We start from the raw sequence: 57,671 nt of genomic DNA, 5'->3' as shown, positions 1-57,671 counted from the left end.
CGATTTGCTTCGACTCCCAGGAAGCGGCGCTCGAAGGCATTGCGAACGGCAAAGTGAAAGAGGGCCACGTCGTCGTCATTCGTTACGAAGGACCGAAGGGCGGGCCGGGCATGCCGGAAATGCTCGCTCCGACATCGCAAATCGTGGGGATGGGTCTCGGCGCGAAAGTCGGTCTGATTACCGACGGCCGATTCTCGGGCGCATCCCGCGGAATCAGCATCGGGCACATCTCGCCGGAAGCGGCGGAGGGCGGTCCGATCGCGTTCGTCGAGGATGGAGACATCATTGAGCTCGATTTGATCAACCGTACCATCGAGCTGCAAATCAGCGATGAAGAGATGGAGCGCCGCCGTGCGAACTGGAAAGGCTTCGAGCCAAAAGTAAAAACCGGTTACCTGGCGCGTTACTCCAAGCTCGTGACTTCGGCCAGCACCGGCGGCGTCATGAAAGTGTAAGCTGCTGTACAACAAGACATGAACGTTTCGCTCGGGGTCGTTGACGGCCCCGGCGGAACGTTTTTTTTGTAAATCGGGCCCGGGTTCGCTATTCTTCGACTTGATCGTCCCCGGTCGAATCATGGGTAGGATGAGCGCCCGGATATCCGCGTGAGACACCGGCATGAAGCTCGCGGTTTTCGTACGTAAACCGGTTTTGCGGACGCTGGTCTGCCCGCCACGGCGAACTCTTGCCTAAGGATTCTTGCAGGAGGCTGCTGCCGTAAGGACCCTCCGGAAATTCCTCCGCCGTCAAGTCGTTCCGCTGCGACTCGACTGTTTTCAGATCGGTGTATTTGCGGTGCGGCGCTTCGTCGATAAAACCTTCCTGGCTTTCGTTTCGGGTTACGTCGTTATCGTTCATGGCGATGATCTCCTTTACAGGCCATTATGTAAGAAATAAAACCTTCACCACCATTGTGTCCGTTCCAGGTCGAGCTTATCCGGCAGCTAACGTGTCAAGCTTGTCAATTAGGGAATGTTATGATAATATAGAAGTAATTTCAAACGTTCAAAATTGAGGAAGCACCTCTCATTCCCATCGGGAAGAGGGTGCTTTTTTTGCGTTTGAGTAAAAAAATCGACGGAGGGTGCAGAAGATGAATCTGATATTCCTGAACAGTTTGGAGAAGGCAGGCAAAGAAGGAAACGTACGGACGGCACAGGTCACGATCGGCGAGCAGCAAGGGATCTGGCATATCATGTGGACGGAGGTGCAGGAGGACGGGCGTAAGACGCAGGAGTCGTGGTATGAAGGGCTGCACTGGGAGGAAATGCTGGCCGTCTTCCGGGAGCGGGTTTTCGCTAAACAGTGCGAAGGTTTTAAACCGCTGCTCGACATACGGATAAGCGAGCTTGCGGATATGGACGATCGAACGGCTTACACCCAACTTTTGCATTATTACAGTGAACAGCATGCAGAAGAGCCGCTGTACGAAGCGCTGCGTCAATGGCGGTTCAAACAAGCGGCAAGTGACGGCAAGGCGCCTTTCATCATAGCGACGAACCGTTTGCTTAAGATGATCGCCGCTTTCTTGCCGCATACGGAGGATGAGCTGCGCCAACTGCCGGGAATGGGCAAAGCGAAGGCGGAGCGGTATGGAAAAGATATTCTGGCTATTACGATCCAGCAAGAACGCGTAACTTCGTTCCCCCTGGCTTGGGTTCAGGAGCAAGTGAATCCGGCCGAGTTCAACACATGGCTGCTCCAAGAGAAGGAGCGGCGGCGCAAAGCGGAAGCGGATAAGCTGGAGAACAAGCGGGTGCTGCTTGAAGCCATTTCGCGCGGCGAAATGCTGGATGAGCTGCAGGAGAAAATTCGTGTGCAGCGTAAGGAGCTGCTAGGTTGGATCGAGGAGCTGGATCGGGACGGATACGATCTGGCGCCGTATATTGAGCAGGTGCTGGAGCAGGTTCCGGCTGTGGAACGGGAGCTCGCTTGGCAGGCGTTCGAGCAGCAGGGCGATCGTTATTTGAAGCCCATTCTGCAGAAGGTTTATGCGCAGGACAGCCTCTCGGCTAAAGAGGCGGAGCGCATCTACGAGTGGCTTCGCCTGCTTAGGCTGAAATTCCGGCGCACGGAAAGGCCCAAGCAAGGGGAGGCAAGTTAAAACATTATCGGGGGGAGTTGAAACACAACGCGAACCCGGTTGGAAAACAAAAAAGACTGGGCTCTCTTAGAGCCAGTCTTTTTTGCGGAAAAGGAAGAACATGGATAATCCGACAACGACCATCAATAGAATGGTAATGAAACCGCCCATTTCGGAATGCAGTCCCGGCAGTTTCTCAAAATTCATTCCATAAATGCCGGTGATAAACGTCAGCGGCATGAAGATCGTCGTTATCGCCGTAAACACGCGCATGATCTCATTGGCCCTGCTGGCGATGCTCGATTGATAAGCCTCTCGCAAGTTTCCCATCAATTCCCGGAACGTATCGAACGTCTCCGAAATTTTGACGGCGTTCTCGTAGATGTCGCCGAAATATTTGCGCAGCGGCTCGCTGATCAGCTTCAAGTCTTTTTTATTGAGGGTGTTCAAAACTTCCTTTTGCGGAACGAGCACCTTCTTCAACCACAAAATTTCGCTACGCAGCCCGATAATTTCGTTCAAATGCGATTTCTTCGTATGCATCAGAATGTCTTCTTCCAGCTTCTCGATCTTCGCTTCGATCCGGTCCCCGACATTCGTATAATTATCAACGATCAAGTCGATTAGATGGTATAAGAATTGGTCCGGTGCCGTGACTTCCTCTTCCCACAATACGGGCTTTAAGGCGCGGATTTCATTAATTTTTTGCCGAGTAATTGTAATAATATAATGTTTACTCAAGAAGATGTTAAGGGCGCGCAGGAAAATTTCTTCGTCATCGAACCGAATGCTGTTAACCACGATAAAATAATGCGTATCGTACAGCTCGATCTTCGGCCGCTGTTCTTCCTCGGTCAGTACATCCTCTACGGCCAATTCATGTAAATGGAATAAGGGCTGAAGTAATTCCAAATCCTCAGGCTCAGCATCGATCCAATAAAATCCGTGCTGAGGCGGTACAACGGTCTGGGTAATATCGTCTACAATAGTAAAAACGCCGTCCTGAACTAAGCGTGCCTTCATCGGTTCCACCCCTTTGTGTTGATCGAGAGGAACACGCGGCCGCTGCGGTTCAAGCAGCATGACTCACGATGACGCCGCACGTAACGCGTCACACGGGGGTTGAGCTATGATAACGAACGGGTACAGACGGCCGGGTTCCAAACGAAGTATTCAATTGTGTTAAACGCGGGGATCTACTCCTCGGGTCTCCGTCCATTCGGTTGCTACACCCCTTTTTTGGCATGAGTTTGTCGAATACTTGTCTAGTATACCCCTACATAATTGAGAATACAATCATTTTGTTATAGAAAAACTCCGCCTGGGATAGCTTATGTAATGAACCTTCACATGGTGTGGGCGCAGCGTTTTTTTGGTTTTGACGCCTAAGGTACCGCTTGACGCTTCGGACATTTTCGATTACATTAATAATATCCAAAACGAACTGAATAGATTCGGTTTCACACTCTTATCAAGAGCAGGTGGAGGGACTAGCCCGATGATACCCGGCAACCGACATGAATTTGCTTCGGCGAAGACATGCACGGTGCTAAATCTTGCGGAAGGTTGTGTGCTTAAGTTGCGCATAATTTCTGAGAGATGAGAGAGGACGATGTACTTATACAAAGGCCTTTCTCGTGCGCGCGAAGAAGGCTTTTTCCTGTTGTTCGGAAAACTTCGGCGGCGCGGGGTGCGAGAAACTTGGAATCCAACGATGAAAAGGAGTGAATTCGATGCCTCTCAAAATTCCGGATCATTTGCCGGCCAAAGAAGTGCTCATTCAAGAGAACATCTTCGTTATGGATGAAACGGTGGCTTTTCACCAGGACATTCGGCCGCTGCGGATCGCCATATTAAACTTAATGCCTACCAAAGAAACGACCGAAACCCAGCTGCTCCGGCTGATCGGCAATACGCCGCTGCAGGTCGAATTCGTTCTGCTGCATCCGAAGACGCATACGTCCAAGAACACGTCGGCCGAACATTTGGAGCAGTTCTATAAAACGTTTGACGATGTGAAGAACGAACGGATGGACGGCATGATCATTACCGGCGCACCTGTTGAAACGATGGAATTCGAAGATGTGAATTATTGGGATGAATTGAAAGAAATTATGGCATGGAGCAAAACTCACGTCACCTCGACGCTTCATATATGTTGGGCCGCCCAAGCCGGACTGTATTACCATTACGGCGTGCCCAAATACGGGCTTCCGGAAAAAATATTCGGCGTGTTCCCGCACACGGTCTCCAAGCCGAACGTGAAGCTGCTTCGCGGCTTCGACGAGGAATTTTGGGCGCCGCAATCGCGCCACACGGAAGTGCGCCGCGAAGACATCGAACGGGTGCCGCAGCTTGAAATTTTATCGGAGTCCGAAGAGGCCGGCGTGTATATTGTGGCAACGCAAGACGGCAAGCACATTTTCGTAACCGGTCATTCGGAATATGATGCTTGTACGCTGAAGCTTGAGTACGACCGCGATGTGAACAAAGGCATGGATATCGCCATCCCGAAGCATTACTACCCCGGAGACGATCCGACCAAACAGCCGCGTAATACATGGCGCGCGCATGCGAACCTGCTGTTCTCGAATTGGTTAAACTACTACGTATACCAGGAAACGCCGTACGATTTGTACAAGGGGGATTATGTCATATGAGTTCCAATGACAACAAAGAATTGAGAATCGAAAGCCGCTTGGCGCAAATCGGATCCCAAGAAGAGCCGGTAACGGGAGCGGTCAGCTTCCCGATCTACCAAGCGACGGCGTTCCGCCATCCGAAGCTCGGGCAAAGCACGGGCTTCGACTACGCCCGTACGAAAAGCCCGACGCGTAAAGTGTTGGAGGAAGCGATTGCCGAGCTGGAATCCGGGGACGCCGGTTTCGCCTGCAGCTCGGGGATGGCCGCGCTGCAAACGATCTTCGCGTTGTTCGGACAAGGCGATCACTTGATCGTCTCGCTCGATCTGTACGGAGGCACCTACCGTTTGCTGGAGAAGATCATGTCCCGATTCGGCGTGAGCGCTACATACGTCGATACGAACGACATGGATGCCTTGGAATCGCATGTTAAGCCGAATACGAAGGCGATTTTGATCGAAACGCCGACAAACCCGCTGATGATGATCACAGACCTCGAGAAAGTGTGTGGATGGGCGAGAAAGAAGGGCATCCTGTCCATCGTCGACAATACGCTGCTGACTCCGTTCTTCCAGCGGCCGATCGAGCTGGGAGCGGACATCGTCATTCATAGCGCCACCAAATATTTAGGCGGTCATAACGATGTGCTCGCCGGTCTGATCGTCACGAAAGGCAAGGAGCTTTCCGAGCAAATGGCGTTCCTGCACAACTCCATGGGCGCCGTGCTGGGGGCGCAGGACAGCTGGCTGCTGATGCGCGGCATGAAAACGCTCGCGATCCGGATGGAGCGTCACCAAGCCAACGCGACGAAGATCGCCGAGTATTTGCAAGCTCATCCGGACGTCGAAGCAGTGTACTACCCGGCGCTGCCTTCGCATCCGGGCCACGAGATTCAAGCCAAGCAATCCTCGGGCAATACCGGCATTTTTTCTTTCAAAATGAAAGACGCCCGTTATATCGAGCCGATTTTGCGCCATATCAAGCTGATCGCTTTCGCTGAAAGCCTTGGCGGCGTCGAATCGCTGATGACGTACCCGGCCGTCCAGACGCATGCTGATATTCCCGAAGACATTCGCCGCAGGATCGGTGTCGACGAGAAGCTGCTGCGATATTCCGTAGGGATCGAGCATGCGGACGATCTGATCGCGGACTTGTCGCGTGCGATCGACCTCGCGAAGCAAGAAATCGAAAGCGGAGTGCCGCTGCACGGATAACATCCCAAGCAAGAGAAAATCAATCAGCAGCGGCGTGTACATATCGCCTGCACGACCGGGCCGTCAGCTCCTTTGCGAGTTGGCGGCTTTTCTGTGAACACGGAGCGGGGCATATAGCCGTAGGGAAGCTTTTTGTGGTACGATGGAAGACATAAAGGAGATGAGAGCGATGAGTTCCGTCGATCGGATATTGGAGCAAGCGCTGGCCGGCCATCGGATTAGCGCGGAAGATTGCGTCACGTTATACGAATCAGATCAAATCGAGAAAATGGGGCACGTTGCGAATCAGATCATGCTGCGGCATCATCCGGAGCCGATTACGACCTTCGTCATCGGACGCAATGTGAACTATACGAATATTTGCGATGTCTATTGCCGTTTTTGCGCCTTTTATCGGGCTCCGGGCTCGAAGGAAGGGTATGTGCTTCCGGATGAAACGATTTTCCAGAAAATCCAGGAAACGATAGACGTAGGCGGTACCGAGATTTTGATGCAGGGCGGTACGAATCCGGATCTGCCGTTCAGCTATTATACAAATTTACTGCGCGAGATTAAAACAAGGTTCCCGAACATTACGATGCACTCCTTCTCGCCGGCAGAAATCATGAAGATGAAAGAGGTTTCCGAAGGCTTATCTCTGGAAGAAGTTGTCCGTGCGCTGCACGAAGCCGGACTCGATTCGCTGCCGGGCGGAGGCGCGGAAATTTTGGACGACCGGACCCGTCGGAAAATCAGCCGTCAAAAGGGTTCTTGGACCGATTGGATGGAAGTCATGAAGACGGCGCATCGTATTGGGATGAATACGACGGCTACGATGGTGATCGGCTTTGGTGAGACGAATGAAGAGCGGGCGCTGCATCTGCTGCGCGTTCGTGAAGCTCAAGACGCTTGCATCGCGGCGGGCTACCCTTCGGAAGGGTTCCTTGCGTTCATCTCGTGGACGTTCCAGCCGGACAACACGAATTTGAAAGCCGAGAAGCTCGGGGCCGACGCTTATTTGAAGAATGTGGCCATCAGCCGCATCATGCTCGATAATATCAAAAACTTCCAGTCGTCCTGGGTCACGATGGGGCCGGAGGTCGGCAAGCTGTCGCTGCATTACGGCTGTAACGATTTCGGTTCGACGATGATCGAGGAGAACGTCGTTTCCGCCGCAGGCACGACGCATAAAGTGACCATCTCCTCCACGCTGGACCTGATCCGTCAGGCTGGCAAAATCCCGGCGCAGCGCAACACGCGCTACGAGATTTTGCGCACATTCGACGATGCGTCCGTGAAGGTCGAGAACGACTTTATTATGCAGAACTAAACAATAGCTGAAATCGATTGGCTGCCTTATTGGCGTATAGTATAAAGCGCCTAGCAAAAGAAATAGCGGAACTGTGATTTCTTATTGGCTTCCTTGTCAGCATGTAGACTGATAAGGAAGCTAACAGCGAATCATAGTTCCGCTTTTTGATCTTTTCATCCTTCAGCCCAGCCAATGGAAAAGATTGCCTTTTGCGGTTTCAACCGGCTTCAGCGGGCCGCTTTGCGACCGTGCACCAAGCAGCAGCGCCTCTGTAAGCGCTGGCGTAGGAGCCGTAGAGTCTGCTGCGACTGCAGGCGCAGGAGCCCAAGCGTCCGCCGCGGCGACGTTCGCGCTTGCTGTGCCGCCAGGCTCTGCCGGCACAATCACAACCTGCGCCCCGCGCGGGGTCAGCGGATAAAGCGAAGCCATCTCTTCGTTGCTCAGGCGGATGCATCCGAGCGAGACGCTGCGGCCGATCGAAGATACGTCCGTGGTGCCGTGAATGGCAATGCTGCCGAGGCTAAGCGCTGCGGCGCCGTATACGCCGGGGGAACGTCCTTCGGGCTCGATAACGCGGTTGCCAACCGTGAATGAGCCCGTCGGCGTAGGCGTGCTGTCCGAACCGAGACCGATGCGGTACCGGGCGATCGGCCTATCGCCGGTTCGCAGCTCCAGCGAATGCTGCGCGGCTTCGACGACCAGCTGTACGGGCGTATACGGAATCGGCTCGTCTCCTGGTTCCGTGTTCGGGTAAAACATGCGCTCCGCATCCGCCGCTTCACGGTCGTAAACCCAGCCGCCCGATCCATTAAAAAAGGTTCGGACCAAGGCCGAACCGGATTGACCTTCCGCGGGAAGGAAGCTCATATAATTGTTGGGGTAATCTTGCAGCAGATCGTCAAGCCGGGGCGGTGCGGTGCCGTGCTCCGATATATAAGCGTTCAGTGCTGTGCGGACAATATTCGCTCCGACCGCTGTCAATTCCGGATGAACAAACCGGATTTTCACCGCTTGATCGATCGCCGGATTGTACTCTGCAACGACGAAAGCTTGCCGCTTCCAATCATCATTCGTCAGAGGCACCGCTTTCTGCTCCGCACCGGCTGCCGAGGAGGCGATTCCATAGATGACAATATGCGCGTTAGGGTAGGCTTCAGCAAGCTTTATAGCTTTTTGATGAAGCGCATCCTCGACTTTACGGTTCGGCTCGCCGTGCGGGAAGTGCAGGAGAAACGGCTTCTCGACGCTCTCATAGGTGACCGATTTTCCAACGGTGAAGGGTGATAACACGGTGACGGCTTTGGATATCGCGGACGGTGCAAAAAAAATGAACAGCAATGCGATGTTGATCATGAACAACGTCATAACGAGAACCTTGAGGAATAAAGGAAAGGCCCGTTCCGCCCGCTGCTCCGGAGTTGGTCCGGCGATCGTTCCCGAAGCTGTAGCTGCACCCGCTGCCGCGTTCTGTTCCAGACGGCGAATGGCCCCGGACGCTTGATAATAATAAGGGGAGGGATAGACCTTCATCGATTGTTTGTAGTGGTAGAGCGCTTTCGATTTCAGTCCTTTTTGATCAAAATGCTGCCCTAACCGGTAATGGGCTTCAGGTGAATGCGGATCGAGGTAGCGGATCACCTTCTCGTGATATTTGGGATCATGGCGGTTGACATACAAGTTTTTATGCAGGTGTACCAATTGTTGTGCCGCGGGAGACGGAAATCGGCCTTGCGACTGCTTCATGACGAACCTCCTTCGACGAGAAGTTATACCATGAAACAAATTGTATCATGAATCATAGAAATGCTCAAATAAAATACATTATGTATCATATAAATCAAAAAAAGACCCCTGCATCCATCACGATGTTAGGGTCATCGGCTCATCTTGATAAATCTCCAGGCGATTGCGTCCTTTGTGTTTGGCCCGATACAGAGCGGTATCCGCTTTGCCGAACAACTCTTCCTTCGCGCACCCTCTTCGAAACTCGTAAAGCCCGATGCTGATCGTCACTTGATTGCCGTTCAGCTCTTCGTGGCGAACCGCAGCGATGTGGTGGCGAATTCGCTCCAATTGACTTATGGTATCCGTTACATCGGTTTCTGTAAACAGGATGGCGAATTCTTCGCCGCCGTAACGCGCAGGAAAGTCATTGGGAGATACCGAGCGCTGCAGGATGCCGGCGACCTTGCTTAAGACGGCGTCTCCTGCCCGATGCCCGTAGGTATCGTTTACTTTCTTGAAGTGGTCGATGTCGAGGAGCGCCAACTGAAACGATAGCTCGCTTTGTTCGCCTTGGCGGATCAGCACCTCTAAATACTCGTGGAACGACATATGATTGTATAAGCCGGTAAGCGCATCGGTTTTTGCCTGCTTATCCATCATTATATTTTTGACAAGCAAGTCTTGTTCGGAGGCAAGAGTGGAGCGTAAATCTTTGAGCAAATCGGTGCCGCGGCTCATAATTTCCAGTCCGACGAAAGCGCCGATCAATAAAATTAACGTCATCGCAAAAGCGTCGAGCCACCCGTACTGCGTCGTCTGACGAAGCAGCAGCGCATACAGGCCATAGTATGTAAATAAACTGACGCAAAAAGCAAAAATGACTTTGCGCCTTTGGAAATAAAAGACGGAAGTCAATATCGGCAGAAACAGTGTCGTAAGCGTCGGGCTGACCAAAGGAAAAGCGGAAATCAGGTTCGCGGAGAGGAGGGCGCCGCCCAAAATAATGATGTAGTCGCTCCATTGCTTCGACAGGCCGTATGCCGCTTCAACGACTAAAAGCCCGATACAAGTCCACAGCGCATGCAGACCGACACGAGCGACTGTAAAATCGATAGCATTCGTAAAGCGACCGAACCAGGCAATGATAACCGTGGCTGCAATGGACAATACAGCCATTCCCCAATAACCGTTCAAGATCCTCCGGTTCCAACGCGGTAATTTCACATGATTAACCACATCGAAAACCATAAGGCTTCACTCCATAATTCTGTGTAAATCTCATATATTACTATACCACGGACGCTTGTTATTTGTATATATGAGACTCAGGGGCCATATACTTTAAAGGAAAGCAACGGCCCGAAAGGAGTGGATGGCATGAAGCTGTTAACGGTGTTTGCATCGAAGCGCACGGAACTGCAGGCGGATCTCCTCAGCCGCGTATTGACGCGTTCCGGCGACCTGCTACATAACGAAAACAAAATCCATATGACCTTGGAACGGCGGCAAGGGTTGAGCGCGATTGAAATCTCAGGGCGGCTCCCGGCTTTTGAGTTAAAGAAGGATGGGAAACGCGTTTATGCCGAGACGGCTCAAGCGCTGGCGGAATACATTATTGGCGAAGAAGAGCCCCTGCTGCTTCGCAAACTGATACGGGACGAATATCACTACAAGCAAGAGCAAGAATTGGACCAAATTCTAAGCTATTGCGAGCAGTTGCTGGGTTCCAGAAGCGAGAACGATCCGGAGAAAAGGGCGCCTTTCCTGCGGCGCAAAGCGTTGATCGCTTCGGAAATCGCGGATTATATTCAGGAGCAAACCGAACTGCATTTGGACGGATTTATTCGCTTTCGTCTGCAGGCTTATAAGCAAGAGCTGCACGATATCGTCGAATATGCGGTCGATGAATATGTGATGGACCGGCAGTATCAGGAATTCATTTCATTGCTGCAATATTTTGTCTATATACAGGAAGCGAAGATTCCATTCGTACACTTGATTCATAAAGGCGGCAGTGAATTCATGCTGCTGAATGACCGGATGGAAAAGATCGACACGGACGATCCGGAGACCGTCGTGACGGTAGAGCTGCTGGAGAAGGATATGAACTTCGAAGACATGATCGTCAGCACGCTGATCACCGTATCTCCGCAGAAAATCTATATCCACACACGCGAGCCGGAAACGCAGGTGATCAAGACGATTTCGCAAATTTTCGAAAATCGGGTGGAGCTGTGCGGGTATTGCCGGTTATGCCAAAACCTTGACCATTCGACCGCCGCTGAATATAATAAAGGCTAAGGCAACGATCAAAGACATGAATGGTTGAAGCGCCGCCCAGAGAGAGGGAACCCGGCTGAAAGTCCCTTCGGAACGATTTCGTCCATTTACCCCTTTGTAGCCGTGAGATGGAACGGCGTCAGGTCAGGCGTCCAGTATATGTCACCGGGTCATTCCCGTTACCGAATGCTGGAGGATCCGCAAAGCGAAGCAGGAACGGTTTCAATACCGAGCTGCCCAAAGCGTCTGAGCGGATTGAATTAGGGTGGAACCACGAGCTAAGCGCACTCGTCCCTTTCGGGAGGAATGCGCTTATTTTTATTGGATATGGAGGATGAACAAGATGGCAGTTAAGGTAACTTTTCCGGACGGAGCGGTTCGGGAGTATGAGAGCGGCATTACGGTAGAAGAAGTGGCGGCTTCCATCAGCAGCGGGCTGAAAAAGAATGCGGTCATCGGCAAAGTGAACGGAAAGCCGGTCGATTTAAATACGGCAATCGAAGAAGATGCGGCGCTTGAAATCGTTACGCTCGACAGCGAGGCCGGGATCGAGGTGTACCGTCACAGCACGGCGCACCTGATGGCCCAGGCGATCAAACGGATTTACGGCGACAAAGCCGTGAAGCTGGGCATCGGTCCGGTCATCGAAGACGGATTTTACTACGATATCGATATGGAGACTTCCTTAACTCCGGACGATTTGACCAAAATCGAGAAAGAAATGGAACGCATCGTGCAGGAGAACTTGCCGATCCGCCGTCGCGTCGTCAGTCGTCAGGAAGCGATCGCCATTTTTAGCGAGCTTGAGGATCCGTTGAAGCTGGAGTTAATTCGCGATTTGCCGGAAGATTCCGTCATTACGATTTACGATCAAGGCGAGTTTTTTGACTTGTGCCGCGGTCCGCATTTGCCTTCGACCGGCCGTATCAAAGCGTTCAAGCTGCTTAGCGTGGCCGGCGCTTACTGGCGCGGCGACTCCAAGAACAAAATGCTGCAGCGCATCTACGGAACGGCTTTCCCTAAGAAGGCTGAGCTTGACGAGCATCTGCATCTCTTGGAAGAAGCGAAGAAGCGCGATCACCGGAAACTGGGCAAGGAGCTGAATATTTTTACGTTCAGCAACGAGGTCGGACAAGGCTTGCCGCTTTGGCTGCCGCATGGTTCCAAAATTCGCCGCACGATGGAACGTTACATCGTCGATTTGGAGGAGCGCCTCGGCTACCAGCACGTCTATACGCCGGTTCTCGCCAACGTTGAGCTATATAAGACAAGCGGACACTGGGATCACTACTCGGAAGATATGTTCCCCAAAATGGTGATGGACAACGAGGAGCTTGTGCTTCGTCCGATGAACTGTCCGCACCATATGATGGTATACAAAGCCGAAATGCGCAGCTACCGCGATCTGCCGGTCCGAATTGCCGAGCTTGGCACGATGCACCGTTACGAAATGTCAGGCGCTTTAACAGGGCTCCATCGGGTGCGCGCCATGACGCTTAACGATGCGCACATTTTCTGCCGTCCGGATCAAATCAAGGAAGAGTTCGCACGCGTCGTCAACCTGATTCGTCACGTGTACGAAGACTTCGGGATTAAGGATTACCGTTTCCGCTTATCCTACCGCGATCCGAAGGATACGGAGAAATATTTCCCGAACGACGAAATGTGGGAAATGTCCCAGCGCATGCTGCGGGAAGTCGTGGAAGAGCTCGGGTTGCCGTTCTTTGAAGCCGAGGGCGAGGCGGCCTTCTACGGACCGAAGCTCGATGTCCAGATCAAAACCGCACTCAAGAAGGAAGAGACGCTCTCTACCGCGCAGCTCGATTTCCTGCTGCCGGAACGCTTCCAGCTCGAATATGTAGGTACAGACGGTCAAAAGCATCGTCCGGTCGTGATTCACCGCGGCATCATCTCCACGATGGAGCGTATGACCGCCTTCTTGCTGGAGAACTTTGCCGGCGCATTGCCGACTTGGCTGAGCCCGGTGCAGGCGAAAGTTCTGCCGGTTTCCGGCAACTTTGACGCTTACGCCAAAGAGGTGCAAGAGAAGCTGCAATTGGCCGGCGTGCGTGTGGAGGCCGATCTGCGAAATGAGAAGCTCGGCTATAAAATTCGCGAGGCGCAGCTTGAGAAAATTCCTTACATGCTCGTTGTCGGCGAGAATGAAGTGCAAGCTGGCGGAGCATCCGTCCGTAAACGCGGCCAAGGGGACTTGGGCGCGCAAAGTCTGGATCAAGTCATCGCGATGATCCAAGAAGACATCCGCACCAAACAGGTTTAACTTCTATCGGCGCTGAAGCCAGCCCCGGCAAGCCTCATCCTTAGGGATGAGGCTTTTTTGCGTTTTGACGTTAGTCCCGGCCTCCTAGCGATATTTGGAAGAGTAGCGTATAGAACCTCCCCGCAATGGACAGCCTTTTATATTAAGGGGAGGTTTTAAAAAAACTTATGTTACCTAGAACCGCAAGCCATGCAAAATGGATTTGTTTCATCGCGTTGATGCTGTCCGTATTGATATGGTTTGAAAATAAGCGACAGCCGTCCGTCTTACCTGAAAGCGGACGATCGACGCGAGTCGAAGCCATTACGGCTTCCGCGCCGAATGTTCTTGCTTCATCCAAAACGACGACGGTTACCCATTCCCAGCCAGAGAGCAAGCCTGTAACGGCCGCTAATAACGCCGAGGCCGCGGCAAGCCGACAACAAAACTACAAGCTGTTTCCGCATCAACGGCAGGATCTTACGAAACTGACGGCCGTTCAAGTAACGGCGACGGGCTATTACGCAGGTAGAGAGTCGACCGGCAAAAACCCGGGCCATCCCGAGTACGGTGTAACCTATTCCGGGCTCAAGGTGACGCGGGATCACACCTCTTTTTCTACGATTGCCGCCGATCCGCATGTATTTCCGTTAGGTACGGTGCTGTACATTCCGGGTTACGGCTACGGCGTCGTCGCCGATACCGGCAGCGCCATTAAAGGGAAGCGAATTGACTTGTATTTCGAGACCAAAGATCAAGTGTACAAAGAATGGGGCAAGAAAACATTGAATGTATTTGTCGTCAAAAAAGGCGGCGGCAAAATTACCGAAGCGCTATGGAACCAGCTCAAGGAAGAGCTGCTGCTATAAGTTTCCATCATAACCCACCTCCTTTCGGACCATACTATGGTTGTCAGGGAGGTGATAGCGATGGCCACTAACAAACAAAACAACAAAATTCAAAACCAAAACCAAAAGTACAACGCTGAGTTTTCCGAAGAAGTAGGGGCTGAAGCAGGGTCTGCTGCTGCTGAGAACAACGCGAAGAATGCCGTGCAAAACCGAAAAGTAAATGAATCTCAAAAATAAAGCAAGTATACTTCATACAACAACGGAGACTTGGACGCTTAACGTCCAGGTCTCTTTTTTAGTGTTTTTTCGCTTATGTTAAATTTAATGTTTTCAAAGGCTGTATTTTAGTGTAAAATAAATCTATTGTTATGAATGTTAACATATTAGGACAGGTGATGTTTCATGATTAACGCTTTGCTGACAGGGAACTCGATGCGCGTAAATAAGCGAAAAGCGGCTGAGATATACCCTTTTTTAGAAGCTTACATCGCTCATAGAGAGGCGCAAATCACGGAAATCGAGCAAGCGATCGGACGTTATGAGAAACGGCGTGCAATGGAAGAACGAAGCTATCAGTCTATGTCAGCTTTTCGTCGTATATTTGCGGGTAAAAAGCCGGATCATCATCTTGCCGTCGAATACATTCATTATGTGAAGAAACCTATGGAACAAATTCGATCGCTGCGTCTGGAGGTCGAGCAAGCCCGTGCCATCTTGACCGAAAGTCAGCCTACCGACTTGATCGACGTTAGCGAAGAGCTGGAGAAAGAACTGCAATCGAAACCTGTATAGATCGTAAGGGTTAGCGCTTCTGTCGCGAGACGGAAGTGTTTTTTTGTTGCGAGGGAAACCCGAGGCTGTCTTGCGGCAGCCTCAGGTTGACTTATCGATTTTTAAGCTGTTTCAGCTCGATGAAATCGTGCTCCTGGCTGTAGGCCGGGACGCCGTGGATACCGACATCGAGGCCGACGAGTTCTTCGTCGCGGCTGACGCGGATGGGAACCATTTTATTGATCAGCTTGAAGGCGATCCAGGTCATGGAAAAGCCCCAGATGATGATGACGACTAAGCCGAGCGCTTGAACGCCGAGCAATTGGAAGCCGCCGCCGTAGAACAAGCCGCTGTAGCCTTGGCCGATGCCTTCCGTCAGTTCAGGCTGGGCGAAGAGTCCGACGGCGAGCGCTCCCAGGCTGCCGCTAACGCCGTGAACCGCGAACGCGCCGACCGGATCGTCGATCCGTCTCGATTCAAGAAATTCGGTTGCGAATACCATGGCGATCCCGCATACCGCACCGATCAGGATCGCCGCCAAGTCGCTGACGAACGCGCAGCCGGCCGTGATGCCGACGAGACCCGCTAACGAGCCGTTAATGACCATCGGCGGGTCCGCTTTACGGTAGCGGATCATCGTAAACAGAATGCAAGTCGCTCCGCCGGAAGCGGCCGCAAGCATCGTCGTGACGGCGATGTGGCCGATCGAACCGTTGGTTGCGCTGAGCGTGCTGCCCGAATTGAACCCGAACCAGCCGAACCATAAAATAAAGGCGCCGACGGAGGCGAGCGGCAAGTTGGACGGCGGCACGATGTTCGCCGCGCCGCTTTCCGAAAACTTGCCGATCCGCGGTCCGATCAGGATCGCCGCGGCCAAGGCTGCAAAGCCGCCTAAAGCGTGGATGGTGGCCGAACCGGCGAAGTCAATCATGCCGAGGCCGCCGAGCCAGCCGCCGGCGCTCCATACCCAGTGTCCGGCAATCGGGTAAATAAAACCTGTCATGGCAACGGTGAACAAGATGTACGCATGAAAATTGATCCGTTCCGCCACCGCTCCGGAGACGATGGAGATGACGGCGATGACGAATGCGCATTGGAACAACCAGTACGTATCATGCGTAATCGTAAGCTGAATATGGGAAAGATCTCCTCCCATGATAAAGCCGGTCGTTCCGATCAAGCCGTGGAAATCTTTGCCATACATGAGTCCGAAACCGAAAAAGAAAAAATAAGAGCCCCGAAGGCAATGTCGACGAATACCTTCATGATGATGCTGACGGCGTTTTTTTGCCGAACGAACCCGGCTTCCAACAAAGCGAAGCCGCCTTCCATCAACAAGATCATGGCAGCGGTCAGCACGACCCAGATCGTATCCAAACCGCTCTGTATGGCGGTTAAATCCATGAACGTTCACTCCTCTTTTTACTCATTGAAGCGTTTTCGTTCCTCATTATAAGGTTCTCATGACAACAATGTCAACGGAATGCGTTAGATTAATTTACATACGCAATAATCCGTCAACGAACCCTGTTCCGCGGCTTGGACCCGAAAAATGATTGAACCGGGCGATGAGCATATTTTTACCGGAAAACGTTCATCCTATCTAGGAGTTTGGGTATGAATTTTTTTGCGGAGGGGATCCCATGGTTCCATTGGAGTCGACGCTGGTCGGACGCGAGGAAGCTTTCAATCAGGTCCGGCAGTATTTAAATACGAAGGAGTTCTCGCTCGGCGGGAACTGGGATTACGACCACGGTTATTTCGATCGGTATTTGGACGAAGCGCACAAGGTGTGGCTGCGCATACCGTTCCAGGTGACCCACGGGGTGCTCGACGGTGATAATGAATCGACGACGGCGGTTATTGAGATTGGCTCCCCGTTTGTGCTGAAGCACGTGTACAATGAAGGCATGGATAAGAACGCCCAGGCCGGTTTCGTGACGTCGTTGGTTAACCAATTTCAAGATCCGCTCGACAAAAACGCTCCGGTGGAGGACAAATGGGTGAGCCAAGCGAAGACGCTGCTGAAAGAAGTGGAGAGCGGCTGGCTTCCCCAATGAAATCGAATGGCTGCTCGAAGACCAAGGCTGAGCCCTCTGGTCTTCTTTGGGCTGACTATCTCTCGGGTGAACGTCTCCCAGGAAGTATACATACTTTTAACTCCGTTTTAGGTTTCTTTAAGGTTTCTTTAAGGTTCGACGTGCAATATGTGAATCAAGGGGAACGAATCCTCCAGCAGCAGTTGCCATTATATCAATCTCGTAGTTTGAGAAACGGAGGGCATGGAAGATGGATCAAAACAACAATAACAACAACAACAATAACAACAATTATAACCCGTTTAACGATTTCTTCCGCAAGCCGGAAGAGCGGGAGCGGCGCGAACAGACGACAAGCGATAATGAGGGGGCGAAAACTAGCTTGCCGGAAGAGACGGAAAGCCGCTCTTCGCACTATTTCGCTTACGGTCCTTATAAACCGAAGGCTTCGACTTCGGATTCAATGGCCGGCGACAGCGTCGGTTCCGCTCCAGTCGAAGTGACGCCGCCCAAACCGGTTCGTTCTTATTATACAAACGAGAGCGCTGAGCAGCCGTCTGCCGGTCAATGGCAGTTCGGCAAGCCGCCGAAGAAGAACAGCGGTTTCCGGGGCTTGTTCATCTCGTTCATGGCGGGTGTGCTGGTCGTCGGCTCGTTGATGTTTGCCTCGGACCGCATGAACCTGTTCACCGGCGCGCAAGGCGTGATGGCCGGTAACGGTTCGGGCTCGACAGGCTCGGCGTCGGCAGGCTCCTCGAACAATGGCGGGGTGAAGCCGACCGCGCTCGATATGTCCCGTCCTAACAACATCTCGGGAATCGTCGAACAGGCGAGCCCTGCGGTCGTGAAGATCGAGACGAAGGTGAAGGCGAAGAGCTCTTCGAGAGGCGGCAGCTCGCTCTTCAACGATCCGTTCTTTCGTCAATTTTTCGGCGACGACTTCGGGACGAACGGACAGCAGGACAATTCCGGACAATTGCAGCCCGGCGGGATGGGAACCGGTTTTATCTTCGAGAAATCCGGATATATTCTGACTAACGAGCACGTCATCGAAGGCGCGGACGAAATTTGGGTATACGTGCAGGGTCACGAGAAGCCGTTCAAAGCCGAACTGCTCGGCAACAGCTACGATCTCGACCTCGCCGCGCTGAAAATAACGCCGGAAAACGGCAAAGAATTCCCGGTTCTGCCGCTCGGCAGCGCGGACGATTTGAACGTAGGCGATTGGGTCGTGGCGATCGGCAACCCGTACGGCTTTGATCATACGGTCACCGTTGGCGTCTTGAGCGCGAAAGAGCGTCCGATCAGCATCCCGGATCAGAACGGCACGCGCGATTACAAGCATTTGCTGCAAACCGACGCGTCGATTAACCCGGGGAATTCCGGCGGCCCGCTGCTTAACCTGAACGGTGAAGTGATCGGCATCAATACGGCGGTTAGCGCACAAGCGCAAGGCATCGGCTTTGCGATTCCGACAAGCACAATCTCTTCGGTTCTTGACAACCTGAAGAACAATGTGAAAATTCCGAAAGAGCCGGCTCCGTATATGGGCATTTCCATGCAGGATATCGACAAGGAATGGATTGCCGAGCTGAAGCTTGAAAATAACGAAGGCGCAATCGTCGCGCAAGTCGAGCGTAAGAGCCCGGCCTTCAGCGCAGGGATTCGTCCTTACGACGTCATCGTCGAATTGAACGGCACGAAAGTGAAGACGTCTTCGGAAATCAGTGAAGCAATCAAGAAAACGAAGGTTGGCGATAAAGTAAGCCTGGGCATTATGCGGGACGGCAAGAAGCAAGTCATTGAAGTAACGATCGGCAACCGCAATGCGGAATAATATGCCGTAAGCGCAAGCTTGCAAGGGAAAGAAGCAGGGCAACGTATGCAGAAAAGCCCTGCTTCTTTTTTTGCGTGAAGACGAGCTGGCACCATTAGATTCGGCAAGCAAATTCCGTTACAATAAAGGCAGAGGCAGGTGTATACCGAAATGAGAGAAAAAATATTAGTCATCGACGACGATGAGAAAATTACGTCCATGCTCCGCCGCAGCCTGGCTTTCGAAGGGTACATGGTGTTTACTGCCAATCACGGCATGGACGGCTTGAAGCAAATACTGGAGAACGAGCCGGATGTTGTCATCCTCGATGTCATGATGCCGCAGCTCGACGGCTGGGAGGTCGTCAGACGCATTCGCGAAGGCGGCTCCGATGTGCCGGTGCTGATGCTGACCGCGAAGGATGAAGTGTCCGATCGGGTAAAAGGTCTCGATTTGGGAGCGGACGATTATTTGGTCAAGCCGTTCGCGCTCGAGGAGCTCTTAGCTCGCGTTCGCGTTCTCCTGCGGCGCAAAACGTCCGAGAAAGCCGAGACCCAGGCGAACAAGCTGCAGTATCAGGATGTGTTCATGGATCTCGATACGCGCGAAGTGTTCCGGGGCGGCCAACGGATCGAGCTGACGACGAAGGAGTTCGATCTGCTCCACCTGTTCCTGCAAAATCCGCGCCGCGTCTTGTCCCGCGATATCATTATGGAAAAAATATGGGGATACGACTACAGCGGAGAATCGAACGTGCTGGAGGTATATATTGCGCTGCTTCGGCAAAAAACGGAGGAGTACGGGCATAAGCGCCTGATACAGACCGTGCGCGGAGCGGGTTACGTGCTAAGAGGAGAAGGCTGACATGTCGATACGTCTGCGCCTGACGTTATGGTACACCGGGATACTGACGGCTACGTTGCTGATCCTGGCGTTGGGGCTTTATTTTTTCATGAACTACATTTTGTTTAGCGGCATCAAGACGGAATTAAAGGACGAGGCGAATTATGTGCTTCAACGGGTCCGGGCGCTGCCTACCGTATCGTCGCAAGGCTTCAGCTTCAATTTCGAGCTGGAGGGACGAAACTCGATTCGCAGCAGCAAGCTGCTGGTACAGATCGTCAATTTGCAGGACGGGCGTAAATTTCGCGCATCGGACTTAATAGAAGCGGGCATCGAATTTCCGGATGTGACGCCGTCTAAAGTCAACTGTGTGCTTGCCCAGGAATGCGTGTTCGACAAGGTGAAAATCGACGGATACGACTTTCTCGTTTACAACGCGCCGGTGTATCCAACCGCGTTCTTCGGCCCGAAGGACCAGCCGATCGGCATGCTGCAGGCGGCTTTCTTCGTTGGGCAATCCGAACGGGTGCTCGTGCTGCTGCGTTTGGTGCTGACTTTGTCCATGCTGCTTGTGATCGTGCTCGCCGCCTCGATCGGGTGGTTTCTCGCGAGGAAGGCGCTGCGCCCGATCGAACAGGTCATAGCGGCGACCAATCAGATCGAGAAGGGGGCGGATCTGCAGCGGCGCATCGAGTATCAGGGGCCCGGCGACGAAATCGGCGTGCTGATCGAAACGATCAACGGCATGCTGGGCCGGCTTCAGGGCGCTTACGCCGAGCTGGAAGAAGCTTATAGCGCGCAGCGGCGGTTCGTCTCGGACGCGTCGCACGAGCTGCGGACGCCGCTCACGACGATTCGCGGCAACGTCGAGCTGCTCGAGAAGATGTGGAAGCAGATGATGCAGGCAGAGCCGTCGAATTTGCCGGCCGTGGAGCTCAGTCTGGAAGCGATGCGCGATATTTCCGGCGAAGCGCAGCGGATGTCCAGGTTGGTTAATGACCTGCTGGCGCTCGCGCGGGCGGATGCGGGCTTCCAGATCGAGAAGCGGGAGCTGGCGGTGAAGCCGCTGCTGGAAGAGGTGGCGCGCAAAGCTCAGATGCTTCCGCGCTCAGCCGAATGGATCGTGGGAGATTTATCGCCGGCCGAGGATATTTCCATCTACGGCAATCAAGATTATTTGCAGCAGCTGATTTTCATTTTCATCGAGAATGCGTTCAAGTACACGGAGCACGGCTTCGTGCGGATGGACGCGCTGCGTCACGGCGGGCAGGTCGGGATTCGTATCGCAGACACGGGAATCGGCATGGAGAAAGAGGAAGTGCCGCATATCTTCGAACGGTTCTACCGGGCGGACGTGTCGCGTGGACAAAAAACCGGCACCGGTCTAGGCTTGTCGATCGCCAAGTGGATCATTGACGAGCATCAGGGGTCCATCGAAGTAACGACGAGCAAAGGCGAAGGGACGACGTTCGTGGTCTGGTTTCCGGTTGCCCACGGATCGGGGCTCGAGGGCGGTCGGGAGAGCAGCCATTCCATCGGTGAGGGGAATGAGGTATAATAAAAATAAAGACTATTTTCGACAGGCGGTGCAAGCATGGACGTGATCAAAATATCCCCCCGCGGTTATTGTTACGGGGTTGTGGATGCTATGGCGTTGGCCATGCAAACGGCCAAAAACTTTAATCTGCCGAGGCCTATATATATATTGGGCATGATTGTGCATAACGCCCATGTGACGGATTTCTTCGAGAAAGAAGGCATCGTGACGCTGGACGGATCGAACCGCCTCGACATCTTGGATCAGATCGAGCAAGGCACGGTCATTTTCACGGCGCACGGCGTTTCGCCGGAGGTTCGCCGCCGCGCGCGCGAGAAGGGGCTGGCTGTCGTGGATGCGACTTGTCCCGACGTGACGAAGACGCACGACTTGATTCGCGAGAAAGCGGCGGAAGATTACCATATCATCTATATCGGGAAGAAAGGCCATCCCGAGCCGGAAGGAGCGATCGGCGTCGCGCCGGAGCGCGTGCATTTGATTGAAAAGCCGGAGGAAATCGACGAGCTCGGGCTGAGCGCGGAGAAGATCGTGATCACGAATCAAACGACCATGTCGCAGTGGGATATCAAGCATATTATGAATCGTCTGCTCGAGAAATTCCCGCATGCCGAAATTCATAATGAAATATGCCTGGCGACGCAGGTGCGTCAGGAAGCGGTAGCCGAACAGGCGAAGGATGCCGATCTCGTGCTTGTCGTCGGCGATCCGCGCAGCAACAACTCGAACCGGCTGGCTCAGGTGTCCGAGGAGATTGCAGGCGTGAAGGCCTATCGTATTGCGGACATCACCGAACTGAATACGGAATGGCTGAAGCCGGTGCGGCGCGTAGCCGTAACGTCCGGGGCATCGACGCCGACGCCCATTACGAAAGAGGTTATTCATTTCCTGGAGCAGTACGAGGCGAACGATCCGGCTACATGGGAAATTCGCCGGACCGTCAATTTGAGCCGGTTAATTCCTACGCCAAAAACGAAAGCAGCCGCAAAGTAATCGACAAGGAAGGAAATGGACAACAGCAAATGCGTAAAATGGCGAAACTCAAAAAAACGTTCCAGCTCCGATCCATTGGTCGCTGGTTTCGATATAAATATTTGCAGTTGACCCGGGCCAAAGGCGGGCCTGCCTTGGTAGCCATGGGCTTTTCGATCGGGATATTCGTCGAGATGTTCACGCTTCCGACGGGCGGGCTTGCTTTTTTGCTCATCTTTCCGCTGGTATACTTGCTTCGCGCAAGCGTGGCGTCCGCTCTTCTCGGCTTTATGTTCGGTAAAGTTATTTATTTGCCGCTGATGTTTTTTCATCGCCAGATGGGGGCGCTCGTGCTGCCTCACGGCATTCACGGCGCTTGGATCGAACGATTGCCGGAATGGCTGGACCGATTCCTGAAGTTCTATTTGAAGCTGTTCGTCGGAGGCGTGATCAACGGTCTCATTCTTGCCATCATCGCTTACTTTCCGATCCGCTGGACGCTGCAATGGGTCGACCAAAACCGTAAAGAGAAGCGGCGTAAACGAAAAGAACAACTGCTGCTGCCAACGAACGGGAACGGATAACGATCATAAAATAATCAAGACTTGACGGAGAGAGGGTCTCCGTTGTATATTCGCTTTAGTGATTAAAAGCTTAAAAGCGTATAAGCGTCGAAGCGTCTATGTACGAAAATTTGACCGAGAGGGTGTTCCGCATGATCGCTATCATTTCGAATAAAACACCGGAAGAGCGCATTTCCGAAATCGTTCACCATATTGAGAAGCACGACGTGAAAGCTCACATTTCACGCGGCGTAGACCGTACCGTTATCGGTATCGTCGGGAATGCGGGCCCTGTGCTGGCCGAGCAGCTGCGTCAATTGTCCGGCGTCGAGCAGGTTGTGAAAATCTCGAAGTCCTATAAGCTGGCCAGCCGCGATTTTCATCCCGATCCCACGATCATTCAATTGAAAGGCGTGGAGATCGGCGGCGATCAGCTGGTCGTCATGGGCGGACCGTGTGCCGTCGAATCGCCGGAGCAGATCGATGAGATTGCGCGGCTGGTGAAGGCCAGCGGCGCACAAGTGCTGCGCGGCGGTGCATTTAAACCAAGAACGGGTCCTTACAGCTTTCAAGGCGTCGGCGTCGAAGGTCTCGTCATGATGGCGGAAGCCGGCAGGAAGCACGGGTTGCTGACGATCACCGAAGTGATGACGCCGGAATACGTGGATGTCTGCGCTGAGTACGCCGATATTTTGCAAGTCGGCACGCGCAATATGCAAAACTTCGATCTGCTGCGCAAGCTCGGCCAGATTCAAACGCCGGTGCTTCTCAAGCGGGGATTCAGCGCGACGTACGATGAGTTTCTGAATGCGGCTGAATATATACTGGCTGGCGGAAACCCGAACGTTATGCTTTGTGAGCGCGGAATCCGAACGTTCGAGTCTTATACCCGAAACACGCTTGATCTGGCGGCGATTCCGGTGCTGCAGTCGCTCAGCCATCTGCCGGTGATTTCCGATCCGAGTCACGGCACGGGTCGTCGCGAGCTTGTCGAACCGATGAGCAAGGCGTCCGTTGCCGCAGGAGCTAACGGGCTCATCGTCGAGATGCATACGGACCCCGACAACTCCATGACGGGAGACGGCGTTCAGTCGCTGTTCCCGGACCAATTCGCCCGGCTGATGCAGGATTTGGAGAAGCTGGCGCCGTTGTGCGGCAAACGTTTCGATACCGTCAAGGAACCCGTCGCCGCTGTGAACTCGTAACCGAATATTCGTTTTTTTAAAGAAGGATGCTTGATCTCAGGCGGATGCCGCAAGAGATTAAGCATTTTTTTGTCGAAAATGTGACTAAAACCCGGCCGGGTGTGAGCATACCTAACACCTTCATAAAAAATACCTTACATAACTATTGACGGTTCTTGATGCGAAGTTTTATAATAACCACATATCCAAGAGAAAACTTGAACAATGTTCGCTCGAACAGGTCAAAATGTTCGGAATTTAGGAGGTAAGTGAGTCCATGTCAGTTCAAAACGTGTTAAATACCATCAAAGAAAAAGGCATCGAGTGGGTAGATTTCCGTTTCGTCGATCTTAACGGTAGAGCGCATCATATCTCCCTTCCTGCATCTGAAGTTGAAGAAGAGACTTTCCAAAACGGCGTAGCCTTCGACGGTTCTTCCATCGTCGGTTTCAGAGGCATCGAAGAGTCCGACATGGTTATGATGCCGGATACGGAATCCTCCTTTGTCGATCCGTTCACTGCTCATCCGACATTGGTTATTATGTGTAACATCCATACGCCTGATGGCGAGCGTTATGAGCGCGATCCGCGCAGCATCGCTCAGAAGGCTGAAGAATATTTGAAAAAAGCCGGCGTAGGTACGGCAGCATTCTTTGCTCCGGAATCCGAATTTTTCATCTTCGACGAAGTTCGTTTCGAGAGCAAACAAAACTCTTCTTCCTACTTCGTAGATTCCGAAGAAGCTCACTGGAACTCGAACCGTAAAGAAGAAGGCGGCAATCTCGGCTTTAAAGTAGGCCATAAAGGCGGATACGTGCCGGTTGCTCCGACGGATTCCCAACAAGACATCCGTTCCGAAATGTGCCGTCTGTTGATCGAATCCGGTCTTCGCATCGAGCGTCATCACCATGAAGTGGCGACTGCGGGTCAAGGCGAGATCAACTTCCGTTTCGATACGTTGACGAAAACAGCCGATAACTTGATGAAATACAAATATATCGTGCAAAACACAGCTCGCCAATACGGCAAAGTGGCTACGTTCATGCCGAAACCGCTGTTCGGCGATAACGGTAGCGGGATGCACGTTCACCAATCGATCTTTAACGGCGACCAGCCTTTGTTCTATGACAAGAACGGTTACGGTAACTTGAGCGAGCTCGCTTTGAACTACATCGGCGGTATCTTGTACCATGCACCGGCTTTGATCGCATTGACGAACCCGAGCACGAACTCGTTCAAACGTTTGGTTCCTGGTTACGAAGCGCCGGTTAACCTCGTGTTCTCCAAAGGCAACCGTTCGGCAGCCGTTCGTATTCCGGTGGCCGCTGTAACGCCTAAAGGCTGTCGTATCGAGTTCCGTACACCGGACAGCACGGCTAACCCTTACCTCGCATTCGCAGCCATGCTGCTTGCAGGTCTGGACGGCATCAAGAAGAAAATCGATCCTCGCGCCCTCGGTTACGGCCCGCTCGACAAGAACATCTACGAGCTGTCCGATGCAGAGAAAGGCGAAATCCGCAGCGTACCGGGTACGCTCGACGAAGCGCTTAACGCGCTCGAAGCGGACTATGAGTTCTTGACGGAAGGCGGAGTCTTCACGAAAGACTTCATCGACAACTACGTTTCCTTGAAACGTGACGAAGCGAAAGCTGTTTCCATCCGCATTCATCCGCACGAATATTCGTTGTACTTCGATCTGTAAAAAATTTCAATCATCTATATAGTAAGGGACTGCCTCTAAGTCATGACTTAGGAGCAGTCCCTTTTTTATGATAAAACCCACGGGGTATCACCGTAGTCTATTCCTTATTGCCGGGTTAACGAAAGTCGGGGATGATGTCAAAGGGGAACGGGGCGGAAAGTCATACCGGTGCGGTGCAGCCGCAATCGAAACGGACGTGGGTCTGGATCATTAGCTGCGGATATGGCGATAGGCGCTATCCGGCTATGATTCGGGGCGGGTATGCCTGTATGTCCTAAGAGAAAATGCCGTGACGCCGGAGATTTAACCGTTATTAATGGAACGTTCGGCTCGAACAAAAGCAATAAATCTTTTGGCTTCTTCCGGGGTCAGCTTTTTTCCGTCAATGGTCAAAGAGAATTTTTCTAAAATATTGTCGTCGGATAATTCCAGACTGTCCACAAACTCTCTCACTTCTTCATCAAGCACAATATGAGGATCGTCGGTTCTTCCTAACAAGTAATCGATAGATACATTGAAAAAACCGGCAATATTCGTGATCGTATCATAGTCCGGCGCTCTTCTGTTATTTTCGTAGTGGGATAGAGAAGCGCGAGTGATACCGAGTTTATTAGATAATTCCTCTTGTGTCATCGCGTGTTTTTCTCTTAATGAAGCAATGCGCTCCCCATACTTCATGTAATTTAACCCCCGTTAAAGACTGTGATTGTGCTATGACAATAAGAATACGCTACACTTCATTATACCATGTTTTCATAAGAAAAAATGTAAAAAAAACACTTGACACTGATACGATACGTATCATATTTTAGTAATAGTTGTTTGATTTATAACATTTTGTATCGAATAAAACAATCTTTGAGCATATATTACCTAAAAACTTGAGCTGCGGGAAGATGCCTGATGAACCAATCTATGCAGCGGAGTTTATGGGCATCTCCGAACTGCACTTTTGACTGAGCATCGGGCCGCTTGGCTCTGCATGATGAAGCAGATCACATAACGTTCCCGTTGAAATGGACTGCAGCGATACAACGTACCGTCAATCGGATAGATATCATCATTTTGCCCCCCGATTGGAATTTCAAACCTGAAACAGCGTGCTTTCAATCCTTTCATCTATGGAGCACAAGTGCGAAAAGCATAAGCTATAACTAATGAAGCTGAAGATACTAAACAATAGGAGTGGGTAAAGTATGGTAATAAAGAAAACGCTGGTTGCCACCTTAAGCGTTAGTTTGGTGTATGGCAGCCTGCTCTGCGGGCCGGTACCTTTGGCCGATCGGCTTCAAGGAGAGGTCTATGCCGCAACGGTGCCGTTTCCCAACAAGCAGCTGCTGGATGAGATCAACCTGCTCCGAAGTATCATGACTTCTGAGGAGTTGCAAGCGATCAAAGAAGCACGGGAACGAATGGTAGCCATGAGATCGGATCTAAGCGGAAATAGGGATCTGGTCAAGCCCGTTTGGGGAAAAATTGAAACCAGGAAGGGCCAATCGGAGTCATACCCTGAGGTGACTCAGGAAAATGTGCTGCACCTGGTTCTTGAGCTTGCATTTTATTATGATCAACAAGGCAGAGGACTGAACACGGTTATTACCAGTGAAAAGAATCGGCAGATCGTCGATCAGCTGATCAAATTAGGCGGTTTTCCCGGCGGCATCAACGATGTGACGCTGAACGATGTGAATCTGATAATTAGCAAAATTAAAATGAACATCATCAACCGCTATAGAAGCATGACATTATCCCAGTTATTAAGGTTAGCATCCGACCCGGACCAAGTTTATTCTATGATTGAAGAGGATCTGCAAAGGATCGTCAATGACCCTGGCCTGAAAATCAGCAAACTATTGAACAATCTTGGGATTACGGGGAAGGACCTGTCCGATACCGTCAGATTGTTCATTCCTGAGGTCGATTCGGAGCGCAAAGCGGTACTGGCTTGGGCTTCGGTCATCAGCCGGGCGTGGGGCTTGGGACAAGGGGGAAGCGGAGGCGATTCCGGCGGAGGCGGAGTGCCGACGCCGTCTCCGGGTGCTCCTTCACCGGAAACTCCGGCAACTCCTCCGTCCGATTTCACAGGTAACCTGGAGGGTGACGCGCTGTCCATAAGCAGAGAGACCGAGGGCGGAAGAACCTTAACGAAAGCCATAGTAGATTCCGGCAGGCTTACGGAGGCTTTCGAAGCGATTGCATCCGGTGAAGCCGGCGGGAATGAAATCAAAATCGATTTAACTAAGGCTGAGTTTCCTCTGCAAATCGAGCTTCCTGCGCCGCCGCTAAAAGACGCCGCTCAAAGCGAAGCGGTCGTTCGACTCGCCGGCAATGGCGTAAGCTATGCGGTGCCCGCAGCTATTTTTGCGAGACTCAACTCCGCCAATCAGAAGGTGGTCATTACCATATCGGATGTTGTTGGAACGGCCAGGAACCAAGTTCATCAGGCTGTTCAACAAACGAAAGCGAACTTATTGCTGCCGGAACCATTCGATTTTTCAATCCGGGTTGAAAATACGAACGGCACTCGTTCACCGTTCAGCGATTACAGCGGAATTTATGTGGAGCGCACCGTAACGCTGCCCGGACAAGTAAACAGCGACCGTTCAACAGCGGTATCCTACGATCCGGTTACCGGCAGGCTGAATTTTGCTCCGTCCACATTTACATCCTTGTCTGACGAACAAACGCAAGTGAATATCAGGTCGCCGCATGATACCGTCTATACCGTCATCTCCTCCGAGAAAACCTTTAAAGATATTTCGGGACACTGGGCTAAGAAGGAAATCGAAACGTTGGCATCCAAGCTCATTGTGGACGGAACGGATGCGGAGCTTTACTCGCCTGATACTCCGTTGACCCGGGCTCAGTTCACCGCATTGCTCGTTCGTTCCTTAGGCATCAAGGAAGCCGGATACAGCTCGCGCTTTACGGATGTATCGACCTCCGACTGGCACAGCGGTTCCGTGGAAGCGGCTGTCAGCGCCGGGTTGATCGAAGGGTATGAAGATGGAACGTTCCGGCCGGATGAACCGATTCAGCGCGAACAACTGGCGGTGATGATTGCCCGCGCCAGCCGTTTTGCAGGGCGGACGCTGCCTGCAACCACAATAGCCGAGGGGAAATGGGATCAGCTCGAAGACCGCAGCGGAGTCAGCCTATGGGCGGTACAATCTGTGAAGCAATCACTGCAGGCAGATTTGCTGGAAGGGGTTCAGGACAAACGTTTCGAACCGAAAGAAAAGGCGACAAGAGCCCAAGCAGCCGTCATCTTGAAACGTCTGTTAACTTACTTGAAGTTTATCGATTAAGCGAATCTTACCGGCGGGACTCTCTCGAGGAGAGTTCCGCTTTTCCATTTAATCAGGAGACCGCTTTCAAGGATAAAAAAACTTTAGGTAAATATGCCTGTTTTTTGGCTTAATTAACTAGAAAACCACATGATTCGACACAAAAAACATTTGACAAGATACAAAATGTATCATAGAGTGATAATATAAAAAAACGGAATTTTTATAAACAATTCAAACCAATTCGTATGATTAGGGGGGAGTTTACCATGAGTAACCAAAGCTCAAGCTATGCCAAGATTCAGTTGGACGTAAACAAGATCATGTCCCAGCTTCATCTCAACGATGTCAAGTGCTCCCGGGTACTCTCCGATGTTCAGAATCCGTCCGGACTTCCCGTCCAAGCCGCACCTCCTCAACATATCGTCGCTACAAAAAAAAAAATACGACTTGACATGATACATAAAGTATCATAAATTGTATTTGTGCGTTATATGATACCGATAGTATCAATCAAATGAGATTGTGTGTTCTTATTCAAGAACAACTTTATAAAGAGGAGGGAAATAATTCGCTTTGCATGATACAAAATGTATCTAATAGTCTTCCAGGTTAAAAATTCTAATGAATGCGGAGAATGTACATGGAATTAGAACTAAAGGAATATTTCAGCATTATCAAAAAACGGATTTGGATGTTAGTCGTTATCGTTCTTGTATCTTGCATCACTACCGGGATCGTCAGTTATTTCTATATCAAGCCTGTTTATTCCGCAACCACCAAGCTGATCGTTAATAAATCCAGCGAGATCAGCGGGATCGAAACGTTAAACACCGACATTGTCCGGTTAAATATCATGCTGGTGAACACGTACAAAGAAATTATCAAGACACCGGCCATCATGGATCAAGTGGCGGAACAGTATCCGGATTTGGAATTAACCTCGGAGCAGCTGACCGAAAAGATCAAGGTGAGTTCGGTTAACGATACGCAAGTGATTACGTTAACTGCAGAGGATTATTCCCATGCCAAAGCCGTTGCAGTCGTCAATGCGGTATCGGAGGTGTTCAAGAACCAGATCCCGCACATCATGAAGGTCGATAACGTCATGATTTTGAACGAAGCGAAGACTCAGGATCATCCGGTGCCTGTAAAGCCCAAGCCGGAACTCAATCTGGCGATTTCCTTCGTAGTGTCGTTAATGGTTACCATCGGGATTATCTTTTTATTGGAGTATCTGGACGATACGATCAAGACGGAAGCGGACGTTCAGCAGATTCTGGAGCTGCCCGTATTGGTCACGATCCATAAGATCCATAAGGATGAATTCAAGGATAATAAAACCGGTCAACCATTAAGCGAGCAGGTAGGTGAGAAGTCCTATGCGAACCTCGGTTAACGATTATCGCATCATAACCGATTTGAACCCGAGATCTTATATATCGGAAGCTTATCGAACGCTAAGAACCAACATTCAATTCTCTACGATTGACGATAATATCCGAAGTATCGTCATCACTTCACCGGAACCGTCCGAAGGCAAAACGACTACCATTGCGAATTTGGCCGTCGCTTTCGCTCAAGAGGGGAAGAAGGTGATCCTTATCGATGCCGACCTTCGCAAACCGACGCTGCACCGATACTTTATGAAATCGAATCGCATCGGTTTATCCAATCTTTTGGCGGGACAATTTACTTTACAGCAAGCGATTGTCGATACCCATGTTGACCATCTGTCTCTGATCTGTTCGGGTCCTGTTCCGCCCAATCCGGCGGAAATGCTGAATTCCAAGCGAATGGAGCAGCAGTTGAAGGAGCTGCAAGAAACGTACGATATCATCCTTCTGGATACGCCGCCTGCCTTGGTGGTGACGGATGCACAGGTGCTCTCGGCCAAATGCGACGGCGTGGTTGTCGTCCTTAACAGCGGAAAGGTCAAGCGGGATACGGCGCTGAAAGCATTGGAGCGGTTAAATCAAGTGAATGCGAAGGTGCTGGGTGTCGTATTGAACAACAAGGAACGCAAGCATAAGGAAAGTCCTTATTACTACTACTACTACTACGGTTCGAACGATAAAGAATAGCTTGGCATAAGCAAGTACAGGTAATGTCTACTGCACCTTTATCACTGTAGGCACTCGGTCATGCTGTGGGCGGCTTGCCGCCTTAGACGTACATCGTCGAGGGTGTGATGTGAGGAGGGGTTGGATGCCCTGTATTATTTTTATTTTGCATCAGGAAAGGTGGGAACTGACGTAATTTTCATATGAAGCCAAAAGGAGGTGTTCGACAGACATGAACCCAAGGTTGGATGAGCCCAATCTAAGATTTTTAGCGGAAGAACTGGAAACATTCATACTTGATGTTATACGCGACGAAGATGCCATAGAACAAACTTACATTGAAGTCATCAAAGAGATTATGTGAGATATATCCATCCACCACAAAAAACGTAGAAGGAGATCAGAATGATCGGAAAACGAATCCAGCTGTATAGGCAAAAGAAACGGCTTTCCCTTACCGATTTGGCCAAACGGGCAGGCGTAGCAAAGTCTTATTTGAGCTCGATTGAACGAAACATACAGAAAAATCCGTCCATTGAATTCTTGAATAAAATTGCCGAGGTGCTCGGCGTTCAGATAGAAGCTCTGATAAAGGATGAAGTGGGGGAGGAGTTAACTCCTTCGGATAAAGACTGGCTGCAATTTTCCAGTGAAGCCAAACGTATGGGACTCAGTGTAGAGATGTTCCGCCAAATGTTGGAGCAGTACGGCAGAAATGTAGAGAAGTAATGAATGATTAACGAGGGGAGAAACGCGGATGACGTATCGACGACGTTTGGCTTATTTAATGCTGATCGATTCCATCATCGTACTGACTTCTATATATGTCAGTAATTTGATGCTGGTGCCTCCGGCACAACTGGTGTTTACACCGACACTTCTCATCAGCTCGATCAGTCTTTTGATATGCCATCATTTATTTGCTTCTTATTATAAGTTGTATAAAAGAGTGTGGAAATACGCCAGTGTCGGCGAATTGGTATCCATCTTTAAAGCGATAACCTTTTCCATTCTCATCACTTATCTAGTTCAAGTGGCTGCACTTCAGGCGGTGTATCACCGTACCTTGATCATTACCTGGATGATGCACATTATCCTCATCGGCGGTGTCCGTTTCTCGTGGAGGTTATATCGCGACAGCCACATCTCCAAGGTGGATAACAGCGGTAAGAAACGTACGCTAATCGTCGGGGCGGGAGCAGCGGGCACCATGGTGGCCAGACAGCTCAAGCACAATCAAGAAGCAGAATTGTATCCCGTTGCTTTCATTGACGATGACGCGACGAAGCACAAGCTGGAGCTGCTGGGTATTCCGGTCTTAGGCGGCAGAGAAAAAATTGAGAAGGCTGTCAACAATTTGGGCATTCAAAATATCATTATAGCGATCCCTTCCCTCAGTAAAAAGGAACTGAATCAAATCGTAACCGAGTGCAATAAGACGAGAGCGAAAGCGCAAATTGTACCGATGCTTGAGGATTTGATGACCGGTAAAATTGCGGTCAGCGAATTTCGGGATGTACAAGTGGAAGACTTGCTCGGCAGAGAACCGGTGGAGCTGGATACCTCGGCTATTGCCGATTACATTACCGGAAATACCGTTCTGATTACCGGAGCAGGCGGTTCGATCGGCTCGGAAATTTGCCGGCAAGTGACAAAATTTTCTCCCTCCAGAATGATCCTGTTGGGGCACGGGGAGAACAGCATCTATTCCATTGAAATGGAGCTGAAGTCAAGCCATACGAACAAGATTGAATACATCACCGAGATTGCGGATATTCAAGACCGCGACAAGATCTTTAAGATCATGGAACAGCATAAGCCCAGCGTCGTTTTCCATGCGGCTGCTCATAAGCATGTCCCTTTGATGGAACGAAATCCGGAAGAAGCGGTGAAAAACAATGTGATAGGGACCAAAAATGTTGCGGAGGCTGCGGATCATCATGGCGTTGGCACGTTTGTTATGATATCTACGGATAAAGCGGTTAATCCAACCAGTGTGATGGGTGCAACAAAACGGCTCGCGGAAATGATTATTCAGGATCTGGGCCAGAGAAGCCGCACAAGATTTGTCGCCGTTCGCTTTGGCAATGTATTGGGCAGCCGGGGCAGCGTGATCCCGCTCTTTAAGGAGCAGATCCGAAAGGGAGGCCCGGTCACGGTAACTCATCCGGATATGGTTCGCTATTTCATGACCATCCCGGAGGCTTCCCGATTAGTTCTTCAGGCCGGTGCACTGGCTAAAGGCGGTGAGATTTTCGTCCTGGATATGGGAGAACCGGTGAAGATTGTGGATCTTGCGAAAAACTTAATCCGATTGTTCGGATATACCGAGGAGGAAATCGGCATTGAGTTTTCAGGAATCAGACCGGGCGAGAAATTGTTTGAAGAGCTGCTGAACGATAACGAGGTTCATGAAGAGCAGGTGTATCCGAAGATTTATGTAGGCAAAGCAGCCTTGAACCATATGCAATGGATTGATAGGCTCATTGAGAATTATAAAGAGCAGGCGCCAATTCCATTGCGGGAAGAGATTATGGATATCGTGTTTGATAGGAAGAAGGTAAAGCCGGAGCTCGTGGTTGTTAAGTAATTAATGAAGAATGAATTAATATGAAGATAAGGAGAACTGCCTAAGATGAAGGTTCGGAAGGCAATTATACCGGCAGCGGGTCTTGGCACCCGATTTCTTCCCGCCACCAAGGCAATGCCGAAGGAAATGCTGCCGATCGTCGATAAGCCAACGATTCAATATATCGTAGAAGAAGCGGTTGCATCGGGAATCGAGGATATTATTATCGTCACCGGGAAAGGGAAAAGGGCGATCGAGGATCATTTCGACAATTATTTTGAGCTGGAACAGAATTTGCTGGAAAAAGGCAAGTTGGAGCTTCTGGATGAAGTGCAAAAGTCTTCTAAAATGGCAGATATTCATTACATCCGGCAAAAAGAACCCAAGGGACTCGGCCATGCTATCTGGTGCGCACGGAAGTTTATCGGCAACGAACCGTTTGCCGTGCTGCTTGGAGACGATATTGTACAGGCAGCGAAGCCATGCTTGAAGCAAATGATGGAGCAGTTTGATCGATATAAATCTTCCGTAATCGGCGTACAGACGGTTTCGGACGAAGAAGTGTCACGTTACGGTATTGTAGACAGCAAAGAGATTCACAATCGACTGTACAGTGTAAATGATCTGGTAGAAAAGCCGAAGAGAGAACAGGCTCCGTCCAATTTGGCAATTATGGGTCGTTATATTTTAACACCAAGAATCTTCGAAATATTAGAAAATCAGACACCGGGGGCAGGTGGAGAAATTCAGCTTACCGATGCCATTGCCGAATTGAATCGTTATGAAGCCGTTTATGCGTATAACTTTGAGGGTGTACGATACGATGTAGGGGAGAAATTTGGATTTATTCAAACAACGATCGAGTTTGCATTAAAACGAGACGAGTTGAGAAGCGATTTGTTGCAGTATCTTTCAAACATAATTGAAAAAGAGCATGTGACTATGAAATAGATTATTTTTGTTACGTATTGTTTTTTATAGCTAAAGCGTTTAATTATTAGGAAAGCTAGGATAGTTTTTAGCGGCTTAGTAATTGGTTGGATAACAGAAATTTGTGTATCCAAATTAAGTGCTAAAATACTAATAACTATCAAGGAGTGTAACTGATATGTATATGAAAATTAAAAGATTGATAGATATCATTCTTTCTTTAATAGGATTAATAGTTTTATCGCCAATATTTTTGTTTCTTATTATAGCTATCAAACTGGATTCACGAGGACCGGTACTGTTCAAACAAAAAAGAGTTGGTATCAACAAAACACATTTTAATATATTGAAGTTCCGAACTATGAAAATAAATACGCCTAAGGATACTCCGACTCATTTATTAGAAAACCCGCAGCAATACATAACAACGATGGGTAAGTTCTTGAGAAAAACTTCACTTGATGAACTACCGCAAATTTGGAATATATTTGTTGGGCAGATGAGTATTATTGGGCCCAGACCGGCGTTATGGAATCAGTATGATTTGATTGCTGAACGTGATAAGTATGGTGCCAATAACGTGCAGCCTGGATTGACAGGTTGGGCACAGATTAATGGTAGGGACGAACTTCCTATTGATATAAAGGCGAAGTTGGATGGGGAGTATATTGAGAAGATAAGTTTTTGGATGGATGTTAAGTGCTTTTTCGGGACTATCGTTAGTGTTGTTAAGAGTGACGGGGTTATTGAAGGCGGGATTGGGTCAATGGGAAAAAAGGAAGTGGCAAGTAGTAAGGAGAGCATTTTAAAATGAAAAAAATACTAATAACAGGAATAACCAGCTATGTAGGAACAAGCCTAGAGAAGTGGCTAGAAAAATTTCCCACTAGATATTCAATAGATTCGATTAGCTTAAGAAATGATTCATGGAAAGAACAAGATTTCTCAAAGTATGATGTTGTGTTTCATGTGGCAGGGGTAGCACACGTCTCAACAGATCCTAGAATGGAAGAGACGTATTATAAAGTGAACCGTGATCTTACAATAGACACCGCTGAAAAAGCTAAAGCAGAAGGTGTAAAGCAGTTCATTTTTATGAGCAGTATTATTGTGTATGGAGATAGCAGCAATAATAAAAGGGTTATTGATAAAAACACAGTACCTACGCCGAGTAACTTTTATGGTAATAGTAAATTGCAAGCAGAAGAGGGATTAAAGCTTTTGGACGATGATGAATTTAAGGTGGTAATTTTGAGGCCTCCAATGATTTATGGAAAAGGATCAAAAGGCAATTATTCAAAGTTGTCAAAGGCGGCACAGATTCTACCGTTGTTTCCTGACATTAATAATGAGCGGAGTATGCTTCATATAGATAATCTATGTGAGTTTATTAGACTTATGGTTGATAATGAAGAGAGAGGGTTTTTCTTTCCTCAAAATAGTGAATATGTTAATACAAGTAAATTGGTAAGGCTGATTGCTGAAGCGCATGGGAAGAAGATTAAACTTACAAAGGTGTTCAACCCGGCTATAAAGGTGATGGGATTAAGGCTAGGGATTGTTAATAAAGTATTCGGCAATTTAGTCTATGAGAAAAAAATGAGCACTTATAAAAATCATTATCAAATTAGGGATTTACGAGAAACGATTGAAATGACGGAAAAGAAAAGATAAAGGGTTGATAAGGAATTGAAAAAACATATTTTGGTTATTTCACAATATTTCTACCCTGAGCAGTTTAGAATTAATGATATATGTACGGAATGGGTTAAAAGAGGATATAAAGTAACAGTTATAACTGGGATTCCCAACTATCCACAAGGTAAATATTATCAAGGGTTTGGGCTGTTTAAGAAACGAAAAGAAACGTATAACGGTATTGAGATTATTAGAATTCCATTGATACCAAGAGGAAATAACCCGATAACGCTTGCTTTAAATTATTTATCCTTTGTAGTATCCGGATTCTTTTGGAAAGTATTCACGAAAATAAAAGCTGACTATGTATTTATATTTGAAGTATCGCCGATGACACAAGCCTTGCCTGGCGTCTGGTATGCGAAAAAAAGGCAGATACCGTGTTACTTATATGTACAAGATCTTTGGCCCGAAAATGTAGAAATTATTACAGGGATAACAAATAAACATATTATGGGTGCTATTGGTAAAATGGTTGATTACATTTATGCACGGTGTACAAAAATTTTTACTACTTCAAGTAGCTTTATACATGCAATTGAAAAACGGAATGTTACGAGAGAAGTATTAGAGTATTGGCCACAATATGCTGAAGATTTTTATAGACCATTAAAGAGAACGATTATTGAAGAAATACCAAATGATGGTAATTATAATATAATATTTACTGGGAATATTGGTAACGCTCAGGGTTTAGATATTTTGCCTAAAGTAGCTGTATTGATAAAAGAGAAACAAGTTAATAGAAAAATTCGCTTTAATATAGTCGGTGATGGCAGATATAAAGAAACATTAGTTAAAATGATAAATTCTAATAATGTAGCTGATATGTTCAATTTTATTCCAAATCAACCTGCAAATAGAATTCCGGAATTTATGGCAGCTAGCGAAACTGCTTTTTTATGCTTAACGGATAATCCACTGTTCGCAATGACGATTCCCGCAAAACTTCAATCTTACATGGCATGTGGAATTCCAATTATTGCTTCTGCTGATGGTGAAACAAGCCGAATTATTAATGAATCAAAGGCAGGCTTATCAAGTCCTGCTGGTGATGCTCAAAAACTTTCTGAGATAATTATTGAATTATCGTCCAAGTCAAGCAAAGAATTGCAAGAATTAGGTGTTAATTCCAGAAGCTATTATGATAAAAACTTTAATAAAGAAGTACTGTTAAATAGAATGGATAGAAACTTTAGAGAGAATCTGGTATTGGAGGAGAAACAAATTGTTTAAAGATAAGACATTACTAATCACAGGCGGTACCGGTTCTTTCGGAAATGCAGCCATGAAAAGATTTTTAGATACCAATATAAAGGAAATCCGAATTTTTTCTCGAGATGAAAAGAAACAAGATGACATGCGAAAATATTATAAAAATGACAAGCTCAAGTTTTATATAGGTGATGTACGGGATCTATCCAGTGTCAAGAATGCCATGCATAATGTAGACTTTATCTTTCATGCCGCAGCCTTGAAGCAGGTTCCTTCTTGTGAGTTTTTTCCGATAGAAGCGGTGAAAACAAACGTATTGGGTACAGAGAATGTACTTACTGCCGCGATTGAGAACGAAGTTAAAAAAGTAATTTGTCTGTCTACCGATAAAGCTGCTTATCCCATAAACGCAATGGGAATCTCGAAAGCGATGATGGAAAAAGTATATGTAGCTAAGTCAAAGACAGTAGATCCTGACCGAACTCTTATTTGTGGTACGCGTTACGGCAATGTGATGGCTTCCAGAGGTTCAGTCATTCCACTTTTTATTGAACAGATTAAAAATCGTCAACCTTTAACCGTTACAGAGCCTAATATGACCAGATTCCTGATGAGTCTTGAGGAAGCGGTAGAGCTTGTTGTATTTGCATTCGAAAACGCTGAAGCCGGAGATATTATGGTGCAAAAGGCACCTGCTTCGACCATTGGGGATCTGACACAAGCGATCAAGGAGTTATTTAATGCAGACAATGAAATCAAAATCATCGGTACACGTCATGGCGAAAAACTATATGAAACTCTACTTACAAGGGAAGAACATGTAGTCGCACAAGATTTAGGCGGATTCTATCGAGTTCCTGCTGATAAGAGAGATCTTTATTATGATAAGTATTTTATAGAAGGGGATCATAAATTATCTTATGAAGTTGAGTATAACTCTCATAACACTGAAAGATTAAACATCGAACAGATTAAAGAAAAGTTATTAAAGCTTGACTATGTTCAAGAAGAGTTGAAAAAAGGATTGATTCAAGTATGAAGATATTAGTAACCGGTGCCAAGGGGTTTATCGGCAAAAATCTAATCGCAGAGCTCAGAAATCGAAACTACAATGATATCTTGGAATATGGTAAGGAAACAGATCCGTCTTTACTTGATAAATATTGTAAGGAAGCGGATTTTGTGTTTCATCTGGCCGGTGTAAACCGTCCCAGGGAACAGTCTGAATTTATGGACGGAAACTATGGGTTTACTTCAACACTACTTGATACGTTGAAGAAATATCAAAACACCTGTCCGGTTATGATTTCTTCCTCAATTCAAGCTGAACTGGATAACCCCTATGGCATGAGTAAAAAAGCAGGTGAAGACCTGCTTTTTGAATATAGTAAAGAAACAGGAGCGAAGGCTATTGTCTATCGTTTCCCGAATGTTTTTGGCAAGTGGTGTAAACCTAACTATAACAGTGCAGTTGCGACATTTTGTCATAACATTGCTCATGAATTACCGATTACCGTAAACGATCCTAATGTTGCAATGAAGTTAGTCTATATAGATGATGTAGTACAAGAACTAATCAACGCTTTAAGCGGAAATGAACATTCGGTTGGAGATTACTGTGAGGTTCCAGTCGTTCACACAATTACTCTTGGAGAGATCGTTGATTTGATTTATTCGTTCAAAAAAAGTCGTGAAGAACGATCTATTCCTGATATGTCTAATGAATTTACGAAAAAATTATATAGTACATATTTGAGTCATTTGCCAGAAAATCAGTTCAGTTATGCTTTAAAGATGAATGTAGATCAAAGAGGTTCTTTCACAGAGTTTATTAAGACTCAGAATAGAGGTCAAGTTTCTGTTAATATATCTAGACCTGGTATAACAAAAGGAAACCACTGGCATCATACAAAGAATGAGAAGTTTCTCGTGGTTAGCGGTAAAGGTGTAATTCGTTTTAGAAAAATTGATGCTGATGAAGTTATTGAATATTTTGTCAGTGGAGATAAATTGGAAGTAGTAGATATACCGACCGGCTACACACATAATATTCAGAACCTTGGCGATACCGATATGGTCACGATTATGTGGGCGAATGAGTACTTTGATCCTGAGAAGCCGGATACTTACTACTTGGAGGTATAACGTAATGAAGAAGTTAAAAGTCATGACAGTCGTAGGTACCCGGCCGGAGATTATAAGACTGTCGGCTGTGATTAATAAATTAGAACAATCCAATGCCATAGAACATACGCTTGTCCATACGGGTCAAAATTATGATTATGAATTAAATGGAGTGTTTTTTAAAGATTTTAATTTAAAGAAACCGGATTATTTTCTTAATGCAGCTACTGGTACAGCGGTTGAAACGATTGGGAATATCCTTATTAAAATTGATCCTATTATGGAGGAAGTTAAGCCAGATGCTTTTTTAGTGTTGGGAGATACGAATAGTTGTTTATGTGCAATTGCAGCCAAGAGGAAGCATATTCCAATTTTTCATATGGAAGCCGGAAATCGATGCTTTGATCAAAGAGTACCGGAAGAAACGAATAGAAAAATTGTAGATCATATAGCGGATATCAACTTAACATACAGCGATATAGCAAGAGAATACTTGTTAAGAGAGGGCCTTCCTGCAGATCGAATTATCAAAACTGGAAGTCCCATGTTTGAAGTTCTTAATTCAAGAAAAGAGGATATTGAGAAATCAGATGTATTAGAGAGATTGGAACTTGAAGAAGGAAATTATTTTGTAGTTTCAGCTCACCGGGAAGAAAATATAAATTCAGAGACCAATTTTCTGGATTTAGTTGATAGTTTAAATGCGATTGCAGAAAAATATAACATGCCTCTGATCGTAAGCACTCATCCTAGAACTAGAAATAGGATTGATGCTAAAGGGATAGAATTTAATCCATTGGTGAGAACAATGAAACCTTTAGGATTTAATGACTACATCAAACTTCAAATAAATGCAAAATCCGTTCTTAGTGATAGCGGTACGATCAGTGAAGAATCTTCTATCCTTGGCTTTAGAGCACTAAATATTAGGCAAGCTCATGAAAGACCGGAAGCGATGGAAGAAGCATCGGTGATGATGGTAGGTTTAAAGAAGGAAAGAATCTTACAGGGACTAGAGGTTTTAGAAACACAAGAAAAAAACTCATTAAGGCTTGTGGAAGATTATAGTATACCTAATGTATCGGATAAGGTGCTTAGAATTATTTTGTCATATACAGATTATGTGAATCGAGTTGTTTGGGGGACCAGCTAGTGAAAGTATTACAGATTAATTCTGTATGTGGGGTAGGAAGTACTGGGAGAATAGCAACAGATATCCATAACATATTGCTTGAACAAGGCCATGATAGCTTTATTGCATACGGTCGAGATCTTCCTATGAATTGTGATAGTTCGATTAGAATAGGTACAAAATATGATAATTACGGCCATGTAGCTTTAACAAGAGTATTTGATAAGCATGGATTCGGGTCGAAGAAGGCTACGCAAGATTTTATAACAGAAGTTGAAAAACTCGATCCGGATATCATCCATTTACATAATCTTCACGGATATTACATTAATATTGAAATTTTATTTGAATATCTAAAGCAAGCGAATAAACCAGTTGTATGGACGCTGCATGATTGTTGGGCTTTTACCGGGCACTGTTCTCATTTTGATTTCATCGGTTGTAATCGGTGGAAAACGGGTTGTCATGATTGTCCACAAACAAAGAATTACCCATCAAGTTATATCATAGATAATTCAAAAAGTAATTATCTAATGAAAAAAGAGATCTTTACAGGAATAAAAAATATGACCATTGTTACTCCGTCTAAATGGCTTGCGGAGTTAGTAAAAGAGTCATTATTAAGGGAATATCCAGTCAAAGTCATTAACAATGGAATAAATTTAGATGTTTTTAAACCAACCAAAAGTAATTTTAGAGAGATAAATCATTTAAATAATAAATATGTTATCTTGGGAGTAGCCAGTGTTTGGGATAAGAGAAAAGGATATGAATATTTCATTGAGCTATCCAAACAAATTAAAGAGGATGTAAGTATAGTTTTGGTGGGATTAACAGACAAACAAATAAAGGAACTTCCAAAAAATATAATGGGAATAGCAAAGACCAATAATATAATCGAATTAGCAGAAATTTATTCAGCCGCAGATGTATTTATTAATCCTACACTAGAGGATAATTTTCCAACTACGAACTTGGAAGCATTAGCATGCGGCACACCTGTTATTACATTTAATACTGGCGGTAGTGTGGAAAGTATTGATGAAAGTTGTGGCATTGTGGTGAGCAAGGAAAACGTGAATGAATTATTAAATGCAATTCAAAATATTAGATATAATTTTAAAGATCGTACTGCTTGTGTAAACCGTTCGAAATTATACGATAAAAACGATAAATTTAGAGAGTACATTCAACAATACTGTGAGGTTTTTTAGAATATAACTATGAGATCGCAGTACTTCAAAATGGATAGAGGGATAATAATTGAAAGTATTGTTTTTAACAAATATTCCGGCTCCGTATAGGATTGATTTTTTTAATGAATTAGGAAACTATTGTGAATTGACGGTCCTTTTTGAAAGATCAACTGCAACAGACCGTAATAAGGAATGGGTTTCGTCTGAGGTTCAAAACTTTAGACCAGTATTTCTTAAAGGAATAAATGTTGGACACGATGGAGCATTTTGTCCTTCGATAGCAAAATGGCTGAAAAAAAATCTATTTGACATATTTATTGTAGGCGGTTATAGCACCCCAACTGGGATATTTGCAATCGAAACGCTAAGAGCTCGTGGTATCCCCTTTATTCTGAATAGCGATGGGGGAATTGTGAAACAAGATAAATTGCTGAAGTATGCGATCAAAAAACATTATATTGGAAGTGCATCATGGTGGCTGAGTACCGGAAGTGAAACGGATAAGTATCTCGTTTACTATGGGGCAAGCAAGGATAACATATATACATATCCTTTTACATCAACTAGCAGTGCGGATATTGTTAACGCACCTGTCAGTGGTCAAGAAAAGAGGGTTTTGCGTCAAGAGCTAGGAATTAAGGGTGAACAGGTAGTACTCACTGTAGGTCAGTTTATTAATCGAAAAGGGATTGACGTCTTGCTTAAAGCATGGAAGTTTATTCCTGAGGCAACAACTTTGATAATTGTCGGAGAGGGGCCGGATAAACAAAAGCTCGTTGACCTTAAAAATGAGCTGAACTTATCTGACGTCATGTTTGAAAGTTTTAAAAAGAAAGAAGAACTAATGCGTTATTACCGAGCTGCGGATTTATTCGTCCTTCCAACTCGAGAAGATATATGGGGATTAGTAGTTAATGAAGCGATGGCTCAAGGATTGCCGGTGATTACAACGAAAAATTGTGTCGCTGGGATTGAACTTATAAATGAAAGCGTAAATGGGTGTATTGTTCCTTCCGATGATGTAAACGCACTAGCTAAAGGTATTCTTAGAGTTTTAAATGATAAAAAGCTTAGAACAATCATGTCACATAATAACCTCAAAAAGATGAAGTTATATACGATTGAGGCAATGGCAAAGAAACATTTTGAAATTTTAACTCATATCAAAGAAGAGATGAAATAATATCATTTAAATTTTTCAAGTATCAAGGTTCCAGGAAGATTTAGACTTGGGGAGTAAAAACATGAAGATTTTATATGTATCATCACTTTGCTCAAAAAAAGAATATAAAAAAATATGCGAAATTGCAAAAAGCACCATCTCACAACCGGCACAGAAGTATCATGTTTTAATGGCTGAAGGATTTTCATTAAATCAAAATGTAGAGGTCACAGCTCTTTCTGCGCGACCTATAAGCCGGCGTGTATCAAATAGATTATTTTGGACACAGAAAAAGGAAAGAGAGAATACATTAACGTATTTATATCTTCCTTTTATCAATTTTCCATTAGTAAGACAGTTAATGATTTTTATCTTTTCTTTTTTTTGCACATTTATATGGGGGATCAAAAATAAAAAGGCAGTTATTATTTGTGATGTACTAAATATGAGTGTTAGCTATGGTGCGCTTTTGGCTGGGAAATTTCTAAATAGACATGTTGCTGGGATTGTGACAGATGTTCCTGGCTTTTTTGCAGAAGATGAAGGTGAGGTAAGTATAGTAAATAGAGTATCAAAAAAAATTAATATGATACTTATCTTTTCACTTGATTCATATGTTTTGTTAACAGAAGCAATGAATGAAATTGTTAATCCAGAGTTAAAGCCTTACTGTGTTATTGAAGGTCAGGTGGATGTGAATATGCTGAATACAAACAACAGTCTGAAACAAAAATATGAGCAAAAGATCTGTATGTATACTGGTTCTCTAAATAGGGCTAATGGCATTGATATATTGATAGAGTCATTTTTAAAAGCAAATTTATCCAATAGCGAGCTTCACATATATGGAAGTGGTGATTATGAGAATGAGATAATTGCCATTACACAAAAAGAAAGTCACATATATTATCATGGTTCTGTTCATAATGATATTGTAATAAATGAACAGTTGAAAGCGACATTACTTATTAATCCACGTCCTACTAATAGATTATTCACAAAATATTCATTTCCATCCAAAAATATGGAGTATATGGTCTCAGGTACCCCCACATTAACGACGAAACTTCCAGGGATGCCAAAGGAGTACTATAAATATGTCTATTTAATTGAAGATGAAACAATTGATGGAATCAGTAAGACAATGAAAGAAATAATGTCTAAATCAAAAGATGAACTACATCAAAAAGGTTTAAACGCTAAGGAGTTTGTATTAAGAGAGAAAAACAATGCTATACAAGCGAAAAAAATCATTTCAATGATTAAGAATGTACACAGATTAACTGAATAATAGTTAGGGGATTTTGTAAATATGAAAATATTGTGGCTATGTAATGGAGTCTTACCTATGGCAGCAGAAGTATTTAACCTAAACATTGACCATGGAGGAGGCTGGCTCATTGGGCTATCGGAGGATTTAAAAAATTATGAAAATAACTCATTACACATTATATTTTTTCATAATAATATAAATTCGCTTGAAATTCACCATATTGATAACATAACGTACTATGCAATTCCTAAAAAGATCATGGATCCCTGTAAATATGAACCGAATGTTGAAACTTACCTACAAGGTGTCATTAAAGCTGTAAATCCAGATATTATTCACATATTTGGAACGGAATACCCCCATACTTTGGCCATGATGAATGTTTGTCCTGTCGATAGAACGGTTGTATCTATACAGGGTCTTGTCTCTGTTTATTCAAGGCACTATATTTCTAATTTGTCATTCTTTATGCAACCGAATTCTAGAATAATAAAAAACTATTTACGAAAAAAAATGATTCTTAGACAACAAAAAAGGTTTGAAATTCGAGGTTTGTTTGAGGTTGAGGCATTAAAGAAGGCAAAGCATGTCATTGGAAGGACGACTTGGGATTATGCGTGTACGAAACAAATCAATAAGAATGTAAATTACTATTTTTGTAATGAAACATTGCGTGGTGAATTCTATAAACATAAATGGACAATCGATAATTGCGAAAGATTTTCAATATTTGTCAGCCAAGGCGTGTATCCGATTAAGGGGTTGCATATTATACTTCAAGCTTTGTCTGAAATATTGAAATTTTACCCACAAGCTCATTTATATATTGCTGGCGCGGATATTACTAAAGGAAAATCTTTAACGGATCGTGTGGGCATTTCGTATGGACAATACATTCGCGAACTAATTGAGGAACTTCAACTAATAAAACATATTACCTTTACAGGAGAACTAAATGAAAAGGCAATGTGTATGCAATTTTTAAAGGCGCATGTCTTTGTATCAGCATCAAGTATAGAGAACAGTCCGAATTCTTTAGGTGAAGCCATGATATTAGGGGTACCTTCAGTATCATCCTGTGTTGGTGGAGTACAAGATATGCTTTCACACAAGGAAGAAGGTTACTTATATCCTTTTGATGAGTCTTATATGTTAGCACACTATGTATGTGAAGTATTCAGCAACGATGAAATTTCGCTTAAGTTATCCGAGAGAGCAACAAAGCGGGCACTAACAACACACAACAGAGAAAACAATTTAATAAATTTGATGAAAATATACCGAGAAATAATAAAATATAATTGATAGGGTTTTAAGTATATCTTGCTAAAAAAGATAGTGCATAGTGCTTATGTAATGGATCTATTAATACTCAAAAACAGTTGAAAACAAAAAATTGTTTCAAGGAGTTAATATGAGATGGATTCCAAGAGTATCGATGATAGGAATGACAGAGTATTAAGCATAGTGATATGTATTATGATTTTAGAATATCTTGGAACTATTATCCTGATTGCAGGGTTTAAAAATATCGGATTGGGTATCGACTTAGGAACAAAAATCACTACTGTTTTATTTGATATTATACTTTATTCAGGTTTTTTATATTGTTTTTTGTTAAAAAAAAGAATAACTGCAGATATTTTAGGGATATTAGCTTTGGTTATATTAATGGTGATAATAAGTTATATATTCGTGCCTGAAAATAAACCATACATTGAAAAATATGGCCCTGAGTTGTTTTTAAAGTGTATACCTGCATTCCTTTTAGTTAGATCTATTAAGAAACCTGAAATATTACTTCAATATCTTTATAGTACTTCATATATATTAATTATACTTGGGGGATTATACTTTTTCTTTTATTCCATGAAAGAAGAATATCGAAGTTCAGGGTACGATATGGTCTTTGGTTATGAAATGTCCATCCCGATTATTTTTTTATTAAACAAATGGTTTAATAAAAAAATAAGTTAGATCTAATATTATCCATATTGGGTTTTATAATGGTGTTAATCAAATCTTCTAGAGGTCCAATATTGACTATAGTCTCTCTAATTTTTTTTAAGATTATATTTGGTAAAATGACTGTGAAAAAAAAGATATCATTTACGCTTTCACTTTCTTTTATCACTATACTATTCGTGAATTATGATAAATATTTATATAAATTCATAGAGAATGTTTTAGGAGTTTTTAATATTTATAGCAGAACCCTTGCACTTCTACAAAATGAAACTATAAATTTTTTAAATGGTAGAGAATTACTATATGCTAAAACTATTGAATACATAAATATCAACTTCTTTAGTGGATATGGAATTTACGGTGATAGAGCGTTACTTGATGGAACTTATCCCCACAATATTATTTTGGAATTTCTAGTTCAATATGGTATTCTACTAGGCACAATTTTTTTAGTATTAATTTTATTGCTCATAATTTGTGGATTCTATATAAATGAATGGAATGATATTTCAATAATTTTCGTTTCAATTGTCATTGTAGGAAGTATGTTGTCTGGTAGTTATTTAACTAATTTATATTTTTGGATGATGTTGGGGGGGTTAATTAACGCAATTATGAACAAAAAAATTAAGTTAGAGATAAAAAATTCAAGTAAGGCTGTAACCGTTAAATAGCAATGAACAATGAGCGATAAATAATTTTTAACACTATTTTCCAGTGGCTTTACATGGAGTGGTGGGCATGATAGCCTGCTTTGGCAAGGCAAAACCCAGTGGGGACGCCGCTTTTGCAATGAATCATGCCCACAGAGGCTCCATGTCAAGCCACGGTCATTTACCAGCGAAATGTTCATTCCTAATTATCGAAAAATGTTCAAAAGGACTTAACGGTTACATAAGCATCCTACATGGGTAAATAGTAGAAACAAAACACTATCACAATGAGACATAGTAACCATGTATCGAGTATGGTTAGGGTGGGTTCTACATAACCAAATTACGCTATATTCATCGTTTACCATGTTATATACTATACTGTTATATTGCATTGGTAATGGAGATATTCAGATTGTGATTAAAGTTAAAATGAAGCAATCTTTCTTTACGACAGTAAGTTATTATAAACCGAGTTTATTTATTTTTTATATGAATCAATTTCATAATGTGTAGTTACAGATATGCGGACTAGCCGAAAATCAAAAAATTGTTTTTTAAAATTTCTACGCGGCTAGCTTACGGTATTGCTGGTTCAGTCGATCACAGGCTAACGTCATATAATTGTATATCAGCGTGATGAGATTGAAATGAACTTTTGCTTTTGTCCTGTCCGATGCCTTACATTGTTCAATTGATAGAATTCCTTCAAGTAAGCATTCACACGCTCGACCGCAGATCTCTTCTTAGCTATATTTTTCCAGGACTCCGATCCGCGTGCGGTTGCGGTATACTTGCGTAGATCCATTGTAATCTTTATCTTGTACACTTTCTGACAGAGCGAATCCTGAGCTAACGGACAGTTCTCGCATTCCTTCGGTCGAACATATTTTAACGTTTCATATTTGGCGTCGTAGCTATCATAACGATAGGAATGCTCCCTGACACAGGTTGGTGCGAAATGCTCATCAACCCCCAGAAGTTCGGGTTCTCGCCGTCGGTTGTAAGCAATGACGGCATGGGCTCCAGATGAACTAACTTACTTGTAAATCGGTTCGTAATCGTAACCTGCGTCCATCGCGGCATATTTAAACGAATAGCCTTTGAGCTTTAATGCGATGCCTTTTAATAAAGGGATTGCCGCTTTCCCGTCATTTAGATTTCCCGATGAAAAAGGATCCAAGGATATATTGGCTCTGAGTTCCTACCGCCAAAAGTCCCTTATAGCCGTACCAAAATACGTTTTTCCCTTCGCTGCTTTTATTGACTCCCCACTGTGGGTTTAGAGGCATCTCCTTTCTTATAGTGTCGTAAGGCTCATTTAATTGAGCTGCTATTTCTTTTTCATAAATCGGCTTCTGTTCTTCTTCTTGCTTTTGCTTTAACCAAGCTTCATGCACTTTGACTTTCGTCCACGTTTTTTGGGTTCTGGATTTTTTTGCTCCTGCTTCGCAGGGGCTTGATCTCGGGCTTCGATATGGGTGGCATCAATGGCTACCGTATCATCCGTAATGAAGCCTTCGTCCAGAGCTTGCTTTACGATTTGCTCCTGAATTTGTTCTAGAGCATCGCTTTGACTTATTTTCTCGATGAGTCTCGAGTAAGACGCGGCAGAGGGAATCTTCTCCGACAGGGAAAAGCCACAATCCATGCGGAATAAGATATCTTCTCGAAGTCGTTTCAACAAGTCTTTGATCGTTGGGATGCGCTCCACTATCCTGGCAATCAACGAATAAATCATCGCTTGATAATTAACTTCAACTGGGGCTCCGTAGCGAGACTTTTTTCTGACCAACCGTAAGATGGGAGTGATGTCCACAGCAGAAAAGATGACTTCGAAACGATCTTTTTGCTCTAACTCATAAGTTCTTGAAGGGTAAACAGACTCTCGTGTCGAATATAAGGCATAGGGAGTTCTCCTTTCATCTCAGTGTTTTGCTGGGTTGTTAACACTTTCGAGATTTGGGGAGGCATCTCCTTTCTTATGGTAAAAAAAGTTAGTTAAATCAAGGCTTGCGATTTATGAAATTGATTTATATATAAAATAAATCCAAATCGTTTTAGTCATCTTCTCATATAACTATATTTTACTTTTGTTTTATATAACAGTATGTTCTAATTTTGAATTTAGCAAACCAATACTAAATAGCGAGGAAGCTAAATTTACTTATGGATAGTTTAAAGTTAGAAAAAAAAAATATTAAACGATTAAAGAAAATTTTAGAGCAATTTACTAAATCAACAATAATAAATAGTACACTAAAAATTGCAATGGGAAATATCATAGCTCAGACACTATCATTTATTTTCGTGCCGGTGAATACTAGATTATATGGTCCGGAATATTATGGAGAGTTCAGTATATTTACGTCAACTTATTCGATAATTAATGGACTTATGTGCTTGGGTTTAGTTTCGGCTATTATTTCTCCAAAAGATGAAAGAGATGCAAGTGGTATATACAGAATTTGTATTATAAGTTGTGTTACATTGAGCGTGGTACTCCTTGCGATTGTTTTTGTTATTTCTCCATGGATAAAGGTAATAGATATTGGTATACAATATTATATTGCTTGTATTTTATTAGCAATAGCACTCATATCAAATAATCTTGTTAGCATAACTGGAACATGGGGAAATAGGCAGCAAGCATATAATATACTGTTCTGGAATCCAATAATTAGTGCTGTATTAAATTTCCTTGTTACATTTACACTAGGGCTAACAAGCTTCAAATCTTATGGACTGATTTTGGGAATGTTAATTAGCCAGAGTGTTGCCTTTTTTTATTTGCATTTAATTTTTAAACCACTAAAATATAAACATTCATTCCAAAATTTAAAGTTATTATTGAAGGAATATTCCGATTTTGTTAAATATCAAATGTCATCCAATTTCATAAAAGGTGTAACATTAAACATTCCTATTTTAATGTTATCTCAATTATTTGGTGACGTTTTTTTAGGTCAGTATAACATGGGGCAACGTTTATTGTTTATACCCATTGTATTTATCGCTTCTGCACTAGGACAGATACATTTCAAGCAAGCAACACAAATAGTTAATAATGGGGATGACCCTGGGGAATTAACTTACAAGACTATCAAATTAATTACTTATATTTCCTTTATCCCCTTTTTAATATTGGGGGTATTTGGTGACTCAATTTTTAAAATATTTTTAGGTAGTGATTGGGTTCTTAGTGGAAATTTGGTGAAAATCAGATCATTAGAATTTCTATTATCAAGTATTTTTTTTAGTGCGTCTTATTTTTTCGTTGTTATAAGGAAACAAAAAATAAATCTAATCCATACTATCATATCGCTCATAGTAAGTATTACTGCAATTTATATTGGAGGATATCTTTTTAATGACAAAATAATTACGGTATTATTCTTAACAGCTACTAATAGTATCTTATATATTGGATTTTATGTTTATGCATTTAAAAATAGTTCTTTTGGAAGCAGATATTTCTTAAGATTTATTACATTGTCTACTATTTTATTTCTAGTACTACAGTTTATAGGTAACTCTATTTTTTAGTGGGGGTAAAATTATGAATATAGTACATTTATGCCTAAATGGCCCTTATACTGATGGATGGGGATATCAAGAGAATTTAATTCCGAAATATCATAAAAAAATGGGACATAGTGTTACTGTAATTACGAACAATATGAAACATAGTGAAATTAATGGCGAAATTATCAATACAGAGTGTGGTAAATATTTTTCGAAGGAAGGTATTCAAGTATTTAGATTAAAAAAAAGCAAATTTCTTACTACTAAATTAACAGACGCATTTACATATTACAAAATTTATAATTTGCTTTGTGAAATTAAGCCTGATTTTATTATGGTGCATGGTTTAGGAAGTATATCTGCTTTACAAGTATTAAAGTATGCAAGAAAAGTTAATTCTAATTGTGTTGTAGTCGCTGATAATCATCAAGATTACTTTAATTCAAAAGTTAAAGGCGGTATTAAGTTCTCTATTTTCGTATTAGTTTTAAAGTTTATTAATCAACTTACACAAAAATGCTATCGAAAAGTTTATGGGATTACACCTGAATGTATGCAATTTGCCAAAGATTTTTATGGAATTAATAAAAATAAATTAGAGCTTCTTCCTTTAGGGGCTGATATTGACTTAATTAATTCAAATAATACAGAAGCGACTAGAATGCATATTAGAAAAAAATATAATATTGATAATTCAGATTTAATGATTGTTACGGGAGGTAAACTTGATGAAAGAAAAAATACTCATGTGTTGATGAACGCTGTGTCTAATTTAAAGAATAAAAATCTAAAAGTTATAGTTTTTGGGATTCCAACTTCTGTAGAATACTATAAAATACTTCAAAATATTCAGCAACGTTCCCCTGATAACATAAAACTTATAGGGTTATTATCGATTGATCAAATATATCAATTATATAGTTCGGCAGATGTAGCTTTATTTCCAGGAACTCAATCAGCTTTATGGCAACAAGCTATTGCCAGTGGGTTACCACTAATCATTAAAAAATGGAATGGTTTAGAATATTTAGATTTGGGAGGAAATGTTATATTTTTAGAGAAGCCGAACGAAAAAGAGATCGAGACATTATTAAATACTCTACTTGAGAATAAAAGTATTTTAAAGCATATGAAAGATGTTGCTTCTACTGAAGGCGTGAAATTTTTTTCTTACGAAGAAATCGCAAAAAAGGTTATAACATTAGATTGACAATCTACCAGTCAAGCTTCATGCAACGGACCACTTTGAATGAAACGCTGTTGAATTTGTTTTCAAATGTTTACACATATAATCTAATATCAGGTATTCAGACGTCCATCGCTCTATCTACGATTTTTTCTACAAAATGTTATCTGGGGGGAATATCGATAATTCTCCTTTTTTGTGCTGTAAAATTTTAAATATTTTTTAATAAATGGAGGATTTAATGCTAGCAGTATCATACAATGTGCAAAAAAACTTTAGATTTCTGTAATCTACGCTGCCTTTATTGTTATTTGTAAATCTATCAAAAATGGGAGGAATTCTTTGTGAGTAACGTAATGTTGATGAATAAATTAAAACAAAAACTATTAAATAAAACAGCAACACTTGGTGTTATTGGTCTTGGATACGTGGGGCTTCCCTTGGCAGTGGAGAAAGCGAAAGCCGGATTCAAAACGATCGGCTTCGATGTGCAAGAATCCAAGGTAGATATGGTTAACGCTGGAGATAATTACATCGGAGATGTGGTTAATGAAGATCTCGAATCTATCGTCAGATCAGGTTCTCTTTCTGCCACAACTGACTTCGCACAAGTAGCGAAAGCAGACTGTGTATGTATTTGCGTACCAACACCATTGGATTCACATCAGCAGCCGGACATCAGCTATGTGAAGGCTTCAGCGGAAAGCATCGTCCCTTATATGCATCCGGATATGCTGATCGTTCTGGAATCCACCACATACCCTGGAACAACAGAAGAACTTCTGAAACCAATTCTTGAGACGTCGGGATTAAAATGCGGAGTGGATTTCTATCTTGCCTTTTCACCGGAGCGCGTTGACCCGGGTAATCTGATTTACAAGACGAAAAATACTCCTAAAGTCGTGGGGGGTATTACCCCGGAATGTACGGACGTAGCAGCTACTTTATATGAGAGTGTTTTAGAGGCGCCGATACACCGGGTGTCCTCTCCGGCCATTGCAGAAATGGAGAAAATTCTCGAGAACACGTATCGGAATGTTAATATTGGACTCGTTAATGAACTAGCGATTTTATGTAACAAGATGGGTATTAATTTCTGGGAAGTTATTGATGCCGCTAAAACAAAACCGTATGGATTCCAGGCATTTTATCCGGGTCCGGGTTTAGGTGGACATTGCATTCCACTCGACCCCTACTATTTATCCTGGAAAGCCCGTGAATATGGCTTTCATACTTCAATGATTGAAGCATCAATGATGATTAACGACCGTATGCCGGAATATTGTGTGGAGAGGGCAAGAAAAATACTCAATCGATACAAGAAAGCAATAAACGGTGCAAAAGTTTTAGTACTAGGGGTGGCTTATAAGCAGGATATTGACGATTATAGGGAAAGCCCGGCTATCCGAGTAATTGAAGAACTGGAAAAAGAGGGTGCGGACGTTGTTTACTTTGATCCCTACGTTCCAGAGTATCGGGAGCATGGAAAAGTTGTGAAAGGCGAACTGAAGTTAACCGTCGAGCTTATTAAAAATGCGGATTTGGTTTTAATTACTACAGCACATTCCAATGTGGACTATCATTTTGTACAGCAGCATGCGCAAATCATTTTCGATACCAAAAATGCATTAAAGGGAATAAGCAATAGAGCAAATATCGAAGTTCTATAATTTGCACTAAAAACACATAAATATATATCAATAAATCTAGGAGCATTGGCTATGGACAAAAAAATATGCGTTATCGGTGGGGGACGTTGGGGGCAAAACCACATCAAAACTCTCTTTCAAATGGGTAACCTTGCGGGTATAGTGGAAGCCAATCAACAGAGACTAGAGGAGCTGTTAGCTCAATATCCGGTACATGGATTTACCGAACTGGATGCCGCAATCGAGCATGGATTTGATGGATACATATTGGCAACACCTGCCGAAACACATTATCCTGTGGGAAAGAAGCTGTTGGCACAAGGCTTGAACGTACTAATAGAAAAACCAATGACCCTTTCCTCAGAGCATTCAAAAGAGCTTGTAGATATTGCAGAGCAAACGAAGGCCCGACTTATGGTAGGTCATCTCTTACTATTCCACCCGGCAATTATAAAAATAAAGGAAGTTATAGATAGCGGTAAGATCGGCCAGCTTTACTATGTATACTCAACCCGATTAAATCTGGGAACAGTCAGGACGGAGGAGAATGTCTTCTGGTCATTCGCGCCTCATGACATCTCCATCTTGGATTATTTCATTGGCTCTTCGGCCATCAAGATAGAGGCGAAAGGATCGAAATTCCTACAGAATTCAGTTTACGATGTGACCATGGCTCAGCTTGCTTACCCTGGGAATGTGCATGCTCATATCTTTGTTTCCTGGCTGCATCCCTTCAAAGAACAAAGACTGGTTGTAGTAGGTAGCCAAGGTATGATTTCCTTCGATGATTCCTCTGAAAAAAATATACTTTATTACAATAAACGTATTGATTGGGTCGATGGAAAGCCGATTAAAGTAGAACAGCCCGATGAGATCATTTCATATGAGAAAAGTATGCCTCTGGCTGAAGAACTCAAATATTTCATTAAACATCTCGATAAAACAATTGAAATTGCCAACGGCAAATCCGGATACGAAGTGGTTAAAGTGCTCGAAACGGTGCAAGCGTTAATAAGCAAGGGTGAATAAGACAGGAGTGAGATGGATTGACAGACTATTTTGTACATGAAAGCAGCTATGTTGATGAAGGGACCTCCGTTGGCAAAGGCACGAAAATATGGCATTTTAGCCATGTTCAAAAAGGTTCGCAAATTGGAGAAAATTGCTCTCTCGGTCAGAATGTCAATATTTCAAATAATGTCAAGATTGGCAAGGGTGTGAAGATTCAGAATAATGTTTCTGTATATGAAGGAGTAGAGCTGGAGGACTACGTCTTTTGCGGACCCTCCACGGTGTTTACGAATGATTTGACGCCGCGCAGCAAATACCCTAAAGGAAGTGCCGGATACAAGAAAACGCTGATAAAATACGGAGCTTCTATCGGCGCAAATGCGACCATTGTGTGCGGCAATACGGTTGGCAAGTGGGCGATGATTGCTGCCGGTGCAGTGGTGACTAAGGATGTACCTGATTATGCTCTGATGGCAGGAGTCCCGGCCAAGCAAATAGGTTGGGTTTGTGAATGCGGTATACAGCTTAAAGCTGAGCTTCATTGTAAGGATTGCGGTAGAGAGTATAAGGTGGTGGATGGAAAGCTGGAGGAAAACAGAGGATTCATTTATTTAGTAGATGCTAGAAAAGCACTCAAGAGTGAGAACATGACCTAATGAAAGAGAAGGAGCCATAACATGCAATTTAGAGACATAAAAGCACAATATCAAACCTATAAGGACGAGATTGATTCTGTAATACAGGAAGTACTACTTAATGCAGACTTTATAGGTGGCAAACAAGTTGGTGAATTGGAAGCTCAGTTGGCCGAATATGTTGGGGTTAAGCACTGTATTTCATGTGCCAATGGAACGGAAGCAATGACTCTTGTAATGATGGCTTGGGGAATTAAAGAAGGCGACGCAGTGTTCGTACCGGATTTCACATTTTTCTCTACAGGCGAAATTGTTTCATTCCGCGGAGCAACTCCAGTATTTGTTGATGTAGACAGGGAGACCTTCAATTTAGACCCGGTGAAACTGGAGAAAGCAATTCAAAAAACAATAGCTGAGGGCAAGTTAATTCCGAGAGTTATCATCCCCGTTGATTTGTTTGGGTTACCGGCAAATTATCCCGAAATAGAAAAAATAGCGGAAAAATATAAGTTACTAATACTGGAGGATGGCGCTCAAGGCTTTGGTGGTAATATTAATGGTAAAAGAGCCTGCAGCTTCGGCCATGCAGCAACGACTTCATTCTTTCCCGCAAAGCCATTGGGATGCTATGGAGATGGTGGGGCTGTGTTTACAAACGATGACGATTTGGTGCATCTTCTAAAATCTCTTAAGGTTCATGGCAAAGGCGATGATAAATACGATAATGTGAGAATTGGCGTTAATTCCAGATTGGATACAATTCAAGCGGCCATCTTGAAAGTTAAGTTAAAAGCTTTTATTGAGCATGAGCTGGAAGACGTGAACAAAGTATACCGGTATTACAACGAAAGACTTAGCGGCGTTGTTGATATACCTGTGATACCGGATGGATTTTATTCAAGCTTTGCTCAATACACTATAAAGCTGAAAAATAAAGAGCAGCGAGATGGTCTGCAAGCAAAACTAAAAGAGCAGGGGATCCCTAGCATGATTTACTATTCTAAACCCTTGCACAAGCAAGGTGCTTTTGCGAATTTAGAGTTTGATAAAAATGATTTTGAGGTAGCTAATGAACTCAGTGATGTTGTACTTTCTTTGCCAATGCATCCTTATCTTAGAGATGAAGACGTTAATACTGTATGTGATGTTATAAAGCGATACATGGTGCGGAATTTTGTTTAAATTGGCTTCCCAAATATCGAATTTACATATAAAGAAAATGTGTTAATAGGAGGCGGGCTGCTATGACCATCCTGATCACCGGCGGTGCCGGTTACATTGGAAGCCATACGTGCGTGGAGCTGTTAAATGCAGGCTATGATATCGTAGTGGTAGACAACCTTTCCAACAGCAAGCTGGAATCGTTAAACAGGATCCGTGAGATCACTGGAAAAGCACTAAGGTTCTATCCGACAGATATCTTGAATGAAGAGGGATTAACGAAAGTTTTTGCAGAACATCATATTGAAGCCGTCATTCATTTTGCGGGACTGAAAGCCGTGGGGGAATCTGTACAGATTCCCCTTCGTTATTATCATAACAATATCACGGGAACCCTTATTCTTTGCAACGTTATGCGGAAATTCGGCGTGAAGAAAATGGTGTTCAGCTCCTCCGCTACGGTGTATGGGATGTCGGAACGGGTGCCGATCTCGGAAGACTTTCCATTAATGGCGACCAATCCTTATGGACGGACGAAACTGATGATCGAGGAATTTCTTCGGGATTTTTACATTGCCGATCAGGACTGGAGCGTTGCGTTGCTGAGATATTTTAATCCGGTCGGTGCGCATGAAAGCGGACGGATCGGTGAAGACCCGAATGGAATTCCCAACAACCTTATGCCGTATATTACACAGGTAGCGGTTGGCAAACTGCGGGAATTGCAGGTGTTTGGCAGCGATTATCCGACTTCGGACGGAACGGGAGTCAGGGATTACATTCATGTCGTCGATTTGGCTGTAGGCCATGTAAAAGCTTTGGAGAAGATAACAAACACAACCGGAGTGGGTGCCTATAATCTCGGTACGGGTAGAGGCTGCAGTGTATTGGAAATGATACAAGCCTTCGAGAAAGCATCAGGCAAGATGGTTCCGTATAAGCTAGTAGACCGCAGACCTGGTGATGTGGCGATCTGTTATGCTAATCCGTCCAAGGCAAAGGGAGTTAGGCTGGGAGGCAAAACGAGGCATCGAAGAAATGTGTGCTGACGCTTGGCGCTGGCAGGTAAAAAACCCGAACGGTTATGAAGCGCTGGAAAATCAACTAAAATGAACGTTTTGTTTGGATCACCCCTAAGTCTCCCCCTTAGGTCGATATGTAATGCCAGCTAAAAGGAGAATTCCATGGAATCTTATGACGAATTAATAAAGCAGGAAGAAGCTTTGAAAAAACAAATTTTTGAACTTTATAAAAAACGAGACGAAATCAAGAAAAAACTTAAAGAATATTGTTCTCACGAATACAAGATCAAATTTCAGCCATCACATGAATATTGCGTTGAAGAAGCCGAGTATTGCAATCATTGTGGAATTACATTTTTCAAGTATAAATAACATTCTCTTTTTTTTCACAAATGTCCAGTTGTCTAAGAATAAGGATGTG

Annotated in this window: 50 protein-coding genes, 3 pseudogenes and 1 riboswitch (1 of these 54 running past the window's edge); of the genes and pseudogenes, 46 read left to right on the top strand and 7 right to left on the bottom strand. The window is 45.0% G+C overall.

Features of this window, described 5'->3' with window-relative positions; all coding sequences use genetic code 11:
- On the top strand, positions 1 to 455 hold the 3' end of the coding sequence (gene ilvD / locus JMF85_RS25720; RefSeq protein ID WP_127608223.1) for a dihydroxy-acid dehydratase. The gene continues 1,231 nt to the left of window position 1, outside the view; the window shows 455 of its 1,686 coding nt (coding positions 1,232–1,686); its start codon lies off the left edge, out of view; the stop codon is at positions 453 to 455.
- An 88-nt stretch (positions 456 to 543) separates the two neighbouring features.
- On the opposite strand, the gene JMF85_RS25715 is transcribed toward ilvD, so the two are convergent.
- Complete coding sequence (locus tag JMF85_RS25715) at positions 544 to 858, bottom strand: hypothetical protein (protein ID WP_054800212.1); 315 nt, start codon at positions 856 to 858, stop codon at positions 544 to 546.
- A 235-nt stretch (positions 859 to 1,093) separates the two neighbouring features.
- On the opposite strand from JMF85_RS25715, the gene JMF85_RS25710 reads away from it, so the two are divergent.
- Positions 1,094 to 2,104, top strand: a complete 1,011-nt coding sequence (locus JMF85_RS25710) for an HRDC domain-containing protein (RefSeq protein WP_127608222.1) — start codon at positions 1,094 to 1,096, stop codon at positions 2,102 to 2,104.
- 66 nt (positions 2,105 to 2,170) lie between these two features.
- Here JMF85_RS25710 and corA read toward each other — a convergent pair whose 3' ends face one another.
- Positions 2,171 to 3,106, bottom strand: coding sequence for a magnesium/cobalt transporter CorA (corA, locus tag JMF85_RS25705; RefSeq protein WP_127608221.1), 936 nt, complete (start codon positions 3,104 to 3,106; stop codon positions 2,171 to 2,173).
- 442 nt (positions 3,107 to 3,548) lie between these two features.
- Positions 3,549 to 3,689: riboswitch (SAM riboswitch) on the top strand.
- Positions 3,690 to 3,816: 127 nt separating this feature from the next.
- Here corA and metA point away from each other — a divergent pair.
- The 3 genes from metA (at position 3,817) to mqnC (ending at position 7,248) form a co-directional block, all read left to right on the top strand.
- A complete protein-coding gene (gene metA, locus JMF85_RS25700) occupies positions 3,817 to 4,743 on the top strand; it encodes a homoserine O-acetyltransferase MetA (RefSeq protein WP_054797969.1) in 927 nt (308 codons plus the stop codon).
- Positions 4,740 to 5,939: an aminotransferase class I/II-fold pyridoxal phosphate-dependent enzyme gene (locus JMF85_RS25695; RefSeq protein WP_155614529.1), complete on the top strand. Its 1,200-nt coding sequence runs from the start codon at positions 4,740 to 4,742 to the stop codon at positions 5,937 to 5,939. Before metA ends, JMF85_RS25695 begins: the two co-directional genes overlap by 4 nt.
- A 169-nt stretch (positions 5,940 to 6,108) precedes the next feature.
- Positions 6,109 to 7,248: a cyclic dehypoxanthinyl futalosine synthase gene (gene mqnC / locus JMF85_RS25690; protein WP_127608219.1), complete on the top strand. Its 1,140-nt coding sequence runs from the start codon at positions 6,109 to 6,111 to the stop codon at positions 7,246 to 7,248.
- A 162-nt stretch (positions 7,249 to 7,410) separates the two neighbouring features.
- Here the strand turns inward: mqnC and JMF85_RS25685 are convergent, their stop codons facing one another.
- The gene (locus tag JMF85_RS25685) at positions 7,411 to 8,973 is read right to left on the bottom strand and encodes a L,D-transpeptidase (protein ID WP_201319232.1); all 1,563 of its coding nucleotides are present in this window, start codon (positions 8,971 to 8,973) and stop codon (positions 7,411 to 7,413) included.
- Positions 8,974 to 9,090: 117 nt separating this feature from the next.
- A complete protein-coding gene (locus JMF85_RS25680; protein ID WP_141335223.1) occupies positions 9,091 to 10,203 on the bottom strand; it encodes a GGDEF domain-containing protein in 1,113 nt (370 codons plus the stop codon).
- Between the two features lie 129 nt (positions 10,204 to 10,332).
- Here JMF85_RS25680 and ytxC point away from each other — a divergent pair, with 129 nt between their 5' ends.
- From ytxC to JMF85_RS25655, 5 genes are all read left to right on the top strand, one after another.
- Positions 10,333 to 11,256 (top strand): putative sporulation protein YtxC, encoded by a 924-nt coding sequence (ytxC, locus tag JMF85_RS25675; RefSeq protein WP_127608216.1) that lies wholly within the window; start codon positions 10,333 to 10,335, stop codon positions 11,254 to 11,256.
- A gap of 322 nt (positions 11,257 to 11,578) precedes the next feature.
- A complete protein-coding gene (thrS, locus tag JMF85_RS25670; protein ID WP_141335221.1) occupies positions 11,579 to 13,516 on the top strand; it encodes a threonine--tRNA ligase in 1,938 nt (645 codons plus the stop codon).
- 167 nt (positions 13,517 to 13,683) lie between these two features.
- Complete coding sequence (locus JMF85_RS25665; protein ID WP_201319231.1) at positions 13,684 to 14,364, top strand: 3D domain-containing protein; 681 nt, start codon at positions 13,684 to 13,686, stop codon at positions 14,362 to 14,364.
- Positions 14,365 to 14,424: 60 nt separating this feature from the next.
- Positions 14,425 to 14,583 carry a hypothetical protein gene (locus JMF85_RS25660; RefSeq protein ID WP_201319230.1) on the top strand — a complete coding sequence of 53 codons (159 nt, stop codon included), beginning with the start codon at positions 14,425 to 14,427 and terminating at the stop codon, positions 14,581 to 14,583.
- 165 nt (positions 14,584 to 14,748) lie between these two features.
- Positions 14,749 to 15,138: a hypothetical protein gene (locus JMF85_RS25655; RefSeq protein ID WP_174817585.1), complete on the top strand. Its 390-nt coding sequence runs from the start codon at positions 14,749 to 14,751 to the stop codon at positions 15,136 to 15,138.
- Positions 15,139 to 15,229: 91 nt separating this feature from the next.
- Here JMF85_RS25655 and JMF85_RS25650 read toward each other — a convergent pair.
- A pseudogene (locus tag JMF85_RS25650) lies at positions 15,230 to 16,521 on the bottom strand (ammonium transporter).
- A gap of 239 nt (positions 16,522 to 16,760) precedes the next feature.
- Between JMF85_RS25650 and JMF85_RS25645 the strand changes: the two are divergent.
- The 9 genes from JMF85_RS25645 (at position 16,761) to JMF85_RS25605 (ending at position 26,005) form a co-directional block, all read left to right on the top strand.
- Positions 16,761 to 17,177 carry a YugN family protein gene (locus JMF85_RS25645; protein WP_127608328.1) on the top strand — a complete coding sequence of 139 codons (417 nt, stop codon included), beginning with the start codon at positions 16,761 to 16,763 and terminating at the stop codon, positions 17,175 to 17,177.
- A gap of 229 nt (positions 17,178 to 17,406) precedes the next feature.
- A complete protein-coding gene (locus tag JMF85_RS25640) occupies positions 17,407 to 18,993 on the top strand; it encodes a S1C family serine protease (protein ID WP_201319229.1) in 1,587 nt (528 codons plus the stop codon).
- 150 nt (positions 18,994 to 19,143) lie between these two features.
- Positions 19,144 to 19,836, top strand: a complete 693-nt coding sequence (locus JMF85_RS25635; RefSeq protein WP_127608326.1) for a response regulator transcription factor — start codon at positions 19,144 to 19,146, stop codon at positions 19,834 to 19,836.
- Position 19,837: 1 nt separating this feature from the next.
- Positions 19,838 to 21,373: a sensor histidine kinase gene (locus JMF85_RS25630; protein WP_127608325.1), complete on the top strand. Its 1,536-nt coding sequence runs from the start codon at positions 19,838 to 19,840 to the stop codon at positions 21,371 to 21,373.
- Between the two features lie 36 nt (positions 21,374 to 21,409).
- Positions 21,410 to 22,363 carry a 4-hydroxy-3-methylbut-2-enyl diphosphate reductase gene (locus JMF85_RS25625; protein ID WP_201319228.1) on the top strand — a complete coding sequence of 318 codons (954 nt, stop codon included), beginning with the start codon at positions 21,410 to 21,412 and terminating at the stop codon, positions 22,361 to 22,363.
- On the top strand, positions 22,291 to 22,926 hold the full coding sequence (locus JMF85_RS25620) for a DUF2062 domain-containing protein (protein WP_236595999.1): 636 nt from the start codon (positions 22,291 to 22,293) through the stop codon (positions 22,924 to 22,926). Before JMF85_RS25625 ends, JMF85_RS25620 begins: the two co-directional genes overlap by 73 nt.
- 131 nt (positions 22,927 to 23,057) lie before the next feature.
- Positions 23,058 to 24,110 carry a 3-deoxy-7-phosphoheptulonate synthase gene (gene aroF / locus JMF85_RS25615; RefSeq protein ID WP_054796092.1) on the top strand — a complete coding sequence of 351 codons (1,053 nt, stop codon included), beginning with the start codon at positions 23,058 to 23,060 and terminating at the stop codon, positions 24,108 to 24,110.
- Between the two features lie 256 nt (positions 24,111 to 24,366).
- Entirely contained in the window at positions 24,367 to 25,791 is a 1,425-nt protein-coding gene (glnA, locus tag JMF85_RS25610; RefSeq protein ID WP_127608323.1) for a type I glutamate--ammonia ligase, read from the top strand.
- Positions 25,792 to 25,858: 67 nt separating this feature from the next.
- Complete coding sequence (locus JMF85_RS25605) at positions 25,859 to 26,005, top strand: hypothetical protein (RefSeq protein ID WP_201319227.1); 147 nt, start codon at positions 25,859 to 25,861, stop codon at positions 26,003 to 26,005.
- A gap of 89 nt (positions 26,006 to 26,094) precedes the next feature.
- Here JMF85_RS25605 and JMF85_RS25600 read toward each other — a convergent pair whose 3' ends face one another.
- The gene (locus JMF85_RS25600; RefSeq protein ID WP_201319226.1) at positions 26,095 to 26,469 is read right to left on the bottom strand and encodes a helix-turn-helix domain-containing protein; all 375 of its coding nucleotides are present in this window, start codon (positions 26,467 to 26,469) and stop codon (positions 26,095 to 26,097) included.
- A gap of 518 nt (positions 26,470 to 26,987) precedes the next feature.
- Here JMF85_RS25600 and JMF85_RS25595 point away from each other — a divergent pair.
- From JMF85_RS25595 to JMF85_RS25510, 19 genes are all read left to right on the top strand, one after another.
- Positions 26,988 to 29,099 carry an S-layer homology domain-containing protein gene (locus JMF85_RS25595; RefSeq protein WP_201319225.1) on the top strand — a complete coding sequence of 704 codons (2,112 nt, stop codon included), beginning with the start codon at positions 26,988 to 26,990 and terminating at the stop codon, positions 29,097 to 29,099.
- A gap of 622 nt (positions 29,100 to 29,721) precedes the next feature.
- Complete coding sequence (locus tag JMF85_RS25590; protein WP_201319224.1) at positions 29,722 to 30,477, top strand: YveK family protein; 756 nt, start codon at positions 29,722 to 29,724, stop codon at positions 30,475 to 30,477.
- A complete protein-coding gene (locus JMF85_RS25585) occupies positions 30,461 to 31,162 on the top strand; it encodes a CpsD/CapB family tyrosine-protein kinase (protein ID WP_201319223.1) in 702 nt (233 codons plus the stop codon). The genes JMF85_RS25590 and JMF85_RS25585 overlap by 17 nt, the downstream gene beginning before the upstream one ends.
- A 211-nt stretch (positions 31,163 to 31,373) precedes the next feature.
- On the top strand, positions 31,374 to 31,505 hold the full coding sequence (locus JMF85_RS28490; RefSeq protein ID WP_269103773.1) for a hypothetical protein: 132 nt from the start codon (positions 31,374 to 31,376) through the stop codon (positions 31,503 to 31,505).
- A 41-nt stretch (positions 31,506 to 31,546) separates the two neighbouring features.
- On the top strand, positions 31,547 to 31,870 hold the full coding sequence (locus tag JMF85_RS25580; protein ID WP_201319222.1) for an XRE family transcriptional regulator: 324 nt from the start codon (positions 31,547 to 31,549) through the stop codon (positions 31,868 to 31,870).
- 28 nt (positions 31,871 to 31,898) lie between these two features.
- On the top strand, positions 31,899 to 33,731 hold the full coding sequence (locus JMF85_RS25575) for a polysaccharide biosynthesis protein (protein ID WP_201319221.1): 1,833 nt from the start codon (positions 31,899 to 31,901) through the stop codon (positions 33,729 to 33,731).
- 45 nt (positions 33,732 to 33,776) lie between these two features.
- Positions 33,777 to 34,661: a UTP--glucose-1-phosphate uridylyltransferase GalU gene (gene galU, locus JMF85_RS25570; protein WP_201319220.1), complete on the top strand. Its 885-nt coding sequence runs from the start codon at positions 33,777 to 33,779 to the stop codon at positions 34,659 to 34,661.
- 157 nt (positions 34,662 to 34,818) lie between these two features.
- Positions 34,819 to 35,454 carry a sugar transferase gene (locus JMF85_RS25565; protein ID WP_201319219.1) on the top strand — a complete coding sequence of 212 codons (636 nt, stop codon included), beginning with the start codon at positions 34,819 to 34,821 and terminating at the stop codon, positions 35,452 to 35,454.
- Positions 35,451 to 36,314 (top strand): NAD-dependent epimerase/dehydratase family protein, encoded by an 864-nt coding sequence (locus JMF85_RS25560; RefSeq protein ID WP_201319218.1) that lies wholly within the window; start codon positions 35,451 to 35,453, stop codon positions 36,312 to 36,314. The genes JMF85_RS25565 and JMF85_RS25560 overlap by 4 nt, the downstream gene beginning before the upstream one ends.
- 15 nt (positions 36,315 to 36,329) lie before the next feature.
- Entirely contained in the window at positions 36,330 to 37,574 is a 1,245-nt protein-coding gene (locus JMF85_RS25555; protein ID WP_201319217.1) for a glycosyltransferase family 4 protein, read from the top strand.
- The gene (locus tag JMF85_RS25550; protein WP_201319216.1) at positions 37,567 to 38,592 is read left to right on the top strand and encodes a polysaccharide biosynthesis protein; all 1,026 of its coding nucleotides are present in this window, start codon (positions 37,567 to 37,569) and stop codon (positions 38,590 to 38,592) included. Before JMF85_RS25555 ends, JMF85_RS25550 begins: the two co-directional genes overlap by 8 nt.
- The gene (locus JMF85_RS25545; RefSeq protein ID WP_201319215.1) at positions 38,589 to 39,698 is read left to right on the top strand and encodes a capsular polysaccharide biosynthesis protein CapF; all 1,110 of its coding nucleotides are present in this window, start codon (positions 38,589 to 38,591) and stop codon (positions 39,696 to 39,698) included. The genes JMF85_RS25550 and JMF85_RS25545 overlap by 4 nt, the downstream gene beginning before the upstream one ends.
- A 4-nt stretch (positions 39,699 to 39,702) precedes the next feature.
- Positions 39,703 to 40,830 (top strand): non-hydrolyzing UDP-N-acetylglucosamine 2-epimerase, encoded by a 1,128-nt coding sequence (gene wecB, locus JMF85_RS25540; protein WP_201319214.1) that lies wholly within the window; start codon positions 39,703 to 39,705, stop codon positions 40,828 to 40,830.
- Positions 40,830 to 42,023, top strand: a complete 1,194-nt coding sequence (locus JMF85_RS25535) for a glycosyltransferase family 4 protein (RefSeq protein WP_201319213.1) — start codon at positions 40,830 to 40,832, stop codon at positions 42,021 to 42,023. Before wecB ends, JMF85_RS25535 begins: the two co-directional genes overlap by 1 nt.
- A gap of 49 nt (positions 42,024 to 42,072) precedes the next feature.
- Positions 42,073 to 43,188, top strand: coding sequence for a glycosyltransferase family 4 protein (locus tag JMF85_RS25530; protein ID WP_201319212.1), 1,116 nt, complete (start codon positions 42,073 to 42,075; stop codon positions 43,186 to 43,188).
- A gap of 61 nt (positions 43,189 to 43,249) precedes the next feature.
- Entirely contained in the window at positions 43,250 to 44,458 is a 1,209-nt protein-coding gene (locus JMF85_RS25525) for a glycosyltransferase (RefSeq protein ID WP_201319211.1), read from the top strand.
- Between the two features lie 57 nt (positions 44,459 to 44,515).
- Entirely contained in the window at positions 44,516 to 45,745 is a 1,230-nt protein-coding gene (locus JMF85_RS25520) for a glycosyltransferase family 4 protein (protein ID WP_236595998.1), read from the top strand.
- Between the two features lie 114 nt (positions 45,746 to 45,859).
- Positions 45,860 to 46,417 carry a hypothetical protein gene (locus JMF85_RS25515; protein WP_201319209.1) on the top strand — a complete coding sequence of 186 codons (558 nt, stop codon included), beginning with the start codon at positions 45,860 to 45,862 and terminating at the stop codon, positions 46,415 to 46,417.
- Positions 46,418 to 46,434: 17 nt separating this feature from the next.
- The gene (locus JMF85_RS25510; RefSeq protein WP_269103772.1) at positions 46,435 to 47,082 is read left to right on the top strand and encodes an O-antigen ligase family protein; all 648 of its coding nucleotides are present in this window, start codon (positions 46,435 to 46,437) and stop codon (positions 47,080 to 47,082) included.
- Between the two features lie 545 nt (positions 47,083 to 47,627).
- Here the strand turns inward: JMF85_RS25510 and JMF85_RS25505 are convergent.
- Positions 47,628 to 48,969, bottom strand: a pseudogene (locus JMF85_RS25505) (transposase).
- Positions 48,970 to 49,230: 261 nt separating this feature from the next.
- On the opposite strand from JMF85_RS25505, the gene JMF85_RS25500 reads away from it, so the two are divergent.
- The 8 genes and pseudogenes from JMF85_RS25500 to JMF85_RS25465 all read left to right on the top strand — a co-directional run bounded on the left by JMF85_RS25500 (position 49,231) and on the right by JMF85_RS25465 (position 57,622).
- Entirely contained in the window at positions 49,231 to 50,607 is a 1,377-nt protein-coding gene (locus tag JMF85_RS25500; RefSeq protein ID WP_201319207.1) for an oligosaccharide flippase family protein, read from the top strand.
- A 13-nt stretch (positions 50,608 to 50,620) separates the two neighbouring features.
- Entirely contained in the window at positions 50,621 to 51,796 is a 1,176-nt protein-coding gene (locus JMF85_RS25495; protein WP_201319206.1) for a glycosyltransferase family 4 protein, read from the top strand.
- Between the two features lie 338 nt (positions 51,797 to 52,134).
- Positions 52,135 to 53,442 (top strand): nucleotide sugar dehydrogenase, encoded by a 1,308-nt coding sequence (locus JMF85_RS25490; RefSeq protein WP_201319245.1) that lies wholly within the window; start codon positions 52,135 to 52,137, stop codon positions 53,440 to 53,442.
- Positions 53,443 to 53,493: 51 nt separating this feature from the next.
- Entirely contained in the window at positions 53,494 to 54,450 is a 957-nt protein-coding gene (locus tag JMF85_RS25485; protein WP_201319205.1) for a Gfo/Idh/MocA family protein, read from the top strand.
- Between the two features lie 17 nt (positions 54,451 to 54,467).
- Positions 54,468 to 55,088: an acyltransferase gene (locus JMF85_RS25480; protein WP_201319204.1), complete on the top strand. Its 621-nt coding sequence runs from the start codon at positions 54,468 to 54,470 to the stop codon at positions 55,086 to 55,088.
- Between the two features lie 21 nt (positions 55,089 to 55,109).
- On the top strand, positions 55,110 to 56,249 hold the full coding sequence (locus JMF85_RS25475) for a DegT/DnrJ/EryC1/StrS family aminotransferase (protein ID WP_201319203.1): 1,140 nt from the start codon (positions 55,110 to 55,112) through the stop codon (positions 56,247 to 56,249).
- Positions 56,250 to 56,311: 62 nt separating this feature from the next.
- Positions 56,312 to 57,341: pseudogene (gene galE, locus JMF85_RS25470) on the top strand (UDP-glucose 4-epimerase GalE).
- A 71-nt stretch (positions 57,342 to 57,412) separates the two neighbouring features.
- The gene (locus JMF85_RS25465) at positions 57,413 to 57,622 is read left to right on the top strand and encodes a hypothetical protein (RefSeq protein ID WP_201319202.1); all 210 of its coding nucleotides are present in this window, start codon (positions 57,413 to 57,415) and stop codon (positions 57,620 to 57,622) included.
- Positions 57,623 to 57,671 lie beyond the last annotated feature (49 nt).

Origin of the sequence: Paenibacillus sp. EPM92, assembly GCF_016586185.1 — a bacterium.
Lineage (GTDB): Bacteria > Bacillota > Bacilli > Paenibacillales > NBRC-103111 > Paenibacillus_G > Paenibacillus_G validus.
This window is presented reverse-complemented; position numbering and strand designations above follow the sequence as displayed.

Excerpts from the sequence above, each read along its gene's own strand:
- JMF85_RS25715 (WP_054800212.1), bottom strand. The coding sequence starts at position 858 with ATGAACGATAACGACGTAACCCGAAACGAAAGCCAGGAAGGTTTTATC.
- JMF85_RS25710 (WP_127608222.1), top strand. The coding sequence starts at position 1,094 with ATGAATCTGATATTCCTGAACAGTTTGGAGAAGGCAGGCAAAGAAGGA.
- corA (WP_127608221.1), bottom strand. The coding sequence starts at position 3,106 with ATGAAGGCACGCTTAGTTCAGGACGGCGTTTTTACTATTGTAGACGAT.
- metA (WP_054797969.1), top strand. The coding sequence starts at position 3,817 with ATGCCTCTCAAAATTCCGGATCATTTGCCGGCCAAAGAAGTGCTCATT.
- JMF85_RS25695 (WP_155614529.1), top strand. The coding sequence starts at position 4,740 with ATGAGTTCCAATGACAACAAAGAATTGAGAATCGAAAGCCGCTTGGCG.
- mqnC (WP_127608219.1), top strand. The coding sequence starts at position 6,109 with ATGAGTTCCGTCGATCGGATATTGGAGCAAGCGCTGGCCGGCCATCGG.
- JMF85_RS25685 (WP_201319232.1), bottom strand. The coding sequence starts at position 8,973 with ATGAAGCAGTCGCAAGGCCGATTTCCGTCTCCCGCGGCACAACAATTG.
- JMF85_RS25680 (WP_141335223.1), bottom strand. The coding sequence starts at position 10,203 with ATGGTTTTCGATGTGGTTAATCATGTGAAATTACCGCGTTGGAACCGG.
- ytxC (WP_127608216.1), top strand. The coding sequence starts at position 10,333 with ATGAAGCTGTTAACGGTGTTTGCATCGAAGCGCACGGAACTGCAGGCG.
- thrS (WP_141335221.1), top strand. The coding sequence starts at position 11,579 with ATGGCAGTTAAGGTAACTTTTCCGGACGGAGCGGTTCGGGAGTATGAG.
- JMF85_RS25665 (WP_201319231.1), top strand. The coding sequence starts at position 13,684 with ATGTTACCTAGAACCGCAAGCCATGCAAAATGGATTTGTTTCATCGCG.
- JMF85_RS25660 (WP_201319230.1), top strand. The coding sequence starts at position 14,425 with ATGGCCACTAACAAACAAAACAACAAAATTCAAAACCAAAACCAAAAG.
- JMF85_RS25655 (WP_174817585.1), top strand. The coding sequence starts at position 14,749 with ATGATTAACGCTTTGCTGACAGGGAACTCGATGCGCGTAAATAAGCGA.
- JMF85_RS25645 (WP_127608328.1), top strand. The coding sequence starts at position 16,761 with ATGGTTCCATTGGAGTCGACGCTGGTCGGACGCGAGGAAGCTTTCAAT.
- JMF85_RS25640 (WP_201319229.1), top strand. The coding sequence starts at position 17,407 with ATGGATCAAAACAACAATAACAACAACAACAATAACAACAATTATAAC.
- JMF85_RS25635 (WP_127608326.1), top strand. The coding sequence starts at position 19,144 with ATGAGAGAAAAAATATTAGTCATCGACGACGATGAGAAAATTACGTCC.
- JMF85_RS25630 (WP_127608325.1), top strand. The coding sequence starts at position 19,838 with ATGTCGATACGTCTGCGCCTGACGTTATGGTACACCGGGATACTGACG.
- JMF85_RS25625 (WP_201319228.1), top strand. The coding sequence starts at position 21,410 with ATGGACGTGATCAAAATATCCCCCCGCGGTTATTGTTACGGGGTTGTG.
- JMF85_RS25620 (WP_236595999.1), top strand. The coding sequence starts at position 22,291 with ATGGGAAATTCGCCGGACCGTCAATTTGAGCCGGTTAATTCCTACGCC.
- aroF (WP_054796092.1), top strand. The coding sequence starts at position 23,058 with ATGATCGCTATCATTTCGAATAAAACACCGGAAGAGCGCATTTCCGAA.
- glnA (WP_127608323.1), top strand. The coding sequence starts at position 24,367 with ATGTCAGTTCAAAACGTGTTAAATACCATCAAAGAAAAAGGCATCGAG.
- JMF85_RS25605 (WP_201319227.1), top strand. The coding sequence starts at position 25,859 with ATGATAAAACCCACGGGGTATCACCGTAGTCTATTCCTTATTGCCGGG.
- JMF85_RS25600 (WP_201319226.1), bottom strand. The coding sequence starts at position 26,469 with ATGAAGTATGGGGAGCGCATTGCTTCATTAAGAGAAAAACACGCGATG.
- JMF85_RS25595 (WP_201319225.1), top strand. The coding sequence starts at position 26,988 with ATGGTAATAAAGAAAACGCTGGTTGCCACCTTAAGCGTTAGTTTGGTG.
- JMF85_RS25590 (WP_201319224.1), top strand. The coding sequence starts at position 29,722 with ATGGAATTAGAACTAAAGGAATATTTCAGCATTATCAAAAAACGGATT.
- JMF85_RS25585 (WP_201319223.1), top strand. The coding sequence starts at position 30,461 with ATGCGAACCTCGGTTAACGATTATCGCATCATAACCGATTTGAACCCG.
- JMF85_RS28490 (WP_269103773.1), top strand. The coding sequence starts at position 31,374 with ATGAACCCAAGGTTGGATGAGCCCAATCTAAGATTTTTAGCGGAAGAA.
- JMF85_RS25580 (WP_201319222.1), top strand. The coding sequence starts at position 31,547 with ATGATCGGAAAACGAATCCAGCTGTATAGGCAAAAGAAACGGCTTTCC.
- JMF85_RS25575 (WP_201319221.1), top strand. The coding sequence starts at position 31,899 with ATGACGTATCGACGACGTTTGGCTTATTTAATGCTGATCGATTCCATC.
- galU (WP_201319220.1), top strand. The coding sequence starts at position 33,777 with ATGAAGGTTCGGAAGGCAATTATACCGGCAGCGGGTCTTGGCACCCGA.
- JMF85_RS25565 (WP_201319219.1), top strand. The coding sequence starts at position 34,819 with ATGTATATGAAAATTAAAAGATTGATAGATATCATTCTTTCTTTAATA.
- JMF85_RS25560 (WP_201319218.1), top strand. The coding sequence starts at position 35,451 with ATGAAAAAAATACTAATAACAGGAATAACCAGCTATGTAGGAACAAGC.
- JMF85_RS25545 (WP_201319215.1), top strand. The coding sequence starts at position 38,589 with ATGAAGATATTAGTAACCGGTGCCAAGGGGTTTATCGGCAAAAATCTA.
- wecB (WP_201319214.1), top strand. The coding sequence starts at position 39,703 with ATGAAGAAGTTAAAAGTCATGACAGTCGTAGGTACCCGGCCGGAGATT.
- JMF85_RS25525 (WP_201319211.1), top strand. The coding sequence starts at position 43,250 with ATGAAGATTTTATATGTATCATCACTTTGCTCAAAAAAAGAATATAAA.
- JMF85_RS25520 (WP_236595998.1), top strand. The coding sequence starts at position 44,516 with ATGGCAGCAGAAGTATTTAACCTAAACATTGACCATGGAGGAGGCTGG.
- JMF85_RS25515 (WP_201319209.1), top strand. The coding sequence starts at position 45,860 with ATGGATTCCAAGAGTATCGATGATAGGAATGACAGAGTATTAAGCATA.
- JMF85_RS25500 (WP_201319207.1), top strand. The coding sequence starts at position 49,231 with ATGGATAGTTTAAAGTTAGAAAAAAAAAATATTAAACGATTAAAGAAA.
- JMF85_RS25495 (WP_201319206.1), top strand. The coding sequence starts at position 50,621 with ATGAATATAGTACATTTATGCCTAAATGGCCCTTATACTGATGGATGG.
- JMF85_RS25490 (WP_201319245.1), top strand. The coding sequence starts at position 52,135 with ATGAATAAATTAAAACAAAAACTATTAAATAAAACAGCAACACTTGGT.
- JMF85_RS25485 (WP_201319205.1), top strand. The coding sequence starts at position 53,494 with ATGGACAAAAAAATATGCGTTATCGGTGGGGGACGTTGGGGGCAAAAC.
- JMF85_RS25475 (WP_201319203.1), top strand. The coding sequence starts at position 55,110 with ATGCAATTTAGAGACATAAAAGCACAATATCAAACCTATAAGGACGAG.
- JMF85_RS25465 (WP_201319202.1), top strand. The coding sequence starts at position 57,413 with ATGGAATCTTATGACGAATTAATAAAGCAGGAAGAAGCTTTGAAAAAA.